Here is a 57,671-nt window from a genome sequence, read left to right on the forward strand (position 1 = left end):
ATTAGTTTCTTTTGTAATCTTTATTGCTACAGAATCTAATATCTCATATTTTTCAATAATATTAGATACTTCTTCTTTTGTTAAGAGTCTCCATTCATCAGTTCCATTCTTTTTAAACTCTAGTGTATGAGAGCCACGATCTACCCATACAGGAATTCCAAATGTCATTCCAACATATTTATCCATTAAAGCTAAACATTTATCAACTAATTTCCTATATTCTTTAGCTTCTTCTTTTCTCTTTTCTAATTTATCCATCAATTTTTCACCTTCATTATTATCTTGATTACACATCAATTGGAACAATTCTTCATAACACTCAGAACATAAATAAATCGGCTGTGTGCTAATATATTTTCCATTCTTATATTCAAACACAATCTTCTTCATGCTCTTATCACTGTCAGAATATTTCCTACATTCAACACATGATCCAAATTCATCTGGCAGATCTGCCACATTATATATTTTCATAATTATATCACACTCCTTATTCTTCTGAAATAATTTCCACCGCAGCTTCATAAAATCTGTTGTATAAAGTTGCATTGGTTTTAATAAGCTGAGATTTAGACACTCCATGAGCATACTCATCCCAGTTAACACCATTCTCTGTCATCTTAGTATAGATTTTCCGATAAACAGACGTTCCACCTTTAGATTTATTTCCAATATGATTGGCATAATTGGTAATCTTAATCTTCATTTCATCCCAATCAGGTTGTGCATTTTCTTTTCTAAACTGTCGCAGAAGTTTTTCCAACACACTTACCAGTAGGTCAGGATATTTGTCATAGCAAAGATCAATCGTTGGTACATTACCTCTTTCACTAATGTTGTATTTTTCTTTGTATTCTTTCCGATCCTGTTCCCACACAATTCCATATGTGTTGGTTAAATAGTTATACGCTTCTCTGAGAATATCTCTCGTGGTAGTTCCTAGTTCATCTGATTCTTTCAAAATATCATTAATGATTGAATAGACGTTAGACTTCCATTCATTGAGCTTATATTCTGCAATAACACTTTCCGTATCCACTACTGGAATATCTTTCGTAGGTTTACCGATCTGCTTATACAGTTCTTTCCGCTCGGCTTTCATTTCTTTAACAATATCCGCCAGCTGATTAAATCCCTTGATAGTAACCTTATACAGACGTTCGTTGTTTCTTTCCATCTGCTTCATAAGTTCTGTCTGCTCTGTAAGAAACTGCTCTACTGTCGTTACTGGAGTTCCTGTTTTTAAATTTCCATGACGATAAGCTTCAATCACGTCCCATACCCAATCCATAAAAGCATTTGCCTTCGGTTGTCTGCTATGTCTACAAATTTCCATTACTCCACGTTCACTATATAGAGTTAATAATCTTGATGTTTCTATATTAGTTGGAACAGGGGGTTCAATTCGTACCCCTGTATCTCTATTAATAACCATAGACCATTTATCAAGTCGTTCTTTGTTCCGCTTATGAATTTGCTTGATGGCATCTCCATTGTCATTATATTCTAACGCCTGTCCGATCTGATTTCTTGTCATCCAAATATTGTCGTCAGCACTATAAAATTTACACGCTATATCGTTAAAAATTTCCGTTCTAATCAATTCTAAGTTCATTCTTCATCTTCCTTTCTAAACTGTCTTATTTTTCTCTATACTCATTATTTTCATATGCCATAATTCCGTAAACTAATAGAAATAAAATCAACATTTAATTCCAACTATTAGTGTGTCAATCGTAATAGAAACCTATTCTATTCCTATTAGTTCTCTATGTAATCAACACCTTATCTATTAACAATTATATGCTTAGTTAATCATTAGTTTGTGTATAATAAATTTGACAAAGAACCGACCTGCCAAATCGGTTCCTGTCAAATGTTTTCGTAAAATAAAAAGAACCTTCTGCTCGGTTCTTTGCCAAAATTATTATATGGAATTAAATCAGCTGATAAATAAGCATTCCGAAAGCTACGATAACCCATAATGTCGTAATTACTTTCATAGGCTTCATAATAGCTTCTAATATTTCCTCTAATATGTCTATATATTTGCTTAAATATACCTTATTATGTTCACGATCAATTTTTCTTAGCGATAACCAAGCTAGGAAAACAATCACATATAACACAAAAGATATTCCGCAGAACTGTTCAAAGAAATGAATAATCTGTTCTAATTCCATACTTCATCATCCTCATCTTCATTATCATATAAATTTTCCACTGGTGCTGTCTGTTGGAACATATCTGTTGGAGATAGGTTTCTAGCTTCACACATTGCACAAAAGACTTTCAGTACCTTATCCCATTCATGTTCTTGAATCCACTGTAGAAATGGTTTCTTTCCACGTTTCTTAACATCAATCTGATATTTGTATTGCAAGTTCTTATACAGCTCGTTCCACATAACAGAGAATTGTGTTCCTGTAACCGCAGCTAACTTCCTAATCCCAGCGTTCATCTTGTTTCGATCATCCCACGTTAAAATTTCCGCTGCTAATAGCTTATTATCATTCTGCAACTTCTGATTCTCTTCTTTGAGTTCTTTGTTTTGTGTTCGTAAATCAGTTACCATAGCAAGCTTGACGTCCTCAGAAAATGATGGAAAATAATGTTCAATAAACTGTGACTCTTTCCCAAAGTCAACTGCACCGCCTGTCTTACGGATGTTTCTAAGATATTCTTTAATCTGTTTCTTCATCTGCTTTGCGATAGGTTTGCGTGACTGCATACACACTTCATAGAGTCCATCTTCTGTGAGGAACCAAAATGGATTGATGGTCTTTCCAGTAGAATCAATCTGACCTAAATTTGACCCGCTAACATTATTAGCGGTTAAGATTTTGGTCTTATATTTTTCTTCTGAATCAATCGCCTGTAACATTTTATCCGTTCTATAACTTCCATCAGGACGTTTACTATAATCAATCCATTCTGCCACGTCTTTAGCCAAGAATAACGGATCTTCAATGCTCCTGTACAAGTCAATTCGTCTGCCTAAAATTTCCGTTGTGTCAACAAGCTTAACGCCTGCCTCTACCTGTTCTTGTTCTCTCTGTTCTTCTATCGTTATATAATCATTAATGAAAACATAATACCTCACGCTCTCGGCAAGTTTTGAAGTTTCCATTAGTAGAGATAATCTGATCAAACATTTAAGAGTAAACACCTTAGCACCCTTATAGCCGAATGAGATATTCAATCCGTTCGGATACGTTACCATGATTCTTCCCTTCTGTTTTTCCGTTGTTGCGTCCTGACCGTCAATGATCTCTTGTACTGTCTTAACTTCCATTCCATCGTCTAAAAACTCTTTGCGATACTTCGTACACAACCTCTTAACCTCGTCAACATTTCCATCAAAGAATCGTGCAACCTGTTCCGTAGTGATATAATCTCGTCCAGGGAGCCACGGAATCGGCTTAATCGTAACCTGTTTCAAAAGCTCTGTGTTTTGCACCAGTTCATCTCTCTTTGCTTTGTCCAAAATTGGATCGCAAGGGATTTCCATTTCGTTTAGATTCATAATTAATTCCACCTTTCTTATGTAAAAATTTGTATTAAAAAAGACACTCTGGAATTTTCCATAAGTGTCTTAGTTACCTATATTCATTTGTATTTTATCAATATAATATTTTCCATCCTATCTTCCGTTCTAAAGATCGGAAAAGAACTTATAAATTCCATACAGAATAGCAACAAATGCTATAACCATTAAAATTCCATAGCCACCACCTAAGATAGCTCCTAACATATATTCCAAACTATCCTCTGGAATCATAAAAATAATTATTAATAATAAAACCAATGGCATAATTTTACTCTCCTTTGCTAAAAAATAGGCACTATTAAAAGTGCCTATTGACAATAAATTAATCGTTTTTATATATACTATTTATTATAATTTGGTCTATCAGTAACATTCAATACTTGAATAAGTGCATCTTGTAACACTTTAGAAACATTAATTCCAGAATGTTCTGCTTCATAATTTAACCAACTAGGTAATGCAACATTTCTTCTTACAGATTTTGTATCAATTTTTCTTCGATATTCTGTTGAATCAATATCAACCAATGAAATAATAGTTTCTCCTTCATCAAAAAATGTGCTTTTCGCAATATCGAGATCTGTAATATTTGTTGGTTTAGGAATTTCCACTTCTCTATCTTCCATAGAAACACAAGTTAATTCCATTGCATCTCGTGCCATTTTAATGGCATCCGACATATCTTTTCCTTCCGTTAATACATTTAAATCTGGTGCCTCAATTAAATATTTTCCGTCATCGGTTTTTGTAAATAATACAGGATATACTGCTTTCATATTTTCACCTCTATTCTTATATATGATTGCAAACAAGATTTTCCAAGGACAGGCTGTTTTATAACAGCCCATTCCTTCTTAGAATACCTCTAGCAAGTCGTTCATCAACTTCTTTATGTCTAGGAACTGATTCTGATATATCTCCTTTAGTGTAGATATCATGGTTACTACCATGTCTATCGAAGATAAATCCGCCTGCTTTAAGCTTCTTGATTAAATCTTTCTGCTTCATTGTATTGTCTCCTTTACTTACTTATATTATACACAATATCTACACAATGTCAATAGTTCATTACACATTTTTTACACAATTTCCTGTGATCAAATGGACATTTAATTTTCATCATCAACAACATTCATACAAACTTCTCGTGCTTCATCCCAAACATTACGGGCAATCGTTTCAATGCGAATTGCTTCTGTTAATTCTTCTGCTTCTTCTTTTAATCTTTTATACTGCTTATATGACATTTCTTTTGTATAGTTTTTTGCTTGCATTAACTCCAAATTAACATTTTCCAACTTTTTGGTTAAATCAGATAGATTTTGAGACGACTGTCTATATTTAAATCTTATTGCCGCCATCATTTCTGTATCATATTTTTTATCATTCATAATTTCCATCTCCTATCTGCAAATAGATCCATCTGCATTGACAAGCTTATTTTCCATTTCTTCGTTGTTCCCTGCGATATTCTGTAACACATAATACAGTGGATCATCTTCTTTAGACAATTTTCCAACGCTTTCGGTCAACATTTCCATATCCTCTCTGTAGTCATCAACAGAACTATCATAATCCATGTCTAAAGACATATTGAATAAAATATTTGCAATTCTCTTTTCTTCTGATCCGTTAATAAGACTTATAACATTATCAATGTCATAACATTCTGTAATATAAGGATAGCACTTTGCTTTCCATTCAAAAGACGTTTCATATGGTGTTACATGACTATGACAATCTACAATATCACACACATAACCTTCCTTTTCCAATACTTCTACCCAAATTGGAATATCGGTATCGTTTGTATATGCGTTACAACTTTCTACTTCTAATGCTTTTAATCTTTTCGCTGGTACGTTTGTTCTAAAAATAACTAACTCTCCATCCATTCCTGGGCTATCAGATAAAATAATTAATCTTGTTTTATTTTCCATTGTTCGTCACTCCTGTTCATGTGATAAAACTTTTCTTTCATGATTCATAGTTTTTCAACAAGCTCGAATTCTCTTCATCTCAACATCTAATCATTACCTAAATCATCAAAATGAATTCCATATTCATCGTAAAATTCTTCTTCATCATAACAATCAGTGAGATCCTGGGTGTTTGGATGTTGCCAATCGACAAACCCAAATAATGCTTTTGCGAGTTGTACATTGCCATTGCATTCTTTTAAGAAATCATTTCCTGTATAACAATTTTTTAAAATATCATTTAATTCTTCATCTGTTGTTGCAGTATTCATATTTAATTCATTCAGATAAATGTCTGGAACGTAGATGATATTATCAGATATTTCAAATTCTCCTTTATAAATCAAACACTCTTGACCATTAGTAAAATCAAAAATTTCTTCAAGGCATTCTCCATGTTTTAATCTTGCTTTTAGCTCTTTTTTGTTCATAATTTCCACCTCTATTCTTCTATAAACTCTTTTTGATTTTTATTCTTTCACATTCAGGTATTATCTTAATAAATTCATCACAATTTGTAAGCCTAAAACTCAATTCAATCCAATATTGCTTATTGTTTATATCTGTACAACATGCTTCTAATTTACAATCATGTCTTGAATAAAACGTCAAGCACAGTTCAATATTTTGAACAATAGCATCTTCTGGAATATCTTTATCATCTGCATATATTCTTAGTAAATCATCAATTCCGTTTTGATCTAACTCGTAACTATAAAATACCTGACAAGGTTTATCTGTAACATCCAATTCGTTAAATGTAATTTTTGTAAAATCTAACATAATCTATTTCTCACTTTCTATCATTAAATCTGCATTTTATTATCCGACCAGTTCTAAGTATCCAGCTTTCATAAGATCCTCTTTCTGTGACAATGGCTGCGGTACATACTGCATACCCTTTTCTCGATCGTAGTCGTAATACCACACACCGTATTCTTCAATTGGCTCCAGGATATGAATTGCAAGGCTAACTTCCATCACGTTAACTGCTTCAACGCAAGCGTTCTTCATATCTTCAAGGCTACATAATGTGCTGTATTGTGGTTTTAATTTTTCCACAAAATCTTCAAAGTCTAATCTTTCATACTCTTCTCTGCTAATTTTCATTCGTTCTTACCTCGTTTCTTTTAATCAATCAACTCTATATCACCATACTCAATAAGATCTTCTTTTGTTCTAATTGGTTCTGGCGTCTCTAATGTACCCATTGTACGATCATAATCATAAAATTCTGTCAAATATCCTGCTAACAACACATCAAGGATATGTGACGCAAGATAATAACTTTCATCATTAACACTTTCGATTACATACAACCTCAAATCATCTTCTGTACATATCGGGCAATTATTATCCATTGCCATTTCCATTACTTCTTTAAAACTTTTCTCTTCAAAATCTTTTCTACTCATTTCTAACATCGTTCTTACCTCATTTCTTTCCATTAAAAAAGGAAGATACATTTCTGCATCTTCCTAGATTACTTTGTTCTTGTATTAAATTTTCCGTTAGTCTTTCTTTCCGATAAGCTGAATAATACAGCCAAAATCTCCAGCACGATATACTTTAATTTTGTCTGCACTATAATCTGCCGTCAATCCTTCATCATCATAAACCTTAAGCCATGCCTTGAATCCCGATGATGTTTCAAATTCCATCTCTAAGGTATAGTGATCTCCGATCTTTGCGTTCTCATCAACGACATAAGCATTATATCTTCCATCACAGCCAAAATTTAAGATGTTCGCCTTCAATCCGTCTTTTGTTGTGCCTACAAAAATTAAAGCTGCGATATCACTATCTCCGATAAATTCTCTATCGTATTCTTTATATGACTTCATATTTTCCACCTTCCTATTCTTCATAATTTTCTAAATCCCAATGTTCTTTTAAAAGCTGGATCACAAACTCAGGATATCCCATAAAATAATAACTATCATATGCTGATTCTATCTGATCTTCATCCCAGCTTTCATCATCATATCCGTTTTCGTCTGCCCACGTTTCAAAATCCATTGCCGTTTTCTGAAAATCTTTAACCTTATCACTAATCCGTTGCAAGTCGTTCTCTTCAATCGTGATTAAAGGTTTTCCGTAGTCATCGTAAAGATCTTCCCACAAGTCATTATTCCATTGTGACTTTAGCTCGTGCTGGATATAAATGTTTGTTAATCCGTTTACGTTCCATCCTGTTGTAGCTACTAATTTTCCAGTTTCTTTCTCTGTACCATAGAACATTCCAGGCTTCACACAAAATCCACCGTAGGAGGCGTGTCTAAAATGTTCAGGCAAGATCAATTCTTTAAACTCGTACATAATTTCCTTCTTTCTGCCTATTTAGGACTTTAAAATATTAACAGTTCTCTTATATTATACACGATAATTTCCATCGTGTGAAGTAGCGAGGGCGGAATTGAACCGCCCGATAAAAGCACTCTTTTATCTACCATACGCCACCGTTTTCCGTTCCAATACGTCACTACCATCAATCAGTAGTACAGTCATTCCGTTCATTTAAAGTGACTATTAGCTTCAATAGTCGAGTCTTTCCGTTAGTGTGTAGTCTGCTTCATTACAGACAGTAAAAGCCTTTAATTGGCTATGTAACAAGCTATGCACGACACATAGAGAAATTGAATAGATTAGCTGGATCTTCTTTTAAAATTTCCGTCATGCCATCAATTGCTTCTTGTTGTGTTTTGTATTTCCGAAAAATTCCGAACGTATTCTTATATAATAGGAAGTATTTGTAACCATATAAGCCATCATCTTTTCCAGCGTTCGGAGGATTTTCCGTAAAGTATAACGTGTTATACTTGCGTTCTACGTGGCACACAAGTGCTGTCATTGTCGTTCTGCGACTCATTTTTTCCACCTACTTTCTTGACCATACACAACCAATTAATTCATCGTTATTATCATATTCAAAAATTTCTTTTATCATTGGATTATTCCGTGCTTCTAGTTCTGCATCATTCAATGTGTATTTCACACCTAAGCAACAATCTTTTCCGTTTTCTAATGAGTACCACATTCTTTCCACCTACTTTCTATCTATAATAAACATCTACATTGTTCTTATCATCGTGTGACCAACTAGATCCAACGTATTTTCCACTGTTACCGCAATCTTCAAGATCGTATTCACAACATAAGTCGTTATACTCGTCAGGTGTATCACAAAAAATTTCCGTTCTACCGTCAGAATATTCATTTCTTACTATCATAATTTCCGGCTCCCTTCTATAATCTTTCCATTAATTCTACCGCTAACATATATGCTACATACTTCCACACGTTCACATATCCGTTCAGATCTTCCAACTTACATTGCATAGCTGTATGAATCATTCCATCACAGAAGCCTTTACACTTAAGTTCTGCGATAAGATCACGTTTTGCTATCGGTGGCAAGGCTGACACTCTGATTTTTCCAATATCAAAAGTGTTATGTTGTTCCTTCTCAATTGTCTGAATTACTACCATGTTTGTTCTTGTCATCTTTAAAATTTCCATTTGATATACACCTTCCTTTTTATAAATCATTTCTTAATGTTGTTAAATTCCATTCAATAAATGACGAATCATCGTTTACTTGTTCAATACGTGCAAAATTTCCATCATCGGATATATTGACAAATAATCCATAATCACTATAATCCTTTTCAGAAACACTCATATCAATTTCCAATTCTCTACATTCTATGTTCAATTCATCCTGATATTGTTTTCTAATAAATGCAACCGCTTCTTCTTCTGTACTAAAAACATAAAGCGGTGAATCACAATCAAAACTATAATAAACAGATACAAAGTATAAATCTTTTAAGTTCTTTTCCATTCTATCGTTCCTCCTGGTTATTTCCACCAATTTTTATATACTTCTATAATGTCATCAGAATTATTTTCAAAATCTTTTCCATGCTTATAGATTGATATATCAGTTGCTTTAATCTCATCACTATGTAACCACTTCATAGCTTCTCTAAGTTGTGCATACCCGTAAACTTCATAGCTATCCCTATACCCATTCTTATCTTCATAATAGATAAGATACGTTGCACGATGATTCATTTCTTCCACCTTCTTCCTATGCCGTTTCTTCTTTTTCGTACTCTTCACGATCCTTATAGTACATATCTAACAGTTCTCTATACTTCTTTTCGCTGTCTGTCATGTACAGTTCGTTGACACTAGACCATTCATTCAAGCCTTTTTCTAAGATCATCACGTACTTTCTTAGTTTGATTCTGCCTAACTTTAGATTGTTATTTCCAACACTGGAGAAATAATTATCTTGTAAGCACCCCACAAAATATTCATCAAGGAAATCCGCTAAAGCATCGCAGATATTTTCCACTGTACCGCTAGAAATAATCGTTCTATAGTCTTTCATTCTATGCCACCTCCATGGATTCTAATGTAAACATAAAAGCTACAACTTCTCTATCACTAGAAAGAATATCGCCCCTATAATTATTAAACTCTTTAACAAAATCTAAATGACTTTCTATAAAAGAATCACCAGCTTCAAGTGCTTCTGTATAACCAGCTACTTGATCGTAATTATCATATAAGAAGCCATATTCTTCATTGAATTTTTCCAAAAATGCCTTGATATTAATATTAATTATTTTATTTTCCATAATGCCATACCTTCTTTCTATGCTGTAATCAGTTCATAATCTTCCAGTAGCGTCATCAAGCAGTAGCGTCATCAAGTTTGCTTTTTTCCATCTATGTAAGACTCGATCGCCCGTTTCATTTCTGATAGGTTTGGCAAGCTGATTTCCATTGTGATCTTTTTTCCATTGCATAAACTGTTTTACTGAATTGTGATAGTGTCCATCGTTATGGACTTCTATATATTTATTCTCGTTGTGTTTGTTTCTGTATATAGTAATCGTTGTCATACCGTTCTACCTTCTTTCTTATTCTTCTATATCTGTATCATCAAAAAATCCAACACACGCAAGCATATAGACAGCGGTAATCATTAATAAAAACGCTTCTAGTATGAAGGCTCTAGGGATTCTTATAAACGTAACAATAGCCATCGCAATCCATACAATCGCAATGACTATTTCTGTTAGTTTTGGTTTATGTAATTGTATTTTTTTCATTATTCTTCCTCCCTGGTTCTTTAATCGTTCCATACTGTACCATCTGCTAAAAATTCCATATCATTAAAAAGCGGATCAGCTTCTTCTCTATCAATTTCATAGAAATAATCGTATCCGCTTTTTTCAAACATTCCACAAATATTTTCAAAATATTCTTTTGCAAGTTTGTCAAACTTCTTAAGAATATCTTTATTGATTATAAAATCAATTTCATTTTCTTCTATCTCATTTTTCAAACAATCAATCATATAATCATATATATCCATCTCAAAAGCTCGACAAAAAGATGATCTGTCATTTCTCAATAAATCGAATTCATAAAAGTCTGCGATGTCATCAGCTTTCTTAAGATATTCAATTTCCGATTCTGTCAAATTATCCTTGATACGTTCTAAGATGTCTAAAAATTCGATTTTTCCATAAAGGTTGAATCCATCCCCTTGACAAAAATTCAATGAATATTGAAAGTCTAGATCTTCCAGCTTGTAAACAGTGTCTAACGCATCACGAACCATCATCGAAAAATCTTCGGGTGTGTGATAGGTTTCTAAAAACCATTTATCCGCTTTTTCTTTTGCTTCTTTTGATAGTTCGTTATATCTATATACCTTATATTCTTTCGTTGCTATTCTCATAACTTTTTACCTCCTACTCGTCAACTCTTTCTATCATAAAATTTCCACCATGATATAGGTTCAATCCATGATTGCCACCAGTGATATATGCATCATCCGTGATCCCATCACGTTCTATATCATCATCTGTGACAAATACACCCATGCATCCATCACGTTCCAGCTGATCAATTGCAATATCTAAGATTGCACCATAATCCGTTGTAGGTTCGTCAACTTCTACAAGTTCACTATAATAACCGAAAATCACTTTATATTTTGTCATAACTTTCCTTCTTTCTGCCCTTTACGGGACTTTATTTCTATTTATAGGTTCAATAAAATAGACAAGCCAAAAAAACGACTTGTCTATAATATTCAAGCTATAAATCTATTCTAATAGAACTCTGAAAAGTCAATAGTATCATGTAAATTATCAACTTTTTCATAGTATACGTTTTTTAGTTCGTTAAAAGTATCTACCCACGGCATATCTTCAAAACACTTTACCGCTTGTTGTAAACACCATTTACGGGCTAAGGGGCTTAGGTCACATACTGGTTTTGTTCCTTCTGCCGATGGGTCAAAAGAATCATAAGTTGCAATAAACTTTTCTAAGGTTGGAAGTTTGAGTGGCTTCTTGAAGAACTCTGCATTTTTCTTTCTTCTGTCTGTTTCTTCATTAAAAAGTGCTGACGGTTGGCCAACCGTCAGCACTTTGATTTCATTATCGTCATACACGTCAATATATAAATATTGTTTCATAATTCAAACACTCCTTTTATAACATTTCTTTTAACTGTTCAACGATAATTGCGTTCGTTTCTTCAGTTGCTAAGTAATTCCAATTATCATTGAATTCTTCAATTTCATACATATCAGAAATTACATCTTCTCCGACGATATAATAAAGCATATTGGCAAGTTTTTCAGGATCTGAAATATCAGTTGTTACTTCTCCGAAGTTTAATTCTTCGTAGTCCTTGACTTTCTCAATCGCTTTAAATACGTCATACTGTTTTAGTGCTTCCTTTGCTTCGTAAGTTCCAATAATGTAATAATTAGTATTGAATACTTCGTTATGTAAGTCACAATAATAACCATCGTAACCGTTTTCTAAACACTCGATAATATTATTCATTGCTTCTTCTCTTGTAAAATATTTTTTTGTTTCTGTCATGATAATACCTTCTTTCTTAGTTACCCGACTTACATTTCTATAAAAGCGGGATTTTGTTTATTTGTTGCAATAAAAAAGACACAATCTTTTTTTTTAGATTGTGTCTTAATTGGTTACTAGTTATAGCGTATTTTCAAGATACGCTATTTCTTGATCAAAGATCATCAATGATCTTTTTAATGATCTTAGTTGATCAAGTTTTTTTGCCCATGATTGTAAATACATAGGCATGGAAAGTATTTCATTTCCAAAATAATATGCATCTGAAGCATAGCAATCAAATGCATATACTCTTTTTTCAATTTTTGCAATCATTTTGTCGATTGCATTAATATTTAAATATTTCATAGTTGTTTACCTCCTTGATACTACGACCAACTTTTCAAGGCTGAATTTTTTGCAAGTTCATGAATGACTATAAATAGCGGTGTCTTAGACAGTGGCGTGGCGTAAAGCGTGCATACTAAGCAAAGTGTTATTTATAGCCCATCATCGACCTACAAAAGAATTATGAAATCGTAATCAGTGGATTTACTGGTTGATTCATTGTTAATCTTTGGGTTTTGATGTTTTATTCAAAAAAGATTTTTCAGAGTGTTTTATAAACACTCTGAAGTTATACCGTTCAATGTAATGTATAGTGTTTGCGTTGCTGGTGTCTCCCGACATTAGCCATACATACTAACTAATGGGTTATTAGCTAAATAACCTTAATGTCACTTATTGCATCGGGCGACACTCTGCCCTATCATCTTTTTTACATGGGTTATGGCGTTACCATGAGTTTTTATAGAAGTGTTCTTTTCTTCTTTTATTCGGTTGTGTCTAACCGTTTTAAATAGGGATTTAAAAAGTCTGAATTGACTTTTTAGAAAAGATATGGTATCCTAGAATTGTCTAGGTTCAGGGATACCGAAATCCCAAAGATGATATAGGCAGAAAGCCTTTTTTGATTAAGGCTGAACGCCTTTATCATCTTTTTTTATTTAATTTTTGTAACCAGCTTCATAACTGGTATCAAGTTAATCAAGATTTTTAAACTCTGCCGATCAATCAAGATGGCTTTTATTTTTTATCTCTCTCTTAACTTGTCTTTATTATATCATGCATTTACTTGATTTGTCAAGTATTTATTTGATTTATTTTTTGATTTGTTTTAAAATCAAATTATGATATAATATCAATTAGATACTTGATTTATATCTTGTATCCTTTTGACAGTTATAATTATACAATACTTGTATTGTTATGTCAATACTTTTTAAATAAATTTAGGAGTTATTTTATATGTATAATATTGTAAAAAATCAAGATGATTTTATCTTAAAAATTAAACACTATATGCTAGATAATAATTTAAAGCAAAAAGACATAGTAGTTGCAACGGGATTATCTAAACAAACTATAAGCAATCTTTTAAACGGTAGAAGTAAAAATATGACACTTGACACTCTTTTCATGCTTTTAAATGCTTTAGATTGCAATCTATCCGTATCTTTAGATAAGAAAAAAGGAGTTATATAATTATGATTTATATAGATAACACTCAATTAATCGCAACTATTAAAGAATTGCAATTAAGAAAGAATTATACACAAAAACAACTTGCGACGGCTATTGGTATCTCACCGGCTAATCTGTCTAATATCCTAAAAAACAAAAAGTCGTTGACTTTTGATGATGTCAATAAAATTTGTAATGGTTTAGGCTACAAATTGGACTATCGTTTTATAGATACAGACAACACCAGCAAAGACACCAGCAAAGAAGATCAATAATAACGTGTACTTTATTGTATGTACCTATAAGCACTTATACAGTTGTTTAAATGCTTTAGAATAAACGTATGTAAGGATCAGTATTATTATATAGAAGAAACACGTATAAAACAGTATTGTAAATACAATATATAAGTATATCTGTTATAGTATAGTGTATAGCACTTGTCTATGTCGTAGATGTACTATTATATAGTGCTATGTATATGTACTATATTTATATGTTATGTATAGCTGTATGTTGTGTATAGTTATATGTTATACTTATATATGTACTTGTATAGTTATCGTAGTTTGGATCTAATCTAAAATGATAGTACGAGCTATACTATTGTGTTATGTTTATTAAGTTGTTTGTTTAGTTTTGATAGCTTGATCTTGTATGATTGCTATATATCAATTTGTTTAGTTTGTATTTTAATTTGTGTAGTTATTGCAAGTGCTGGAAGTCTGCCAAACATCGAACACTTGTTTGTTTAGTAGTGTAGCACTGTTTTATTGTGCTGTCAAGTGGTATAGATTATGGGTATAGATAGGTAGTTTGGTATAGAGTGAAGTTATGGTGTGGTGTTTTGGTGATTTGTGAGTGAGTGTGATTGTGTGAACGCTCGTTTACTAATAATTTTTATTTTATTAATAATTATTAATTTTTATTAATGCAGGGGATATATTGTTAACTTGTACGTTTTGTATAGTTAACAATGATAGAATATGATCTGTTTTGATTGTTTGTGATTGTAAACTTGTATCTTTATGTGGTTTACATTAATAGAAATTTGTTTTTCGTGTTTTGTATTACTTTTTATTGTTTTGTATTGATTGATAATTGTAAACTTTTGTGTTGCAGTTAGTTAACAATAGTCGTTTACTGGTAGTCCGATATCGGACTATAACGACACGTACAATATATTGTACAGTTTGTGTATTATCCCAAACAACCATAGCTACAGTATCCTATACCCTATCACATAGTACCCTGTACTACATGGAAATAGTTGGAAATTATCTGCACTCTGTCTCCTGATCTGCCCACAAATTACTGTAAATGATTTACCAAATCTATTTGATAAAATTATAGTATTTCAAATAGATTTTTACAATTTTAACCATGTAAAAATATGGTTGTGAAAGATCTTAGACCAGCATAACGGGGGTAGGTTTACATTTACAAAAATGGAAACTACTACCATTTTGGCAGGACGTGTTCAATCACCGTGTCAACTAAAATTTTTCGACCCCCTGCCATAAAATCCCAACTTTCCCAAGCAATTTCCTACACTTTCCTAGATAAACACTTTCTGCTAATCGAAAACATGTCTTCGGAGGTGTCGTCGAGCGAATCGTTTATTTTACTACTCTTTTTTCAACGCTCTCAGAACCCCTTCTTTCAAAAATCGCACTTTTCCAAAAAATCAGCCCAATTTTCCCCTTTATTTTCCCCAATTCCCTCGACGACACGTTTTTGTTTTGCGTCATTTCATGCAGATTTTACCCTCAAAAACCTAAGTAATTCCTTATATTTTTCACACCAGATTTTACACAGTTTAGCACAATTTATCGAAACATGATTTTTGATTCCTCTCGAAGCATGATTTTGACCATCAGCACCCTCACAAATCCCAGTAAATCCCTACATAAACTACCTATCAACCTTTGCACAAAACTACTCCCAGAAAAATGCATAAATTCGACCTATCATGCTCTAAACTGATTTTATCTCCATATTCATTCGCACAAAATAATCATCACTTACACTTTATAATTACTACACTTTTTAACGATTAGCCTACACTTTTGCGGAACCCTTCTATATAGGGTCGTAACGAAAACGTACGCAAAATGACATAAATCACATATAAATACTAAAGAAAACAACAATTACAACAATTACCTTTTCTCTCTTATCTCAAGCAAACAAGCAATTTATTACGCAGTTTAGGAGAGACAGGATAAGCATCAGCGTTCCTTCTCGACATTGCTACCGCAGGTAAACACTTTACAATCAAAATATGCCTCTTCCATTTCTCAGCAAATCATGTTATACTTCCATTGAGGGATTAGACAACCCTTGGCATCTACGCCAAAACGGACACAAAAAGATGATATTAGTGGGATTCAAGTTGACACTCCCAGATAATGTATCTGCAAATGCATTATCGAAATTTATGCTCAGGGAAATTTCTCTGGGCATATTTTTTTACAATTAACAATCTCTCATTGCAATAAAATATCTTACATGATATAATCGTGTATATGGCATTGAACAAGACATTCAATGTATTCCATGTATCAATAAAAATAATCCCTCGTAAGGCAAAACATTTTATAGGATGGAACCCCTTGAACTATCAACCAGATTTGTGACAGATAGTGAACACAAGAAATCTATCAATCAGATACTTAACCTTGCAAGCAGGGATTATTTTTATGCAAAAAATTATCTCTCATACAACCCTATAAAAAATCACATTCTACAGATCATAAATCCATTTTACCTATCTACCCTAACAACTCTCCATGACATACCACAAAATCCATATTTGACGAATATACTCTTCTAAACATTGAGAATCACATATAAGTAGCAACCACTGTTATATCAGATAATCAGCACACACCATCATGTAGCAGATTCCCAAATCAGATATCTACCACAACCCATCTTAGATCCACGGCAAAATATCTCTTCATTATACCCTTAAAAAATGTACTCCGAGAGAGCAAATTTCAATTCTACTATCGTACCCTAACAAGTTATCACCAGAACATATAAAATGGAAATTAGTACCCGATTTCTCATCTAAACATTGTAAAAGTACCCTTAGCAATTTTACACATAACCCATATTGCACACTCATACCACGTAGGGGGTACACTTTACATTGAAAAGATCATTATCTGCTCTAGTATATATTGTATGTGAAAAAGTACAAGGATATTTCCTATGAAAAAATACACCTGATAGATCATAAATCCATTTAACACCTCTTCCCTACCAACAATACCAATTTGCCCATAGAATGGAAATTTAACATGAAAAACTCTTCTAAATATACAGAATCTAATATAAAGAAACATGCCACAGTAGACAAACATCATCTTCACACATCTTACCTTTAAGTGCTATTGACAAGCAGTTAAAGATATGCTAAAATACCAATATGCTTTAAAAGGAAACAAAAAAAGAAAGGATATATACTGTGAAGAATACAAATGATTTTACAAGTAATCGCAATGAAGAGACAAAATTTTCTTTTACTTTGCCATCAGGCATTACATCAAATATGATATGCCAGATAATCAATGATGATAATCTGTGTAAAGATTCTCTCAGAGAATACATATTGGCAGATACCAGAAAAGAAATTGCAATGAAGATTCATGATTACTGGAAAGATCATTCTGAGATATTATATCCAAGATCTTCAAGATCATATATGTGGTTATACTACAATGAGATAACCAGAAAAAAGATTACAGACATTGCAGAAAGAAAATATAAAACAATTATCATATATGATCCGCATGATGAAAAATAAAGAAAGGAGAAATGAAAAAAGATGACCAATACAATTGCCAAGACAGATAACACAGGTAAAAGGAAAAGACAGATGAAAGATCAAAAAAGAAAAGATGAGCGCCAGCGAACACGGAATTTTTTCGTTGAGTGAGCGTCAGCGACCGAAACAAAAAATAGGGAGAGAGAATATTTATATTCTCTCGTGTTTTATATGTTAATAGTTTTATATGTTAACAGTTTTATATTCTAAATGAGACCGTTTTACTACCAAAATTATCTCACACATTTTTTTACATTATGATAAATTTGTATGGTGTAATTTTTTGTGGTGTAGATCTCATTGGTGGTAAAATATCGGTTTACAATAATTTACATATACAAGGAGATATTTATTATGAAAGTAAAGATTAACCCACCAGCAAGTAGCCAAAATTATCACAGAATCCCTGAATTTTTACTCTATGATCTAACCTATGGATCTAAAAGAATATTATTTCATATCGGGTTTAGGAACAATACTTTAACATATTGGAGTGAAAAACAACAGCCTATAATCTATCATCCATTGGTGTTGGCTAGATTTCTGCATTTTAAAGCAAATTACAATAATAAAGGAATTGTTAATCAATTAAATTCGTTTGTGAGAATGATTGAAGACAAAGGTTATATTAAAGAAATTGATTTTGAAACAATGAAAACATTACGTCTCTACAGTATTCTAAACAAGGAAGAAAATAAATTATATAATCCAAAATCAAAATATGGAATTATTTATAATTTTGAGTTCGAACATTTACTTAATTTACATAAAAATAAACAAATGCCAAATAATGTCGAGGTGTGGAACGTATTACTTGTACTTGCTTATCTGCGAGAACATATCGTATTTCGTCCATCTCAAGATTATAATTCAAAGAAAAATAGAAAAAAGAGACCAGAAACATACGTATCGGCAGAATATATTATTGCAGAAGAACTTGGATTACATAGAACGACCGTGTCAAAATGTGCTGAAGCACTTGATGAAATCGGAATTATTCATCATGAAAATCTAGTTCGTGTGATTCCAGGTACTGGCGCAATTCTGAATGGAAGAACACTTTTTGCAAATAAATACAAATATGATGGCTTTCAGGGATATCGCCTAGATTCAAACTACGATTATAAAAAAGAAGTTGAAGAAATTAAACGTCAGTTAAAACCTTATGGAGAATACGGTCGCACTACTTCTTCTGATTTAGAAACCCTTGATTAATCGCTTTGTTGGCAGCATTGTGAGTAATCAAGCAAACACAAATTAAAAATTAACTAAACAATAATATATATAACGAAAGGATCTAAAAATTTTTCATGACAACACAATTAAATACAGAACTCAAAGACTTATTGACTACTTCTGATCGTATCTCATTTGAGAACATGACGCAAGAACAGTTTGCAGTAAAACTTGCAGCACAGAGACTACGCACTACTCCTTCTCCAAAGAAAAGATTAAAAAGAAATGATGGTATTCGAGCAAGAGATAGTACAACAGATACCGTAGTCTATAAGCCAACGCATGACCAGTATTATCGCATTTTCATCAACGATATCTTGAGTAACATTCGATCAGGTGGCACTGATTATTGTTTCAAATGGTATCAAGTGAAAGAATTGTTGCGGTTTCATAAACACACGTTAATATGCAAAATGGTCAGAGAAAGCATGAGTGCTCGTGACATTTATTTTAAAGTATCTCTTCCCAACGATTGGCGAAAGATTGAGAAGAATATTATACCAGAACAGTAAGAATGAGTTGCTGAAATACATAATAAACACAAATTAATAATTAAACTAAACAAATACATAAATAAGGAGACTTTTAATGAAATCCAGAAAATTTAATAAAGAAAAGTATGCAGAACAGAAGGCAATGAAGAAAAAAAATCGTCCACAGCGTAGCTACAAAAGCCTTGGGACAATCATTATAGTTCCGATAAATGGGCGAAAGCATAAGATTCTAGCCACTGCACAGCACAATGACGAAAATGGTAAAGATGACGAAACTTTTACTGTAACACTTTCAATTGCCAAAGAGACAGGAGATTTCCCAATTTGGCATCAGTTTGAAGATGATTTACAGATTAAAGCAAAGAGATATTCTCTTAGATCGGCTCTGATGGCTAAGATAATTGAGCTTGAAACAGCTGGTGATCTTGATATACATATTGAATCTGCTGATGCTATCTACAAGCTTCTTGAATGTGCAGGTGATTACCTAAGCGGTAAGTCAAATACAGTGGAGGTGCAGTAGAATGATAGTTTTATCTACGATTCTGATTGGCGGTGCCGTACTGTTTTGCGCAGGGATGTGTCGTTCTGCTGCTACCAGAGAAATGATTACAGAAGATATCTATTGTCAGATCAAGGCAGAAAGTTTACATAAAAACGCTTTCAGGAAACCAAGAACTGAAATGGAACGGATGACAGACATGATTTTTAAAGAAAGCGAGGATGATGAATAGAATGGCATTAGATAAACAGATTCATGTACATTCTGTGGATACAGGACATTTTTACACAGAAAAAGAAAAGGCTTTACATAAGCAAAATATGTACATTCGACAGGAACGTGCAGCAATACATAATAAGTTAAAAGATTTAGAAAAACAAGCAAAGAAACAAGGTTTTTCTGATCAGCAGATTAAAAATATCGAAGCAATTCATATGCGAAGACAAGACATTATTGACACAATATATGAGAAAAAGTTTAAAGAGTTAAGACAGTCTGACGATATACTTGATCAGATTCAATATTGGTCAACGCTTAAAAGTTATAAAACTTTCCCTGCGAAAGACGTTAAAGAAAAACTGCTACTAAGGCTCAAGCGGGCGGTTGATACAAATGTAAATCTTGCAAAACATGGGCATGAAGATCGAGTAAAAATTCGATGTTTTTATGAAAAAGACTTGAATGACACAAATACTGTGTCTCTGTTTGAATCATTTTTAAGTAGGACAATTCAAGCAGAAACCGATATGTTATGCGAAGATTTAGTTATTGTCCAAGTATATTACTTCGATATTTTCAAAGATCTTTGTTTTCATGGTATGAACTACTGCGATAAAGATGGCGTGATTACAAAATATAGATACTTCACCTCTTCTGCTGGTCAGATTCGTACAAAAAAAGCTGTATTTATCAAGGAAGAAACATGGCAGAAATATGAGAAAACATTAATGTGTGGACTCACAATCGACAAAATTAATGATGAAAAACATCAAGGGAACAATGTTAACAAACACTTAGCCTACCTTGCATTGACTAATTCAGCGACTGATTTATGGGCAGATTTTGACATTGACAAATCAATCGTTGTAGATGATATGGAGACTATGGTTTCAGGACTTTTTGATTCTATTGATGATAAGACGTATGAAATTAAGAGGGTTTCTTCTTCTGTTCCAATTCCTCACATGGACGGATGCGGAATCGCAGACCCAAGTGTATTAAATGCAAATGCAATGGTGCGTATCCCTTGGATCAAAGGACTTCTTGGGAAATTTGCATTTATTGAGCTGATCAAAGAAAAAGGTTGGTCGCCAATTATTACAGATATTTACGGCAAAGAACATAATGTTATTGAAGAAGATATTAAAATAATTTTCACAAAGAGTCAGTTTAAAATGTGGAAATATTATGATTCATGGGAAGAATATAAACAATATTATCACGAATTTGGATGTACCGCAGGCTTGTGTAATGTTGAGGAAGAATACATAAAAAATGCTTCTATAAATTATCAGATGTTGCAGACGCTCACTGATATTACAGATACAGAAATTGAAACATTGAGTAAAAGATCAGTTAAAAAAATCTCTACACTTTGTGATTCTGTACAACATATGCAGAGAACTTTGGGAATCAATCCATATAATACTCACATGACACCTTTTCAGGAAGCTGTAAAAATCTATCCAAATTTATTAAATGATACATATGCGAAAGACACTATCAGAGAAATTAAAAATAGTATGCTGAAAAAATATCGCAGTGGAAAACTAGATGTTTACGGAAAATATACTTTCTTAATTCCAGATTTATATGCAGTTTGTGAATACTACTTTGGACATATCGAAAATCCTAAAGGATTGCTTGATGATCATGAAGTGTACTGCAAGATGTTTCCTAAAAATGATAAGCTTGATTGTCTGAGAAGTCCTCATTTATATAAGGAACATGCAGTTAGATTTAATATTGCTTACGATGCTTATGGGGAAAGAAAGGCTGAAATTTCAAAATGGTTTACAACAAATGCATTATATACAAGCGTGCATGATTTAATCTCACGAATTTTACAATTTGACAACGATGGAGACAAGGCATTGGTGGTCGCAGATAAAAATTTCGTTGATATTGCAGAAAGAAATATGAATAATGTTGTACCTTTGTATTATGAAATGAAAAAAGCAAAATCTGTTTTGATTACTCCAGAAAATATCTATAATGGATTGATTCATGCTTTTACTGGCAGTAATATCGGACCTTATAGCAATAATATTTCAAAGATTTGGAACAGTGATATTTTTGTTAATGGGTCTGAGGAAGATAAACAAGAAGCCATTGACACCGTAAAACTTTTGTGTATGGAAAACAATTTTGTCATTGATTATGCAAAAACTTTATATAAACCTGTTCGTCCTGAAAAGGTTGCTAAACAAATTGCAAAATTTACACAGAAGAAACTTCCTCACTTTTTTGTGTATGCAAAAGATAAGATGGAATCTCAGGTAGAAGAACGAAATCAGAGTTTTGTTAATAAATTATATGATATTGTTCCGAATGTGCAGATTAATACACGGAAACTTAAGATTGATGAAATTGAATACGATAAAATGATGTTCGATGTTAATACAAAAGTTGATAAAAATGTCATAGAAATCTATGATCGACTGAATAAACAGTACAGATATAAATTCAATATTGTTGATGAACGTGTGGCAAACGATTCATTTGTAAAGCAGACGATTTTAAAAGAATTTGAAAAGACTGGATACTCTGCAATTGAAATCACAGACATGTTGGTTAAACATCTGTACTCTAAAAACAAACGATACAAACAATTGTTGTGGTTTGTGTATGGAGAATACATTGTTGAAAATTTAAAACATCATGTTGTAATCAAACCAACAAAAAAAGTACAATGCGTTGATTGTGGAGAACTATTTGAAGTGTACGTTCGTAATGCCAAAAAAGTACGATGTGATTCTTGTCAGAAAGTTTTTAGAAAACAATTTCAGAAGGAATTAATGAAGAAAAGACGTCAAAATACAGAATGTTAGCTTTTGATATTGGGTTAAAATGTTCTGAATATTCAGAACTAAAAAATTCTATTTTTTCAAATGTCCTGAATATTCAGAACACGAAATGTGTGTATATGGAGAAGGTATTAAAATGTACCGGAAAGCCAAGATAAGGAGATAAATTTGAATTTAAACAAAACAGATTTATATAAGCAGGTAGCGAAAAAGTGTAATGTTACAAAAAATGATGTTACAAAAATCTTAAAATCAACAGAAGAAATTGTTTTTGATTACCTTGCACATGTTGAGGAAAATGAACTGCGTAAGGTTTTTATTATGAATGGACTTTGTGCAGAATCAAAAATCGTACATCAAAAAGAACGAGTGGTTCCTAGTAGTGGGGGACTTACTCAAGAAGATCGCATTATGTTAACTGCTAAAATTTCAAAAAGATATAAAGATAAGATTAATCAGAGCAGATAAACTCTCAAAATACCAATTTGCACTTCGTGTAAATGCTCACGCTGTTTGCAGCTAAAGAAATTTCACACCGTGAGTTCCGAGGTCTATGTCATCAAAAACAAAAAATCAGAGATGGTATCCGAGACTTGCAACTGTTCTATTAATATAGTAGACCTCCAGAGGAAACTGAAAAGCAACCAAAGGAGAAATCATGAAAAAGAAAATTTCAATTATCACATTAGTTATGGCAATACTGTTGGCAGTTGGAGGATTCACTACTTCTACTGCTGTCTCTGCGAAAAATAAAAAAGTCAAATGTTTGGGAACATACAAGATTACTGCATACTGCGGTTGTCGGTCATGTTCTGGTAAGTGGGGAAACCGAACTGCTTCAGGTCGCAGAGCAAAACAAGGCAGAACCATTTCTGTTGATAGGAGAAAAATTAAGTTAGGTACTAAGGTAAGAATCAATGGCAAGACCTATGTCGCTGAAGATGTAGGCGGAGGCGTAAGAGGAAAGCATATCGACATGTACTTCTCTTCTCACTCACAGGTTAAGAGATTCGGCAAAAAGTACCGTAAAGTATATGTGGTAAAGTAACAAAAAGCTAATTTTATCACACGTAAGAAATATCGCCTATAGGGCATCAATGAAGATATTTTGGTGAGCATGGGATGCCATGCAAAACATAGAGGCATAAATTATAGGGAGCGTACGCCCCAGCGGATATTATTGTTCGTATATCATGTCAATTGCCATAGGATATTTGGCGACAAGTCATCAACCCTAATATGTTGGACGCCTTTTAGTGACATGATATTAATTTTGAAATTATAAAACATTGCACCTTGCGTGCCCAACAAGAAATGAAGTGATCCGACTAAGATCGGTGGATTTATGCTATTAGCAGATAAAAGAAAACACAAATCGTTGAAAGAGTGATGCCGAAGTACAAGGTGGAACTCGTGTAGAAACTTGCGATACTCTAATCCAAGGTGTTTTGATCGCACAAAGAATGTGTGTCTTTTTATAGAGTGGTCTACAAATTTACACTATTAAGTGTATGGTATATTCTGGAAATTTTATATTTCACTTATCTATCTGATAGGTATACCAAAAGTGAGGAATTTTTCACTCACTAAAATATGTGTTGATTTCGATATCAAAAACAACACAAATACAGAAAAGTGATACGATGTCTCAGTTCGAGTCTGAGTCGCAGCGTTAGGTTGTCCTACAATGTCCTTCGGGCTTGTGGGCTAATATCCGTGTTTATCCCGCTAAGGAGGCGGATCTGACTGTAAATCAGATGGCTTCGGTCACGAGTGGGTTCGATTCCCTCAACACGGACGATTAGATCTGAAATGCATACGATGCGCAGATCAAAGAATATGCGAACGCCCTGATGGCTAGTGAATATCAGAAACGTATACCTCTACTGATATTCTGAGGAAGTTCATCACTTCTATTCGCCTTGAAAGTATCTCAAACTCCTACGTGGATTGAGGTCGAATTTAAAATTCTTCTTACACACAAGAATTTTAATGATCAGCATTATACTGTGTCGCCAGTGTGTACGCATGAGATGCGGTAAATGTTGTATTGGCATGTAGCTCAATTGGACAGAGCACGACGCTACGGACGTTGGTGTTGCAGGTTCGAGTCCTGTCATGTCAGTTTTCCTATATACCTCAGTTGGTAGAGGATCATCACAGCAAGTATAACATTAGATGAAAGTCGCTGGTTCGAATCCAGCTATAGGAATTATATTCTCGTATAGCTCAGTTGGTAGAGCGGATGGCTGTTAACCATCATGTCGAAGGTTCGAATCCTTCTACGAGAGTTTGTATTTTAATTAAGCACCTCGGTTATAAAACTCAATGCCATGAGTCCGAGAAGCACTCTAGTCACATATGACAAATTAGAGAAGTGCATTTGACGGATACGTTTCTTGTACTTCTTTTTATAATGAAGTGATTTATTATGAACAAGAGAAAATTTCTCAAGTAAGTGGGTGCTGTGCAACATTATAATCTGGTTAATGCACGAAACTTTTCGCTGGCGCAATAGACGCTCCTGTGGAGAATAATCTACTTCAATGCATAGTGTGGCAGCTGTGTAGAAGGTAGAAAGCCAAACAAGTCAGTTTGATATGAAACTGTTTAAAAGACAGTGTATAAGAAAAGTCGTCGGTACGTCGCTCAAGTCAGTGTAGGTATAAAAAAAGAATGTATGCTAATAGAGTATATGATAACAAAACTTAATTCTGAATGGTGGGTTGATGTTACATGTATTGATCATGTCGCAGATTTTGGTCTTTGAGACTCTGGTGAGAAGTTAGAGGTAGCTCCTCGAAGCTCAGACTCATCAGCTGTGTTGCAGAATAAACTATTTTATTAATGATTGTAGGATGAAGATCCGCTTTAAAATTAAAATACTCATAGGGATATCGCCAAGTGGTTAAGGCACGGCACTTTGACTGCCGTATTTTCACTGGTTCAAATCCAGTTATCCCTGTTTTTAAAATTTATATACAATAAAGGAGTGTTTTTACAATAGGATCTTTAGTATCACAATACACAAAAGAAGAATTGATGATTTTAATTGAAAATTCAACCTGTATGAGGGAATTGATACAAAAATTAGGATATGCTACACATACTGGATCTAATTTTACCACCGTCAAAAAATATTTAGAAAAATTAAATTTACCACAACCAACAGGGTATCAAAAACATAAGCGTGTTTTATCAGATGAAGAAATATTTTGTAATAATTCTAATGTTTCTCAAAATGCTTTGCGTACACGATATAAGAAAAATAATATTACTCCTTATAAATGTGCGATTTGCGGTCTTGACCATGTATGGAATAATAAACCATTAGTATTAACTTTAGACCATATCAATGGGCAACATCACGACAATCGTTTAGAAAATTTAAGATGGGTGTGTCCTAATTGTGATCGACAGTTGGATACATATGCTGGTAAAAATTTCAAAAATGTTAGGAATCATCCATTAAAGAAGAAACATATTTGTAAAGATTGTGGGAAAGAAATTAGTAATGGTGCCACACGCTGTGTTGAATGTGCTCATAAGCTTTTAAGAAGAACCGAAAGACCTGATAAAGATACACTACGGAATTTAATTATTACAAAACCTTTTGTACAAATTGGAAAAATATATGGTGTGTCAGATAAGACAATATGTAAATGGTGTAAATCTTATGGGTTGCCATATAAACGCAGTGATATCAAAAAAACTTACAATTTAAATTAAATTTATAAAAATAATGCAGAATGGAGAAGTTTGGTTATCTCGTCAGGTTCATGCCCTGAAGATCGGTGGTTCAAATCCACCTTCTGCTATTTTTCTATGTTTCATTTTATTTTTCATATAGTATCTTTCATTGGTATGGACGTAAATGTCCTTACCAACATTGCGCAGTGGCGTAGTTTGGCTATCGCACCTGATTTGGATTCAGGGGATCGTAGGTTCAAATCCTACCTGTGCAATCAAAGAGCTGTTTGGTGGTCAGTTCTTTTTTCAACAAAGATTTTTTCATTGTTAGTACAGGCAGATGGATTAATATTCGTCTGCCACTCCTTTCTGGCTTGGTAGTTCATTGGTAGAACGCAATACTTTTAATATTGTGAAGCGGTTCAAATCCGTTCCAAGCCATTATGCCTCGGTAGCATTAAGTCAGGTAAAGGCACAGGACATGACCTGAAGGACAGCTGGTTCAAATCCAGTCTGAGGCTTTCCAAATCCAGTAAATATGTACGACGACTGCCATGTGCAGCGTCAAGCATCACTGGAAATATTTTAAGAAATGGAGGGATCTTCTATAATTAAGATCACCAAAAATGAAGCTTTCTATCTTCGCTCAAAAGGATTCAAAGACAAATCTGATATTCATCAGACGTATTCTGGACATCCTACTTACTATGCAAGTGAGAAAAGAAGCGTAATGAAAGCTTTAAAGAAGTATAGAGAAAGATAGGTGTTCTCTATGAAGAAAAAACAAAACAATATCAGAGTATCATTTGTAGATGAACCTGCTGCCATGGATGTTACTGGTTCTATGGTTTATGTAAAAACAGATACTCACAATATTTTGATTGATGCTGGCTTACATCAGTCAAATAGTAAATACGATGACTTTCTTGTAAATAAGAGAAGATTCAAAGAATTTAAGCCAAAAGATATTGATTATATCTTTATTTCCCATCTCCATGCGGATCACGTATTTTTAAGCCCAAGATTATACAAAGAAGGATGTTCTGCAAAAATGATTGTTGCACAAGACAATTATCGAATTATGCATCGAATGGCTGAAGATTCTGCTTATATCATTGAAAGAGATATAGAATTAATTAACAATCAACATGGGAAGAATTATGATCCATTGTATACTATTGAAGATGTAGAACATACAATGAATTATGTTTCTGAATATCCTGTGATGGAAAAGATTGTTATTGATGATACTTTGTCATTTATGCTTATTCCAAACGGACACTTGCTTGGTAGTGTGCAAATTTTATTGTATCTCAAACAGAACAATGTTGAAAAGACTTTGTTGTTTACAGGAGATATTGGAAATTCCAAAGTTCATAATTATTATGTCAATAAGTTTACTCCTGTTGATCATGCAAATTTAGTTATTGGAGAATCAACTTATGGAGATCGTCCTGATTTAAAAACTGGGCAAAAAGAAAGAAATAATGATATCGAAAAATTATTTTCTATTATCACGCAACAGGTATGTGAAATGCATGGACAGGTAATTATACCAACTTTCGCAAATCACAGACTTCAATTTCTCACAACAATGATTTATCAGGTCATGAAAGACTATGATTTTCCTTATAAAGTGTACATTGATACACCGTTAGGGATTGATATTTTCAATGAATATCGAAAAATCTTATCTGGTGACGAATTAGAATTGTTTGATAAGGTCTTAAATTGGGATAACTTAGTGTTTGTACGTGACCCAGAATCTAGTAAAGCATTGGTACATAGTAATGAGCCATGTGTAATATTATCTACATCTGGTATGTGTAATAATGGTAGAATTAGACACCATTTGAAAAAGGCAGTTCCAAATCCTAACGCTACTGTTTTATTTGTAGGATTCAGTACGCCAGGAAGTTTAGCTGCATTACTTAAAGACAAAAATGTTAAATCTATCTCTATAGATAATAAACAATATATTTGCAGATGTGCAAGTTTCTCACTCAAATCTCTTAGCGGACATGCTCCATTCTGCCAACTTCTTGATTACTACTCTTCTATTAACACAAATCGAATTGTATTACATCATGGATCAGAAAAAGCAAAGTTAACATTAAAAGAGAAATTAACTTCTGAACTTGAAAAGAAATGCAAAAGTACACGAGTTATTATTGCAAATTCAAGTTTGAAAATTTCATTATAGAAAGGACTGTTGAATATAGAATTCGAACTTCCAATTAAAGATTTACTAAAACAATTTGGCGGTGGACTGCCAGATGTAGTAGATTATCAGTATTATGTAAATTTACAGCAGCGCAAAATTATTGTGAATGAAGCCATTTGCGATACTATCCTTGAAAGCGCTGTTTTACCACTTATTGAGATGGATAATGATGGCTCTGGAGAACCTATTACAATTATTCTTGATTCACCTGGTGGCGATGTATATAGAGGATTTAATCTTGTTGATGTTATTGAAAAGATTAAAACTCCACTTACAATTCACATTATGAGTATGGCAGCCAGTATGGGGCTACATATTGCTATGGCAGGGCATAATAATCCAAACGTAAAAACCGTATGCCATCCATTTAGCGTAGGTTTACTTCATAGTGGATCAGAATCTGTTAGCGGAACAGCTCATGCTGTAAGAGATTTATTTAATTTTTCACAGAAATACGAAGAGAAAATTAAACAGTATGTACTTTCACATTCTAATATTGATGAAGAAATGTACGAAAAAGTATATCGTCAGGAATTATGGCTTGATGCAGATGAAATGCTTCGCCTTGGAATTGTAGACGAAATCATTTAATTTTTTATTCATAAAAATGCTTAAACTCCCTCTATTTACACTATACCACATTTTTAATCAAGTGTGTAGAGGTATTTCACAAATAATTAAAAAAATTCACATTAGTTTAAAGGAGGATAAATATGGCTAAAGCTTTATCTTATAAAAAATCTACTACTGTTACAGTTAAGGCGGCAGGTTATGTAGATATCGAAAAAGGAGTTATTGAAACAGAAGAAGGAAATGTATCTTTCAAAGATTTATTAAAAGACTTTGATGGAAAATATGGTGAATTTCAGATGAAAGAAAAGACTGACGAAGATCTGGAATTAAACGTACCTTCTGATGAAGAATAGATTGGAGTGAAGATTTATCAGTATTAATTTTGAACAAGAATTAGCAAAAATCGGATTAACTCCAGAAACATATGAGGCTGTCTGTGCAGATATTGATTCAAAACTTGACGGTGTAGTTGATATCGACTGGCAGGAAATTAAAGAAAAATATCATATACAATGTGCAAGCGATACAATTCGTAAGTCCTCTTCTACTCCATTTGGTGGTAGATTTAGAGATGCTTATTTTCGCAGCAAACAAAAATCTGGTAATGATGAAAAGTCTGAAGATCAGTTATTATATGAAAGAATTCGTAAGGAACGACAGAAATTACAGACAGTTAATTTAGAGAGAAATCGTATTTCTCGCCAAGAAAGTCGTTTTGAGTTGTTCAATGAATATGTGGCTGAAGCAATTCAGATGCTACCAAACCCAGACTTTAAGCCTCTGAGAGTTGAAAATAAATCTAAAGGATATGTGCTTTCTATCGCAGACATTCATTATAATGCAGTATTTAAGAGTGTTAACAACGAATACTCTCCAGAAATTTGCATTGAAAGATTTCAAAAATTATTATCTCAGACTATTGCACTGATACATAGACTTGGTATTTCTAAACTCAAAGTCGTCACATTAGGTGATGATATTCAAGGCATCTTACGTCTTACTGACGTTAAGCTCAACGACTCTGCTGTTGTTAAGGCAGTTGTTGATATCTCAAAAATCATTTCACATTTCTTAAATGAATTATCCAAATATGTTGAAATTGAATATTATTGCGTAGGTCGAAGCAATCACAGCCAAACACGACCTATAGGAACAAGGGCTTCTGAATTATGTGCGGAAGACTTTGAGTATATTATTGGTAATTACATCAATGAATGTTTGGCAAATAATGATCGTGTTGAAGTACATCTTGATCTGGAATCTGATTGTATCCACATTCCTATCGCTGGCTTTAATATGGTTGCAATGCATGGACATACCTTAAGAGGAATTGATAGTGCTATTCAAAATATGGAGTCTATCTATAACGAAGATATTGACTTCTTATTGGTTGGTCATTACCACGGAATGCTTGAAAAATCTCTAAGTGAAGGTATTACATGCGATAAAGAAATTTTAGTATGTCCAAGCTTTGTAGGTAGTGATCCTTATGCAGACAGTATTTTTAAAGGGTCAAAGAGTGCTTGCAAGTTATTTGAGTTCACAGAACGTGAAGGACATACAGCATCATTCAAGATACAGTTAAATTAGCAATTCGGCAGTCATTTTTTTAGGATCAATCTCTCAAAACAGGTCGGACAGACTGCCTATTATGAGCAGAGGATATTACTTCTTCTGCTCCATTTCTATAAATATTTACGGGTACTCAAAAGTGGGTAGCCGTAGAAATTAGTCGAAAATAAAACATTAATTACAAAAAGGAGAATCGAACTATGATTACAACAAAAGAATTAGTAAAATCAATCGCAACAAAGAAAACAGAAACAGAAGGACGCAAAGTAACTCAGATCGAGGCAAAAGAAGAATTAGATAGAGTTGTTGAATGTATCGTTGATGCCATTGTGTCTGGAGAAGGTGTTCGCTTAATGGGGCTTGGAACATTTACTGTTGAAGATAAACCAGCTCATGTTGCAAGAAATCCAAGAACAGGTGAAACAATCAATGTTCCTGCTAAGAAAGCTCCAAAATTCAAAATTTCTGCTTCATTAAAAGATGCGGTAAACAAATAAGATTGGAGTGATTGTTATTTCTTATAAAGATAAATATAACAAATATGAGGATCTGAATATTACAGATTTCGAAGACCAAATTGAGCTTTTATTTACAGTTAACGATCAGTTGGTCGATGGAGATAATTGTGTAGATATCATTGCAAACGCTGAGACAATTCGTTATATGTTGTCCATTGCAATGTCAGAACTTGCCTATGCTCCACATAAAATTAATATGGAAAAAGACGATGCCACATATTGTCTTGAAATGTTTGATGATGGAAGTCTGAGAGTTTTCTTATATGATAAATATAATGATTCTTTACAGGGGACTTCTATTTATTTATATCAAGAAGAGGTTACTCAGGATATTGTAGATTTTGTATTGAACTTCTACGCTGATTCTGATATCTGGCTTTTTGGATATGAAGATGAAAATGATATTCAGATCAACAAAGAAGATGTATCTGATTTAGATATCGTTGCTAGAATTATGGAAGATAAACATTTTGAGGTCTTGCCAACTATGTTACCTTTCGAGTATCTGTTAAAGGATCTTTGGAGATTTTAATATTATGAATTATGTGCAGTAGGTGAATCATATCATCTACTGCTCTTCTATTATACAAGGAAAGGAGGGACATATGGCAAGAGAATTAACGCCAGAAGAATTGGCAAAAGCCCCAATGTACATCAATAGAGAAGTACAATTTGAGATGCCAAGACGGTCTACTAAGGTAGATAAAAAATACAAATGCACATGTTGTGGTAAGAGTTGGGATAATCAGAGAAACCATTTTGCTAAATCTCCTTCTCCTTTATACCAGAGTAATGATGGGTATATCAACATCTGTAATGATTGTATGGACTTATACCTACAGAAATTGATCAACTACTATAATGGAAATGAAGTCCATGCAATTAAGCATGTGTGTCAGCAATTTGATGTAGTGTTTCATGTTGATGCATACAAAAACGCAAAGGTTGAAAATCAACCAATCACATTTTCACAATATCTTTCAAAGCGCAATCTTCATCAGACAACAAAGGTTGGTAATACATATCTTGATGGAATGAAGACGAAATTTTATGAAGATGGATACGATCATGTTATGAGTGCAGAACAAGCTGTAAATGATGATAGTATATCTATTTCTGGTTCAGCTACTAAGAGATGGGGTGCTGGATTTACACAGGCGGATTATAAAAATCTTGACGAGCATTATAATATGCTGAAAGACAACAATCCAAACATTGATCAGAATCAAGAAATCTTCGTAAAATCATTATGTAATTTATATATGCTGCAAATACGTGCATTACAAGCAGGTGATTCAAAAAAATACATCGACCTTAGTAGTCAGTATTCTAAAACATTTAACGATGCAGGTCTAAAAACAGTTGAAGAAAAAGATGAAAGCCAAAATACTACTCTTGGAGTAACATTGGCTACTATATCAAAATATACGCCCGAAGAATTTTACAAAGATAAACCATTATATGAAGACTATGATGACTTGGCAGACTATGTGGACAGATTTATGTTACGTCCATTAAGAAATTTACAATATGGATCTTCTGATCGAGATAAGGAATATTTCATTCCTGATGATGAGGATTTAGACGATGAATAAACAAGTAAGTAAAAAAACAGCTGCCAAACGTCTTAGTAAAATGATTGAACAGTTCCCTGCCGATAAATATCAAAAGGATTTGTATAAAAAATTCCCATCTACGCACTATTTAAGCAATCCAACAAATGTTATGCATACATTGGCATGGTGTACGTTTTTTAGGAAAAATTTACACAGATTTGTACAAGATTACTTAGAAATTCCAATATATACATATCAACAATTGGCTCTATATTATATGGGTGTTTCTAACTCAATTTGTATTGTTGCAGCACGTAATGATGCAAAGTCATTCTTAATTGCCCTATATGCATGTTCTAGGGCTATTCTTTATCCAGGATCAAAAGTTGTTATTGGTTCTGCTACTCGTGGACAGAGTAAATTGATTATTACCGAAAAAATTCAAGGCGAATTAATGGTAAAATCGGCTGTTTTAAGAGCGGAAATTGAATATGTTAAGACTAATGGACAAGACGTTGTTGTAAAATTTCATAACGGATCTACAATTAAAGTGTTTACAGCAAATGATAACGCCCGTGGTATTCGTTCAAATGTTGCTATTAGGGAAGAGTTTAGACAGATCAAGAAAAATATTGAAGATAATGTCATTTCACCATTTCAGATGGTACGTCAGCCAGGTTATATACAACTTCCGCAATATAAAGATAATCCAGTTTTAGCGAAAATCTTGCAAGAAGACCCTGTTGATATCTATATTAGCTCATCTTGGCAAGACCCTACACATTGGATGTGGACAATTGTAGACATGAACTATGAATTAATGCTGAAACACGGAAAAGGTATGCTCTTAGCATTTGATGAAAGTATATGTTTAAAACATGGATTTAAAACAAAACAACAGTTGATCAAAGAAAAGAAAAAACAAGATCCTACCAGTTGGAAGGTAGAGTTCTTAAACCTTAGAATCAAAGAATCTGATTCTGCATATTTTACATATTCTATGCTGATGAATCGGCAAATTTCAAAACAAGTCTTTTATCCAAGAAATAATTTGGATGTTCAAATCAATAAGAAAAACCGCTATGCAATCCCTAAACGTGACAATGAAGTAAGAGTTATCGCAGGCGATATTGCATTCGTAGCAGGTTCTCAGAACGACAATTCAGTTTATTCTTGTATTCGTGCTATCCCAGAAACAATGACGTATGGCGATAAGCAAATGGAACAAGGATATCGTAGACAATTCCCTTATATAGAATCAAACCAGATAGGCGACACAACAAAACAGGCAATTAGGATACGTCAGTTATATGAAGATTTTAACGCTGATTATATAGTAATTGATGTGCGCAACGGGGGTTTGCAAATTTTGTATTCTTTACAAAAAGTTTTATACGATGAAGACCGTAGTGTTGAATACGCCCCATTAAAATGTATGAACAACGACGAATACGGTAGATTGTGTCAAGATCCAGACGCAAAACCATGTATCTATGCTATCAATGGTACACAAAACCTGAATAGTGATATTGCAATGAACTTCAGAAAGAATCTGGTTGAAGGAAAAATTGATTTTCTCGTTAACTTTGAAACTGCAAAAGAGGAAATTCTTTCTAAGAATAAGGAATACAGACAGGCTATTGAAGTCGATGATGTGTTTGATTTTGAGCGACCATTCTTAGAGACTCAGGCACTTGTTAGCGAGTGTGCAGAATTACAATATGAAAAATTAACCACAGGTGGTATCCGAATTAAAGAACGTGGAAACAACCGAAAAGATAGATATTCTTCATGCAGTTACGGATCATATTTTATAGACCAGTTGGAATTAGATATGGCAACCACAGATGAAGAATACGGATACGCAACATTTGTAAACTAATGGAAGGAGGGAAAATGGAAGAAAATGTAAAACAAGACGCTTCATATGAATATAATAGTTATCAATATACAACAACAGATATATTTAACGCTATCTTTCAGTGTGGTGTTTATGATTATTTTAATAAAGAAGAAATACGCAGTGTTTTAAGAAATCCAATTGAAAACCATGAAACCGCCATTAGATTATCAAATTTTGTGTATACAAAAAACGGTGTAATTGCAAACTCTGTTGATTATAGTGTTGCATTACCATGTTTGGATAGTATATTGATCAATAAATCGAAAGCAAAAAAGAAAAACAACAACAAGGCAAAAAATAATAAACGCTTAATGCGTTCTACTCTTGAGACAATCGATGATAAGCATTTTATCAGAGATGCATTACATACCGAGATGTTAGACGGTATTGCATTTTATTATTTTGAAACAAAAGTCAGACCGTCTGAGCTTGATAATACAAAATATATGAATGATTTTGATGTTGAACGTATTACAGAAATTAACGATCTTGGTATTAATGCTTCTATTATTTCTTTACCTTGGCAGTATTGTAAGATTGTCGGAAAGAAAAATGGGCGATTTGTTATTGGTTTTGATTTAAGATATTTTGATGATTTTGATGGGGACACTTTGGAAAGAAAACTTAAAAAGTACCCTGATGAAATCAGAAAAGGGTATCATGATAGCAAGAAAAATAATGGTGTAAATGGCAATTGGTTAATATTAAATTCGGATAAAACAATGTGTAGAAAAATCAAGTGCAAAGATTCAGAGCCTTGGGGCAGATCCTTGGTTATTGCAGCGCTTGAAGATGTATTATATAAAGATTATTTTACAGACACAAAACGAAATGTTCTGGATGAGCTGAACAATAAAATTGTCTATCAGACATTTCCAGAAGGAAAAGAAAAAGGACTTTGTGCTTTAACTAAAAAGCAACAGGCAGCCCAACATAATGATGTTAAAACTGCTGTAGTTAACAAAAACAACAAAGGCGGATTAAGTTTCTTCAGTGTTGCCGCAGGAACAAAGATTAACGCTTTGGATGTTTCTACGGATATTTTTAATGATAAAAATGAATCAAATCTTAATAATCAAATCTCTTTGGATTTAGGTGTATGCGCTTCTTTACTTGGTGCCATGGAATCAGGTAATTTTGGTGCAGGAGCGCACAACTTGGAAATGATAAATTCGCAAGTATATACATGGGTTTATGAGTGGCAACAAGAATTGAATTATGTCATTAACAAAAATGTCATTAAAGATAAAAACAATCCAGTGGAAGTTTACTATTTCCCTACTTCTTTTGTAAACCGCAAAGCATTCTTTGATATGTGTAAAACATTATATTCAGAAGCAAGTGGTTCCTTATCTTATCTTGTCGCTAGTGCAGGAATAAATCCAGAAGCATATTTTAATGTGCTAGATGAAGAAATTGAAGATGGTATATACGAACGCTATTTACCACATATGACAGCCTATACCAATTCTTCAAATAATACAAATGATCAAGGTGGTCGTCCAATTACGGACAACCCTACCGAAAATACCATTCGAAGTAGAAATAATGACGGGAACAATATCCCAAGTCCAAGCGACTCTAAATAAATATCAATAATGAAAGGTCGATTTTATTTAATCGGCTTTTTTGTTATACAAAACTTTTTAAAGGAGGATACAACATGGCAATCGTAGAGTTATCTGAAAAGAAATACAAAAATGGGCGCAGACCATTTAAAGCCGTATTGTACGAATTACAGCCTCCTGAATCAGTAGAAAATGGTATCGGAACAAAATACAACAAAAATGGAATTACCTTTTTAGAGGAATATTGTGCACCACAGCTCGGCAGTATCACAGATATGAGTGTTCGTGTTGAATTTTTAGATGAAAACAGAACAATAATCTGCGGTCACGGAGAAACTGGTGTCAACGAAGATGGCTTAATAACATTTAGAAATGCAAGTGTTGTTGGACATTTTACAAGAGGCTATATTGACGACATTGATTACGAAGGTGAAACAAAGAGATGTGTATGCGGTGAAGGATATCTTGATGAAATGTGTTATCCAGAATTCGTTGCAAATCTTGAAGAAGATCTTAACAATGGCGTTGCCGTAGAAGGTAGCGTAGAAATTTTCAAAGCAAAAGGTAATACAGGAATTGTTTATATGAATGGATGGAGAGAAACAGGGAGAATTCCTGTTGAATTCATTCACTCTGGTTGGGATATGGTAATGAACCCAGCTGATACCTCTTCTATTGTATTGGAATTAAACGAAAATCAAAACAAGGAGGACAAACAGAAAATGGACGGAACAATTGATATGAAAGAAATCACTTCTGCTATCAAAGAAACAATTTCTGAAATCAATTCTAAAGAATCTGCATTAGAAGAGAAAATTTCTGAGCAGAATTCCGTGATTGAGCAGAAAGATTCTGTTATCGCAGAAAAGGATGTAAAGATTTCCGAACTTAATGCAAGTGTCGAAAAATTACAGAAAGCTCTTGAAGACACAAAGACAGAGAATGAGACAGCATGGGAACAGATCGAAATTCTTAGAAAAGAAATTGCAAAAGCTAAAGTTGCAGAAAAATTAGGTGAAGTTGACGAAGCTTTAAGCGAGTTCAATGAAGATGAAAAAGCAGTCGCAAAAGAAGATATCGACAAATTAAAATCTGATATTAACTCTTGCGAAAATATTGACGAATTAAATGAAATTGCTTCTGAAGTTAACTCTATCAAATCTAAGATTTGCATGAATATTGTAGCACAACAGAAAGCAGCTGAGAAACAGGCATCCGCCACAGAACCTACAGTAGAAACAAATTCAGAAAAAGTTGAAGATATCTTTTCTGAGGTATGTGAATCTATCGAAGTTGATGATAATGACGAAGATGTAAGTATTTTTTAATAAGGAGGATAGATAAAAATGATTAAATTCCGTAATATCTCTCAGATTGAGAAATTATATCCATTTATAAAATCAGTTGCAGGAGCAGATGTTTATAATGGCGATTTTGGAACAGTAACAGAAGGTACATTCGCTTTAGCTGCTAATGCTAAACAGGTAGTAATGAATGTTGAAGTTGGTGATGATGAAGGTTTAGATAAATACTTTATCGCAAAAGGATCAGATTTAAGAGTTTTAGATCTTGATAAATTAGACGGGCAGGAACTTGAAATTTATGGAAAACAGATTCCTACTGGGGTAGCTAAAGGTGATAAGTTAAAATCTACAGCAACAGGCGATCTTGTTAAGGGAGCTACTGCTGTACCATATGTAGAAGTAACTGAAATCATTGGAAATCACAAAGGCATTGTTGTAAGAGTTGCTGCTTCTGCTCCAGCTACACAGTCAGTATCAAAATAGTTAATCTAAAAAGGAGGATAGTATAAATGTATACATTTGAATTAAACAACGAACGTAAGGATGCAAACTTTGCGAGCGGTCGTGTGTCTACAAAATCTCCTGTAGTAGAAATTTTCTCTGCAATGAGAGATGGAAAAGACTTAGCACCTTTCGGAAGAAAAGCAGATCAGGCTGCTAACTATATTAAAGAGTTAAATAGCAAAGCTTCTGCTGGTGATTTATCAGCAGTTTCTGAATTAAATGAAATCAGACGTTTCTCAATGGAACCTCAGATTCTTCAGGAAGCTAAATTATTAAGCATTTATGGAAATTACAAAGCAATCGGATATAACGATTCTTGTGAAGTTGAAATCCCAGAATTTGTTGGAAACCCAGCAAGCAAACAGGCTTTAGGTCAGGATGTTAACTTCCCAGTGATCAGAAAGAAAAGAACACCTATCGCTACAGTAGCTATTTCTGCTGGTTATGCAGTAGATTATAGAAAGGCTGCCATCGGTGACATGAGTGATGAAAATGAATTAAAAAATCAGATTGCCATTCAGATCAGAAACAAGGCTGCTGCTTATGTTGTAGAAACAATCTACAAAGCAATCAAAAATGCAGATGGAGTTAAATACTTCTTCGAAGGAGACGGATTAACAAAAACTGGTGTTGATGGAGTTATTACACCTGTAAGACGTTTTGGAAAACCAACAATTACTGGTGACTATGCTTTAGTTTCTCAGTTAAACGCATTTGCAGGATTCCAGGGAACAACACCAGCTGTTACAGGTATTTCTGAAGCTGTTATGAAAGAAATCCATGATACAGGATTAATGGGAATGTACAATGGTTCAGTTGTTTCTGAATTACCAAACCCATATGATACTTCTCTGATGAATGCAGCTGGAACAGACTTCCAGACAGTATTACCACAGGGACTCGGATATGTAATTCCTGCTGGTGGACAGTCTCCAATTTATACAGTAACAAGAGGCGGATTAACATCTATTTCTGGAACAGACGTATCAACAGGTCAGTTAATCACAAGATATGACCTTGAAGTTGGTGCTTTAGTTGCTCCAGGAAGAGAATATATGATTGGTTTACTTGGAGACAAGAAACTGTCAACAGAACTTGGTACTTACTAGAATTCGTAAATAGTTGAAGAAATGTAGACCTTATGGGTCTTTTTTATTTGCAAAGATATATGGTAATTCTGTATATCTTTGCAATTAATTAGTTAAATAGAGGACATAGACCATGAATGATATTTACTTTTGCTATTCCAAAAAACTGCACTATTTTTTAATGGGGTTAGGCGAAAGTTATATTTCTTCTAATATCAACAAAAATACTGGTGTACGTTATTGGACATTCCAAAAGTCGAAAGATTTAGATGAAAAGATTGAATTGTATAATTCTGTAAAATACAAATTCAAGTAAACGATAATTAGTTGTGAAAGGATAAATAATTGAAAGAGATGGAAAATACAGAAGTTGTAAAAGAGTTAAGCATGGAAACAAAAATTACAGTACGCAGCCTTGCCAATTGGACAACAGGATTTCAGCGAATTGAATCCACAGGAGATGTAACAATCACACCAAATGGTACTACTCGTTTATCTCGTGGAGAAGTAATCTCACAGGTGCAGAACGGGAATATGCTTTTTACTGGAATTGATGGTGTTGGCTCTCATGCAACATTATATATTGAAGACGCTGATACTCGTGAAGAGTTAGACTTTGACAATAAAGAAGAAAAGAAAGTTCAGAAAATTTTAACGCCTAAATTAGTAGCAAAATTATTTGCATATAAAGGTATGTCAAAAACATTTAAGGACAAAGTTTCTGAGTATATTGTTACAAGTGCTGAAAAATCAGCTGTCATGATGATGATTAAAAAAGGTAATTATAACGATTACGAAAAAATTCGATTCATTGAAAACTATACAGGACACAAAATGAAATAGGATGTAGGTGATTATAATGACAACCGCAGATGATGTAATTCAAAGTTTTGAATCTACGTTTGCAGATAAAACGCCTCTGCCAGACTCTTTAGTTTTTCAATGGCTAAAAAAGGCAATTGCAAGATATTCTATGGAAATTGATGATCTTACATTTGACGTAGAAACAAAAGAATTTTCAGAAGATCTTGATCAATATGTCATAGATACAATGGCAGAATATATGCATCAATATTATCAGGAGCGTTACTACTCTCTTGTAAATAAACGAGTGAGTATTGTAACAAAAGAATTAAGTATTGATGGAAATAATGGGTCAAAAACTTCAGCAAAGAATGAGCTTGATGCTATTAAATATAATGCTGAAAAAATGACAAATAATCAGAAACCTACCGCTTATACATAGGAGGTGCGATAAATGCAAGATTGGTATTTAATAACACCTAATACACGACCTAATTTAACGGGCGGTTATGAAAATGATGCATATAACGATTATAAAGATGATGAATTTGCAGAGATCTTAGATACAGACATTGCTTCTACGGTTGAATTATGTAACTCTGATTTATCAGAAAGAACGACCATCCGATGTGTGGTTCAAGATAATGATTCTGATACCGCATTAAAAACTATGCAGAGAACCGTACTATTCCCATGTAATACTTCCAAAGCAGGAATGTATGTGTATTTTGAGAATAATTACTGGATCATAGACGGAAGACCTGGACAATGTGGTGTATTTGAAAAAACAACAATGAAGTTGTGTCAATCTACTGTAAAATGGCAAGATGCAGATGGTAATATCCATGAAAGATGGGCTTATTATCAATCGGCATCTAAATATGATGTTGGTAAAACAGGTAACAATATTATATTTGTTGGATCAAATAATTATACGGTAATTGTACCGCAAGACGATGATACTCTTGGGCTTGATGGGAAAAGAGTATTTCTTGATATTCGTGAAGTTCCAAATGACGTATTTACATTCACTCGTGATGATAATGTTTTATATCATTTTGGTACTGAACATGGTGGCGTATTATCTTTTATCGTTGATAAAGATGAATTTAACCCAGCGAAAGACAGAAAAGACTTGCGATTATGTGATTACTTTGAGTCTAAAAAAGATCCTGAACCAATGCAGCCAGAGAAACCAGAACAGCCAGATGTTCCAACTGTAGAACAGACATGTACTGCTACTATTAAGTATAGATACAAGAAAGTTTTTGTAGGCAAGAAATCTACATTTACCGCTTCTTTTAAAGACTTAGATGGAAACGCAGTTACAAAAGATTCTCAATGGGATATTGAATGTGAATTAAAAGACTCTATTAATATAGAAGAGACTGGTTCAAACATTGGAATCTCTGTGTCAAATTCTGCATTAGTTGGTCAGAAAATCATCTTGAAATTATCTGCAAAAGATGGAACTTCTTCTACTGCTTCTATTGAAATAAGTATAGAAAGTCTTACATAGGTGAAATTCAATGACGAAAACAGAAAAAATGATGGAAAATCCTCTGGTTTCGCTTGGATTGATTAAAGAAGCCGTAGGAAATATTTTAATGACAAATGATGATGTTAGTGATCTTGCCATGCCATATCTTGATGATGAGGATTATTCTTTCGAGGATAATTGGTTTGGATGCAAAATTGGCGAAAATATACATGGGCAAGTGAAAGACAATCGTTTATTAGGACATTGCAAAGATGTCCCATATATGGATGAAACCATTACAGATACACGATCTATTATCTTAATGGAAACATATCCTGCTAGTATATCAACATCTATTATTGATTACACATTGGTTATCAATGTCATATGTCATAGAGATGTTATCAAACTAGATGATGATGAAAAGTCAGAATGGCGTGAAAAAGGATACGCTGGCAATCGTTTAGATATGATTTGTCAAGCAATTAATCTTGTCTTAACTGACGAATCAATAAAAGACTCATTTGGTATCGGGGCTATGAGATTAGATACTCGGACAAGCCAATTACAGTCTTTTAAACCGAACACTAACTTTTATGGCAGGACAATGGTGTATCGGATTGATGATATAAATATGGAGTTGCTTTGTAAGTGAGTGACGTGAAACTTACTTATTCACAGCTACTGTCAAGCGAGCCAATACCTGTTGGAATTGGGCATATTCAGCCACCTAAAATCAGTGATCGTAGGAGAATTGGTGAAGGGCTATGGATGCAATATGCTAGTTATATGACATTGACAGTAGATAGCTATTACTCTGCTCTCCTGCCAGATAAATATGATGCTTTTTTGGCATTACCTTATGAAGAACGAACAGATGTTAAATTATTTGATTTGGTATCAGAAAACACAGATGTTATACGGATTTATGTGAGAGCATTTTGCTTTTATTTTGTCGAAGATGTTGTGTATAAATTAAGAGAAAAAAGATTTGAGATCTTAAAAACACATGAAGACGAAGAAACTGGAGAAATCGAATCACAGGTTGTCGGGGTTATTGATCGAGAAATCTTTGATGATGTATTACATATTCTGATGCAAATTTCAAACATTAATAATGAACGCACAGTGTCCGAAGAGTTATCAAAACAAAAAGATCCTGTTGTTATCCAAATGCAGCGTAGACGTGATAAGGCAAAAGCTAAACGTACTCGTGGAAAAAACTTAGATAAACAAGATCCTAAATATGATATCGGAAATATTATCTCTGTCGTATGTGCGTATCACCCAAGTATTAATTTTACTAACGTAGGACAACTAACAATTCCTCAATTATATGATAACTTTCAAAGAATCTTAATTGATAGAAATTATCAAATCATGGCTCTTAATGCCAGTGTCTGGGGAACTGAAGGTAGTGACTTTAAAGAAGATTCATATTTGAAAAACCTTAACGAGGAAAAATAAGACCTATCTTTATGGGTCTTTTTTTAATACTAAAATTTAAAAATTCTAATGAAAGGATGTGACAAAATGGCAGCTAGTAAGAAATATGCAAGCCGTGACTGCGGTGTATTTGAGTTAACTAACTTAGCTACAAGCAAAAAGGCTTTAAGAGTTGATTATGCAAATACAGTAACATTAAATATTACAGCAGATTCTGTAAAAGCTAAAAAGAGAGGTAGAGATGCTGTAACATTTGCTAACCCAATGGAAGGAACACTTGAATCAGAAATTCAGGTATATCCATTTGAGTTATTCTCTATCTTTGGTAACGGTACAATTACAGAAGGTGGAGATCGTGCAGAAATGAAGACGATCACTGCTACAGAAGCAGGAAAACTTACATTACCAGACGATCCAAAAGCAGGAGCTTTATTCGTTTACGCAAAAGGTGATGTTGGTGGAACACAGATCGAAGGAAGTGTAGCAACAAAAGTATTCACAGCTACAACAGATAGCGATATCGTTGTTGGTAAGAAATACGATGTATCTTATATCGTAAATGACTCTACACTTCAGTTAGTTAAGATTAACGATAATCAGGAATTAGCTGATTTCAGAGTTGACGCAGAAATCAACCAGAAATCTGAGCAGGGAGTTGTAACACCATTACATATCACTTGCTACAAAGCTACTCCTCAGAGAAATATCGAATTAGCTTTCGCAGCTGAGGGAGATCCTATTACACTGAAGATCACATTTGACCTGATGACAGATGCAGATGATGAATTTGTAGATATTTATCAGATCAAGTCTTTAGCTTAATTTAAGGACATTATTTATCACTACTGGTTAGTTTATACTAATCAGTAGTGTATTAACTTGGAATATTGAACATGAAAAAATATTGCAGTAATCATATTATAGTTTTACATTTTAGTTAGAAGATAGGGAAGAGAACAAAACTTTAATATGGTTCACAAATTGGATTATATGATTTTTTGTTTTCTTCCCTATTTTTTACGATTTTAAAAGAAAGGGTGTATTTATTGAATTCAGAAATTACAACGCCTGAACAGTTGCAGGAAGCCTATAAAGATACAAAACTTATTCCTGTTACAAGTTTGGCACAAGTTAAGTTCTATGTAGAACATGGCGTACAACCACTTCTGGTCTATCCATCTGAACGTGCAGATATTATGGCGTTCTGGTATCCAAAAAAAGATACATACAGGCTATATGTTGATTATAGAAAATATATTAACGATAAATATCAGGTAGGTGAATAGGTTGGCAAAGAATGTTGGTAAGAGATTTGAAGAAAATTGGAAAGCCAGTATTCCTTCAGGCATATTCTACTATCGTTTAAAAGATCAAGCACAATCTTTTGGTGGTTGTAGTAATTTAAGATTTTCAAGTAAGAATCCTTGTGATTGTTTCTTATTTTCCTCTCCTTATATGTACGCATTGGAATTGAAAAGTGTTGGCACTTCTTCTATTTCTTTTGAACGTACCAAAGAAGAGAAAGGTGTAATCCATTATCATCAGATTAAAGGTTTAAGAGAATTTGTTGGTTACAAAAATATGATCGCAGGGTTTTTATTTAATTTTAGAAAGAAAGATAACATGGAAACTACATATTTTCAACACATCAATGATTTTGACAGAATGATTGCTTCTATGGATAAAAAATCATTCAACGAAAAGGATTTAAAAAAATTCAATCCAATCATTGTTAATAGTCGAAAATTAAAAGTCAATTACAGATATCATGTATCTGAATTGCTTGAGAAGTTAAATAGAGAAATGGAGAGATAATTTTATGGGTAAAATTGCTTTTGAAACAAGACATTATGAAGATGGGTCTTTAAATAGATTTGAAGCAAATGATTTCGTTGAAGCCGTTGTCGTTTCTGCTTTTCCTGTAACTCAGGACGATAACGGAACATCTAGTATGGACTATGATCCACTGAGTAAACTTATGGGAATCAAGATGAATATTATTAAATTTTATGGAAACGTTGATTTAGAAAGCATTGGTATTGATGAATTATATGCACTTGCTTCAGATATTGATGTTGATGAATTTGTTGATGAAAATGATATTAACAAAGTACAGTTTAAAGATATGTTAACTGCAATTGATGAAAAATGTGACTACATCAAACAGCAGTTAATTGCAAGTGCAATTGATATTAAACTTGACAGCAAAGATGTGAATTTCAAGGTCGAAGGTGTTGACGATTTAGTAGAATCTGTCGTGGCTTTAGCACCTGCTCTTGAATATATTAATGAAGTGTTTGCCAAAGCTGATCCAGAAGTAACTCAGAAGATGATGCAGTATTTTGCAGAACATGGTTTTGACTTTACTGCTGAAGACATTACAAAAGCTGTTGTTGAATCTGATGATTTTCAGAAAAATAGAATTGATGCACTTGAAGCAATTAAACAGGGTGCCGCTGATGCAGTCAATAATAATGTAGTTTCTATTGACAGAAAGTAAGGTGATCTCATGGGAAACATGGGTGCAATGGCTGGGTTATGGAGACAAATCCAGAATGAAATGCGTGATGCCGTAAGCGAAGCTGAGAGTCAAACATTCTTAACAGCCAATCAAGAGCTTACTGCTTCTTATGCAGGTGGAGAACCAATACCTCCAGAGCAAGGTGGATATGTAAGAACATATCAGATGAAAAACTCTGCAAGAACAACTGGCGTTGTTGGTGGCGGAGATTCTGTTAGTGCCACTGTGTATCTTGATCAGGGATACAATTATGATACTGGAACTTACTCTACTCCACACGTTTTCTCGGAAGCGGAATCTGGTGGATCTGGTATTGTATTAACTTCTGGATTCTGGCAACGTACAGAGCAAAAAGCTCAACAATATGCTGAACAGGCATTTGCAAAAAGATTTAAACAATAATTTCTTTTTACATCAAATCTGATGTAATTTTCACAAAATAAAACCAAGATTTTATATGCTTATCAACCACAATATATGTGATTTATTTTTACGAATACCACTATATATTGTGGTTGTATTTATTTTACACATAGGAGGTTTTACCGTTGGCTAGATTTACGGTATATAACAAGATTACATCTCCAGAAAAACTAGCATTGGTCAATAAAGATAACAAAGATTTAGGCAATGAGTGGTTAGATTACCTTGCTTCTGTTGATCGTGCGCAGAGTACGATCAAAGGTTATCGCAATGACTTAGATATTTTCTGGTGTTGGAATCTGGAACATAATAAAAATAAGGACTTTGCTAAATTAACAAAACGTGACATTGCTAAATTTCAAAATCATGCAATTAACGTATGGGGGTGGAGTCCTAAACGAACAAGACGTGTTAAATCATGTCTTTCTTCTTTATCTGATTATATCGAAAATATGTTAGACGAGGAAGAAGAATTTGAAGGATTCAGAAAAATTGTAAATAAGATTGAGAATCCTGCAAATGAGGCAGTGCGTGAGAAAACGATTCTGCCAGATGAAAAAGTTGATGACTTATTAAAAACTCTTGTCGAACAAGAGAAATATGAAAAAGCGTGTGCTATCGCTATTGCTGCTTATTCTGGAATGAGAAAATCTGAAATCATTCAGATGAAGATGTCTTATTTTACTGAAGATGCTCTTGAATTTGATGGTGCTTTATATAAAACGCCAAAGATTCGCACCAAGGGTCGTGGTAAATTAGGTAAGCAGTTAAACAAATTTATCCTTGTTGATGTTAAAAAATACATTGATTTATGGGATAAACAACGTAAAGAACTTGGCGTTGACATTGATGATATCTTTGTAACGAAAGATAAAAATGGTTGGCATCGTAGATCCAATCTTGACAAATGGACAGCTGAATTTTCAAAGATGTTGGACGTAGACTTCTACTACCATTGTATGAGACATTATACTTGTACTGCTTTCGCAAAGAAGAATATTCCGATTGATGTTATCAAAGAATTCTTTGGATGGTCTTCTACGGAATTGGTTGGTATTTACAACGATTCATCCGCAGAAGATGACTTCGGAAAATACTTTACAAAAGACGGTATTAAAGAAGGAAAACAAGGTTCTTTGTCTGATTTGTAATATTGGAAAAAGATACCTGTATACATAAAATATATTTTTATGATATACTCAAACTCGCAATGATCAATTACACGACAAAATCTATGATGTAACACCACTTATATAGTAGGAGATGATGTTATGATGATAGAGAATAGAAAAAATTACTATACACTTATTTGTGCCGAATGGAGTATGTATGGCGGAGGAATAGTTATACATACAGAGGTAAATGTTGGTTCAGTCATCGAAGCACATGAATATGTTTTATCACATCTTTATGACTTCCCTACTGGTACATGGATACTGAAGCCATGTTTGACAGCAATTAGTTAAACAATAAGTAAAAGTAATTGATCATTGCTCTCACGGGCGGTTGGTATAATGGAATTATACTGGTCTCCAAAACCAGAGATCGGGGTTCGATTCCCTGACCGTCTGTTAATTATATACTGAAATGTAAAGAGTCTATTTTTGTATAGGCTCTTTTTTATTATGCACAAAATCATGAAAGAGGTGAGTAAATGGATTTTGAAGCCGTCATTAAAGCGATATTGGATAAGGGCAATGTTGAGTCTCAATTGAATGAACTTGTGAAAGATAAGGATGTACATATTAACCCTATTGTTGGTACGAAAGGATCAACAAATACAACACTTAATAACCAAATCAAAAGACAAGCAAATGCTCAGGCAAAATCATATGTAAAATATAAGAAATCTGCAATTCAAAAGCAGATGAAACATGCTTCTGGGGCATTTTATACTAGCGGAGAAACATCTATTGACAAAGGTCTTGTTAAACGTGCAAAAGACCAAGCTAAAGAAATGTCTAATGTTGCAAAGCAGATCGCAAACGAAGAAAATGTTTCAACACCAACTGCTTATCAATATGCAGACAAAGCATTAAAAGAGCAAGAGAAAGCAAAAAATAAAGCATTCAAAGAGCAAGAGAAAGCTGATAAAAAATATCAAGCAGAACAGAAAAAACTAAATGAGAAAGCTGCCAAGATTGAATCTGACATTCAAGCGAAGAGATTTGCTTCTAAATCTGGAAGATATCAAAAACAATTTTCTGGGTATGTCGATAATAATAGCAAAGAATACAATGCTGTTTTGAGCAACATTCTTGACTATGAAAAGCAACGTAAAGAAGTCAATAAAATGTATGGGAACTTTAAAAAGGACCCAACTATAAAAAATCGTGACCTTTTGATTGATGCTCATTCAAAACTTGAGCAGTATGATAAAAATGCTACAAATAGTCTATCTTTATTAAATTCTTCTCCTAACAAAGTATTGAAGAGTGATATAGAGAAACAAGCTAAAAAACAAGCCAAACAAGAGGAACAATATAGTGATTGGTTTAATCAAGCTCTTTTCAAAGAGCAAGAGAAAAAAGATTCTTATGTGCAAAATGTTTCTAGGAATCTTGGAAATAAATCATATGATGCTAATTTAGCAGCACAACAAAAGAAACTTAGTAGGTATTACAGTGGCAGCGAAGAATACAAAAATGCGAATAAGTCTTTTGAAGAATATAACAAGAATGTAAAAGGTTTGCAGGAATTACATACTCAATACCAAGCAAATCCTTCAACTGCTAATCAGGATGCGATCATTAAGCAGAATGAGAAAGTAATCCAATCATATGAAAAATTAAACAATGAGATGAAAATTCTCGATGCAACTCAGAGCAAGGCACTTAATCCTGGCGAAGGTAGTATTCAAGCAAATAAGATCAGAACTTATATGGAGAATAATACTAAAGCCGCTAAGGACTATGGGACTGCATTAGAGAATCTTGCGAAACAATCTGAAAACGCTACAACTAAAGGCGAAGTTCAACGTATTAACCAACAGTTTAAGCAAATGCAGTCTGAAATTTCTGTGAAAGGACTTACTGGAAATTCCATGTTTTCAGAAGTTAAACGTGGATTTAGTCAGATTTCTCAGTTTGTAGGAACATATGGTATTTTGCAATCTGGTATGAACAAAGCACAGGAAATGGTGCAAAATACATATGATGTAGATAGTGCAATGACTCAGCTTCAGATGGCTACTGGTGTATCCAATGATAAAGCCAAAGATTTGATGAAAACATATTCAGATATGGGGCATCAATTAAAGGCTACTGGTACAGATGTTGCTGCTTCTTCTACTGAATGGATGAAACAGGGACAAAGTGTTGAAAAATCTAATAAGCTTGCAGAGAGTTCTATCAAACTTAGCAAGGTTGGTGATTTAACATCTGAAAATGCTACAAAATATTTAACTTCTGCGAGAAAAGGTTATGGCATTACGAGTGCAGAAGATACCTTGAAAATCGTAGATAAAATGTCTTCTGTAGATATGGCTTCCGCTACTGATGTTGGAGGTTTGGCAGAAGGTATGTCCGAAGTTGCGACGAATGCAAATTTAGCTGGTGTCAGCATGGACAAATTGCTCGGTTATTTAGCAACTATCGGTGAAACAACTCAGGAAGGTATGAGTTCAGTCGGAACTGGTTTGAACGCCATTTTCTCCCGTATGGGAAATATCAAACTAGCACGACTTAAAGATTATCAAAATAATGGCGAAGACCTAGACATTTGGGGCGCAGTGGCATAATACATAAACCACTGTGGCAATTCTTTCTTATGATCATATGAATAATATTCATATGTGCTTGGAAGCCGAGGGAACGGTCAATAAGGAGGAAGGATATATCTATTTTAATCGTCTTATTAAAAGGAGATGATTGAAATTTTATTGACAAAGCAAGTAACCGTTAAATGGTGTAGCCGTACTAAATATCATTATATTGATAAAGGGTATAATTTCACAAAAATAGGCGATACATTTACGGCTAATATAAATGATGTTACACATGGTAGCGACGTCATGGTGGATGTACGTTGCGATTATTGTGGTAAAACGTATCAAACTAAATATAGTACATATCTTAAAACATCTAAAAATGGTACAAATGCATGTAAAAAATGCTCCCCGTTAAAAGTAAAAGAAACTTGTATGGAAAAATATGGGGTTGAAAATGTATTCTGTACTGAAAACATCAAAAAGAAATCTAAAGAAACCTGTCTAAAGAAATATGGAGTTGAGAACGTATCAAAATCTGATGCAATCCAAAAAGTAAAAGCTCAAAATAATTTTAAAAAATACGGAGTTACGAATACTTCAAAATTACAGTCTGTTAAAGACAAAGTGATTCAAACCAATCTTGAACGATTTGGAGTAGAATATCCTATGCAGACCGATGAATTTCAGAAAAGGATAAAAGAAACTTCGTTAAAGAAATATGGAGTTGAGCATTTTACTCAAAGTCAAGTCGTTAAAGACAAACAGCGAAAAACCATGTTAGAAAGATATGGTGTTGTAAGTCCTACGCAGAACCCAGACATATTAAGGAAATCAATAGAATCAAGATATAAACATGGTAATTTTACATGCTCAAAACAACAATTTGAAGTTTATACAATAATTGGAGGAGAACTAAATTACCCATTTAAAAATTTTGTAATTGATATTGCTTTTCCAGATGAAAAGATTGCAATTGAATGGGATGGTAGTGGACATGATTTGTCAGTGAGACTTGGACACATAACAAAAGAAAAATTTATACGCAATGAAAATTTTAGAAATATTTCTTTATTTAATGATGATTGGAAAATAATTAGATTTATTACACACAAAGACAAAGTTCCACACAACATTAAAGATATTTATAACTATTGCTATACATATCTTCAAAATGGTGGACACAATATACAAGTTCTTATAGATGAACAAACGATTAAAACAAAACATAGTTCGATTAAATTTAACGATATATCTGCCTTGAACGACTGAGCGAAAGAAGGTCATTTCGATGACTATGCGACAGTCTGAACACACTTCTATATTTCCCATAATTCCTTAAGAAGTGGAGTTGCGGTCAAGTGTAAAGACACTTTTGGAAGTACCGCAACCGCTTCTATGTAATGAGTTTCTTCTTATTATATAGAAGTCATATTGTCTCATTCTACAGGACAAAGTAACAGCATGGAGTGATGTAGAAACAGTCTTAAAAGGTGAAGGAATTAACCTAAGAGACAAACAAGATAAATTTAGAAATTTCGGTGATGTGCTTGATGAAGTTGCTGGCAAATGGACTAGCTACAGTGACGTATCTCAAAGAGCAATTGCAAAAGCGATGGCTGGCACGAATCATATGGAGCAATTTCTAGTCCTAATGGGTAACTATAAGAAAGCTCAAGAATACGAGAAAGTATCCGAAAATTCTACTGGATCTACAGACAAAAAGTACAAAGTTTATGAGAATAGTTTGGAAGGACGAACAGAAGATCTTAAAAACTCATTTCAATCTATCTCAACAACATTTGCTGATAAAAACATCCTTGGTGGTGGAATTACTTTATTATCAAATGTTCTAAATGTAGTTAATAAATTAGTAAGTAGTTTTGGATTATTGAAAACTGCTGCCGCTGGCTTTGCTGGCATCAAACTTTTTAAAAACCTAGGTTGACCCTATCTCAAAATCATTAGGGTGACAGTGAGCCTACTATATATAAGGAAGAAACAGAAATGGTGTTTTGGACAAATATATAGGATACGGGGTTTTAAAATACACGTATCAGGAGTAATTGCTGGAACGAAAAAGGATATCAAAACTGAAACGGAATTGGTAACAATAGACGGAATAGTTTAAGAATTCGGTATTCATATCGTATTATACGATTGTATCTAATCAGCCGCACACATTCTTACCATATAGGAAAGTATCGGTAAACTGCCATATAAGAAACGTGCTTCGGGATAAGGCACAGCAGCTAAGATATTTTAATAAGAATGGATGTTCAGAGACTACCGATCCTGACAGATAATGACGACCTTATGATCATTGTCTGGTAATGTATAGCCCAAAAGTGTAAATTAATGTCGATGTTTTACCTGCTATCATCGTTTGCGTACAGAGATATTGTATCTCTAAGCAGGGAACTTAAAATTCAAATTTTATGTAAAAACGACCATCAAAAAGTCATTATTTTATAAGGATTTTGAAGATTGGCATTTTTATAAATTGTACTTCTATTAGTACATATGAATCGAAGTTATTTTTAACTTGGTATAAATATTGTGGAATAGCTTAATATATTAGCATAAAACAAAAAGGCACCCACTCGGATGCCCTTTTGTATTCCTTTTTTAACTAATGTTTTGCAATTAAGCTACCACCCTTAATTACGGTTTGTGGGTACAAATGCTTTTGTATCATTTCTTATTACACTTGTATTATAGAATATTTTCTAATAAAATGCAAGTATTTCTAATATGTAGCCCAATCATACAATGATACTTTTTACTTAAACGGTTATCTTTTGTGGTAGATAGATAATACGATATTTTTACACATTAAAATACTGTTTGCATTGTTAATTCAAGTCTTATCTAAATATTGCAAGCAATAACTGAATAATCAAACTTGCAATATTGAGTGTTTTAGAAACACTCTGCCAGTCAATATTCTGTAATAAGTGAATGACGCTTTGGAGCATTTGTCACCTCCGTTCCGCATCTGCCGTAAGGCACTGAATGGCGTGCAAATCATAAAACATGATCATTCAGCAACAAAATTATATCATACAATGGAATAAATATCCATAACAAAAAACAGTCTATCAGAAATAACTTGCGGTAACTAATAGACTGTAAATCCTTTGGAAATGCAATGACGAACTTGGAAGATAACTCGTTGCATTTCTTGTAAACTTAACCATATAACTTGACAAAAATAAGTTATATGGGATATTGTCATATTACTACAGAAATGTTATTTTGTCAATAATTAGTCGTGGAAAGCTGATTTGTTGCATAAATAGAATTAAGAGAGGTAACCGTTGAGTTATCTCTCTTGTGTTATACTCTTTATTAATTTAGAAATTTGCTGTATAATAAATTATAACTATTAATTTATATATACGAAGGAGAGTATAATTATGAGTAGACAAGTAACAGACAAAGACGGAAATGTACATATTATTGAAACAAATAGTCAGCAAATAAATAGTATGACAAACCAAGAACGAATGTTGGATAAAATTATTCAACACCAACAAACTCAGAATAACAATAAGTCAAAGGAGTGATAATTTATCAAAGAACTTAGTTTAATAATTGAAGCTGTGCCTAGTATCTTGCAATATTATATACCAGGCGTATGTTTCTTATTTATATTTCAGCTAACAATTTCTAAAAAACTTTCAGGATTTGCATTTAATGTTGGAAGCTGCATTATTAGTTATATGTCGTTAGCAACAATCGCATTATTACGATTAAATATCTTAAAACATGTAAAAGATACGTCTTGGATCAATAATGGGATTTCTATTATTTTATGTATTATAGTAGCATTATTATTATCTCTTGTGTTATCTAATGACAATGTCAAGAACTGGATCGCTGATCAATTTCATATCACAACGAACAACAATGTTCTTGACGATGTATTTGATTACACAAATGGTAGCTGTGTAATTGCTCGCCTAAAAGATAAAGATTATTTCTTTATGGGCAACTTACGGTTAACAGATGAAGGGAAAGACAAACAATATATTGTGTTAAATGCTTTCACAAAATTTTCGCAAAACGGTAGTGTGCTGGCTACTTATGCAAGAGCTGAAGGGCAGGAAAATGCAAATATCGTTTTGAAGATTAGTGATATTGATTATCTCGAAGTATATAATAACGGCTTTGAAGATATTGTAACTGTGTTAAAGAGAGAGGATTGATAGTCCTCTCTTATTGTTATGCTTCTCTTATTACCACTTATATTTACATTTGTTACATTGATATGTATTTCTTGCACTACGGGTGGCAGTGCGAACAAGCTGTGTATCCACGTTGTTCTGCTTCAGATTTAGAGATTGATATCGAACTCTTTTTAAGATATCTACAACCAGCCGCATGATACTTTTGTCCATAATCTGTTATGTAAACTGTATAACTTGCGGATGAAGAATTATCAGAATCTGAAGAAGACGAATTATTTGATGATGAACTGGTATTGTTTAAGCTAGATGATTTTTTTGAGCTAGATTTTTTCGGTTTTGCTACCTTTTTATATTTTGCTTTTAACTTATCGTATTTGTCAATTAGTGACGTATATTTATACCATAGATCATTATATTCTCCACTAGAACGACTCAAATCTTCTTGTATTTTATCATTCTCTTTGGAAAGATCATAATAACGTGAATAAATATCATCATAAGAACCTTTTACATCTTCGTATTTTGACCTTATTTTTTTATGTTCTTCGCTAGTTTTGATATTAGTTCCAACACTAAATGATAAACAAATTGATAGAACAGCAATCAAGGCATGTCCTTTGTTTAAATTCATTTGCGTACTCCTACCATTTATATTTGCATTTATTACATTGATATGTTTTACCAATATTAGAACTTAGAATACCAAATGTTAAACCGCTTAACATACGGGAGCCAGTGGTAATTCTTTTGATATTGGTACTGTTGCAGTTTGGGCAATGAGGAAGATTTTCTTTCTGCTTGGCAATTTGTTCATTTCTACGATTGATTTTCTCTTGGTATTTTGGATTTGTAAGATTGCCATAGCTACCATCGCTCCAAGGTAAAAAATTACCCTCTTTAATTTCTTGCAGTATACAATACGCTGCACTTGCTGAAATTTCAGCAGAATTTGCTATAGCATCTATACTAATTTGATCATCTACACCAGTTTCTATATTTGATAGTATTTCAGAGATGTCATAAACCTCGTGATTAATATTAATACTTTGGTCTGCCTTATATAATTCGTTGATTATATCCCATGTTGGACAACCACAATTTGGACAATGATCAGCTTTAACAGAAAATTCTTTACCGCATTCAGTACATTTTATCAAACTCATTCTTCATACTCCTTTTATAAACTTATTTAATTTGATTATATCATTATAAATATTGAAACGCAATCAATATACCTATAACACTTTTGTCATTTAAAGAATTAGGTAATTTCGTTAATCAAGTTAAAAGTTTAAAAAAACTAAACCCATCTGATCTTAATATGCAAAATGAATTGTATAAAAACTTCGTAGATTCTTTTGCAAATTCAGGTTTAAACGCAAGTCAAGTTTACGATAAAATCTTAAAAAATGGCGGAGACTATTCACTAGCAGAAAACATTCTGCAATCAATTGGACTCTCTGACAAAGTGGAAGATATCAATAAACAACAGGCATATGACGAGATTCAAAAACGAAAGAAAAAAATATCTTCTTCTAATAAAGTAGACACCTCTGACCTCTCTAAAGTTTCATCAGAAGCCCAAGCTACAAAAGAAGTCCTCTCAGATTTTGGACAGGTCAATCTTGATAATGTAAATTCGAGCGCATCTAAACTTGGAGAAACATTTAGAACTGGTGTAACAAACGGTGTTGAAAAAGCCAAATCTGGCATTAAATCATTAGGATCAAACATAAAATCTGTGTTATCTGGTCTTAGTGCAACACTTAAATCCTATCTTCCTCTTCTAGCAGTACTTGCTGCATTTGAAGGAATTAAAGCAATTCATTCTAACATACAAAGTCAACGTAAAGATGAATTAAACGCAGGTCAGAAAAATCTTGATAAATATAACAAGAAGATTGATAAAAATAATGACAAGGTTAAGCAGGCTAAGAAATTACAGGAAGAATTCAATACTTTGTCTTCTGGTGTTGACTCTAATACGAATGAAAATATCGGATTATCAACAAGTCAATATGAGAGATATTTAGCAATCAAAAAAGAATTAGTGAAGTTAAATGGTGATCTTGTTACTGGATATAATTCAGAGGGTGAAGCTTTAATCAATAACAACACTGCTATTCAAGATACGATTGACAAATATCAAAAATTAGCAGATCAAAGCAAGAAAGATATTGCTAGTAAAAAGAATGTAAGTATCCAGAATGATTCTATGGCATTAAAGGCACAGAAATCATTATACGGAAGTACATTCGCTGACGAAAGTCTTGGCACAAATCTAAAACGCTCTTTACCATATACGTTTAGATCAGCTAAAAATCTTGCTAAAGACGGATTAACCATGAACGAAGCATCTGTTAGACAATCTTTGTATTCTAATACAGATTTTCAAAAACAGGCTGCCAAAATTCTTGGGAAAGAGAAAGTTGATGTTAGTAAATTAACATCTAAACAAATCCAAGAGCTTGCTAATAATGCAGATACTTTTAATTCTGAAGGATTTATCGGAAAAAATGATACAAAGAATCTTAAGAAATTGTTAGCGGCTTCAAAGACAAATTATGATCAATTACAGAAATACTCTGATAGCTTTAGGAAAAACACTTTATCTAATATCTCTCAGGCAGTTGATGGTTATGATAAATTGGATCAAACAACAAAAACATTTGCGTCTAATTTTATTTCAAATATGGATATTGATCCATCTAAAATGTTAGACACAGATTATCTTGATAAACAAGAAAAGACTGTTGAAAATCTTACTAAAAAGCTTACTCAGAATAAAGACGTACAAGACCAAATCAAAGACTTCCAGAAAACACAAGTAAATGGAAAAATGAACGCCAATAAATGGCAACAAAATGTAAATGATCAATTTACTGCATTACAGAAATCTACTGGTATTGATAAAGATACGTTGGCATTAACTCTTGGTGTTAAGCTTGATGACAAAGAAAATGTACTGTCTTCTACTGGTAAAGATATTGCTAAAATGCAGGAAACATTAAATGACACATTTAAGAATCAAGATATCTCTAAGTTTACAGATTCTTTAAATTTAAATGACTTGTCAAATGCATTCGATATTGTTACGGATAAGACAAATATATTTACTGGTTCTGTAGACCAGTTAAAAGAACGTCTGAAAATGTTAAATAGTTCTGCTGCTTCTGCTTCTTATACTGTAGAAGGATATAAAGCAGCACTTGATACAGACGACGATGATTCTGCTTATAATACTCTTGTTTCTGGAATGAAGCAAACTAAAGAAGAGTACGATCAAGGTAAAGTTGGTACGGATCAGTTTAAGACATTTGCTGGAATGATGTCTCCAACTGGTAAAACTGACGCAAAGAATTTTAAAGAGAATTATGATAATCTGAAGAAATATTTTACAGAGGATAATTCTGGTGTATATACTTTCTTTGATGATCTGAAGACAAAAACAAATGATTCTGGCAAAGCTTTGGCTGACTTTGATAAGAAAACTCAGAAATGGAAAATCAATATTGATTCTACTGCTTCTGCTGCCAAGAAATTTGGTATGGGA

The 57,671-nt window shown here is 33.3% G+C and carries 72 protein-coding genes and 10 tRNA genes (1 of these 82 running past the window's edge); 51 read left to right on the forward strand and 31 right to left on the reverse strand.

Features of this window, described 5'->3' with window-relative positions:
* The 29 genes from KE503_RS06210 to KE503_RS06350 form a co-directional block, all read right to left on the reverse strand.
* A partial coding sequence (locus tag KE503_RS06210) for a hypothetical protein (protein WP_212384728.1) occupies window positions 1–474 on the reverse strand: 474 nt, incomplete at its 3' end.
* A 16-nt stretch (window positions 475–490) separates the two neighbouring features.
* Window positions 491–1,615 (reverse strand): BRO family protein, encoded by a 1,125-nt coding sequence (locus tag KE503_RS06215; protein WP_212384729.1) that lies wholly within the window; start codon window positions 1,613–1,615, stop codon window positions 491–493.
* A 322-nt stretch (window positions 1,616–1,937) separates the two neighbouring features.
* On the reverse strand, window positions 1,938–2,183 hold the full coding sequence (locus tag KE503_RS06220; protein WP_212384730.1) for a hypothetical protein: 246 nt from the start codon (window positions 2,181–2,183) through the stop codon (window positions 1,938–1,940).
* Window positions 2,174–3,526 (reverse strand): BRO family protein, encoded by a 1,353-nt coding sequence (locus tag KE503_RS14490; RefSeq protein WP_249182987.1) that lies wholly within the window; start codon window positions 3,524–3,526, stop codon window positions 2,174–2,176. The genes KE503_RS06220 and KE503_RS14490 overlap by 10 nt, the downstream gene beginning before the upstream one ends.
* Before the next feature lie 129 nt (window positions 3,527–3,655).
* Window positions 3,656–3,814 (reverse strand): hypothetical protein, encoded by a 159-nt coding sequence (locus tag KE503_RS06230; protein WP_212384731.1) that lies wholly within the window; start codon window positions 3,812–3,814, stop codon window positions 3,656–3,658.
* Between the two features lie 77 nt (window positions 3,815–3,891).
* A complete protein-coding gene (locus KE503_RS06235) occupies window positions 3,892–4,326 on the reverse strand; it encodes a type II toxin-antitoxin system HicB family antitoxin (RefSeq protein WP_212384732.1) in 435 nt (144 codons plus the stop codon).
* A gap of 58 nt (window positions 4,327–4,384) precedes the next feature.
* Window positions 4,385–4,558 carry a type II toxin-antitoxin system HicA family toxin gene (locus tag KE503_RS06240; RefSeq protein ID WP_212384733.1) on the reverse strand — a complete coding sequence of 58 codons (174 nt, stop codon included), beginning with the start codon at window positions 4,556–4,558 and terminating at the stop codon, window positions 4,385–4,387.
* A 101-nt stretch (window positions 4,559–4,659) separates the two neighbouring features.
* Window positions 4,660–4,941 (reverse strand): hypothetical protein, encoded by a 282-nt coding sequence (locus tag KE503_RS06245; protein WP_212384734.1) that lies wholly within the window; start codon window positions 4,939–4,941, stop codon window positions 4,660–4,662.
* A 12-nt stretch (window positions 4,942–4,953) separates the two neighbouring features.
* The gene (locus KE503_RS06250) at window positions 4,954–5,490 is read right to left on the reverse strand and encodes a hypothetical protein (protein ID WP_212384735.1); all 537 of its coding nucleotides are present in this window, start codon (window positions 5,488–5,490) and stop codon (window positions 4,954–4,956) included.
* An 86-nt stretch (window positions 5,491–5,576) separates the two neighbouring features.
* A complete protein-coding gene (locus tag KE503_RS06255) occupies window positions 5,577–5,960 on the reverse strand; it encodes a hypothetical protein (protein WP_212384736.1) in 384 nt (127 codons plus the stop codon).
* A 19-nt stretch (window positions 5,961–5,979) separates the two neighbouring features.
* Window positions 5,980–6,312, reverse strand: coding sequence for a hypothetical protein (locus tag KE503_RS06260; protein WP_212384737.1), 333 nt, complete (start codon window positions 6,310–6,312; stop codon window positions 5,980–5,982).
* Between the two features lie 39 nt (window positions 6,313–6,351).
* Window positions 6,352–6,639: a hypothetical protein gene (locus KE503_RS06265; RefSeq protein ID WP_212384738.1), complete on the reverse strand. Its 288-nt coding sequence runs from the start codon at window positions 6,637–6,639 to the stop codon at window positions 6,352–6,354.
* 20 nt (window positions 6,640–6,659) lie between these two features.
* Window positions 6,660–6,953, reverse strand: a complete 294-nt coding sequence (locus KE503_RS06270) for a hypothetical protein (RefSeq protein WP_212384739.1) — start codon at window positions 6,951–6,953, stop codon at window positions 6,660–6,662.
* 87 nt (window positions 6,954–7,040) lie between these two features.
* Complete coding sequence (locus KE503_RS06275) at window positions 7,041–7,373, reverse strand: hypothetical protein (protein WP_212384740.1); 333 nt, start codon at window positions 7,371–7,373, stop codon at window positions 7,041–7,043.
* Window positions 7,374–7,386: 13 nt separating this feature from the next.
* Complete coding sequence (locus tag KE503_RS06280) at window positions 7,387–7,848, reverse strand: hypothetical protein (protein ID WP_212384741.1); 462 nt, start codon at window positions 7,846–7,848, stop codon at window positions 7,387–7,389.
* Window positions 7,849–8,143: 295 nt separating this feature from the next.
* Entirely contained in the window at window positions 8,144–8,398 is a 255-nt protein-coding gene (locus KE503_RS06285) for a hypothetical protein (protein ID WP_212384742.1), read from the reverse strand.
* A gap of 9 nt (window positions 8,399–8,407) precedes the next feature.
* Window positions 8,408–8,566 carry a hypothetical protein gene (locus tag KE503_RS06290; protein WP_212384743.1) on the reverse strand — a complete coding sequence of 53 codons (159 nt, stop codon included), beginning with the start codon at window positions 8,564–8,566 and terminating at the stop codon, window positions 8,408–8,410.
* Window positions 8,567–8,775: 209 nt separating this feature from the next.
* Window positions 8,776–9,048 (reverse strand): hypothetical protein, encoded by a 273-nt coding sequence (locus KE503_RS06295; RefSeq protein ID WP_212384744.1) that lies wholly within the window; start codon window positions 9,046–9,048, stop codon window positions 8,776–8,778.
* Between the two features lie 19 nt (window positions 9,049–9,067).
* The gene (locus KE503_RS06300; protein WP_212384745.1) at window positions 9,068–9,373 is read right to left on the reverse strand and encodes a hypothetical protein; all 306 of its coding nucleotides are present in this window, start codon (window positions 9,371–9,373) and stop codon (window positions 9,068–9,070) included.
* Between the two features lie 17 nt (window positions 9,374–9,390).
* Window positions 9,391–9,606 carry a hypothetical protein gene (locus KE503_RS06305; protein WP_212384746.1) on the reverse strand — a complete coding sequence of 72 codons (216 nt, stop codon included), beginning with the start codon at window positions 9,604–9,606 and terminating at the stop codon, window positions 9,391–9,393.
* A gap of 16 nt (window positions 9,607–9,622) precedes the next feature.
* A complete protein-coding gene (locus KE503_RS06310) occupies window positions 9,623–9,928 on the reverse strand; it encodes a hypothetical protein (RefSeq protein WP_212384747.1) in 306 nt (101 codons plus the stop codon).
* Window position 9,929: 1 nt separating this feature from the next.
* The gene (locus KE503_RS06315; protein WP_212384748.1) at window positions 9,930–10,178 is read right to left on the reverse strand and encodes a hypothetical protein; all 249 of its coding nucleotides are present in this window, start codon (window positions 10,176–10,178) and stop codon (window positions 9,930–9,932) included.
* A gap of 33 nt (window positions 10,179–10,211) precedes the next feature.
* On the reverse strand, window positions 10,212–10,445 hold the full coding sequence (locus KE503_RS06320) for a hypothetical protein (protein ID WP_212384749.1): 234 nt from the start codon (window positions 10,443–10,445) through the stop codon (window positions 10,212–10,214).
* Between the two features lie 18 nt (window positions 10,446–10,463).
* Window positions 10,464–10,688, reverse strand: coding sequence for a hypothetical protein (locus tag KE503_RS06325; RefSeq protein WP_212384750.1), 225 nt, complete (start codon window positions 10,686–10,688; stop codon window positions 10,464–10,466).
* A complete protein-coding gene (locus KE503_RS06330; RefSeq protein ID WP_212384751.1) occupies window positions 10,676–11,290 on the reverse strand; it encodes a hypothetical protein in 615 nt (204 codons plus the stop codon). The genes KE503_RS06325 and KE503_RS06330 overlap by 13 nt, the downstream gene beginning before the upstream one ends.
* 13 nt (window positions 11,291–11,303) lie before the next feature.
* The gene (locus KE503_RS06335) at window positions 11,304–11,555 is read right to left on the reverse strand and encodes a hypothetical protein (RefSeq protein ID WP_212384752.1); all 252 of its coding nucleotides are present in this window, start codon (window positions 11,553–11,555) and stop codon (window positions 11,304–11,306) included.
* A 110-nt stretch (window positions 11,556–11,665) separates the two neighbouring features.
* Window positions 11,666–12,034, reverse strand: coding sequence for a hypothetical protein (locus KE503_RS06340; RefSeq protein WP_212384753.1), 369 nt, complete (start codon window positions 12,032–12,034; stop codon window positions 11,666–11,668).
* A 16-nt stretch (window positions 12,035–12,050) separates the two neighbouring features.
* Complete coding sequence (locus KE503_RS06345; protein ID WP_212384754.1) at window positions 12,051–12,449, reverse strand: hypothetical protein; 399 nt, start codon at window positions 12,447–12,449, stop codon at window positions 12,051–12,053.
* 120 nt (window positions 12,450–12,569) lie between these two features.
* On the reverse strand, window positions 12,570–12,797 hold the full coding sequence (locus tag KE503_RS06350) for a hypothetical protein (protein WP_212384755.1): 228 nt from the start codon (window positions 12,795–12,797) through the stop codon (window positions 12,570–12,572).
* Between the two features lie 939 nt (window positions 12,798–13,736).
* Here KE503_RS06350 and KE503_RS06355 point away from each other — a divergent pair.
* The 50 genes from KE503_RS06355 to KE503_RS06600 all read left to right on the forward strand — a co-directional run bounded on the left by KE503_RS06355 (window position 13,737) and on the right by KE503_RS06600 (window position 54,136).
* Window positions 13,737–13,973 (forward strand): helix-turn-helix domain-containing protein, encoded by a 237-nt coding sequence (locus KE503_RS06355; RefSeq protein ID WP_212384756.1) that lies wholly within the window; start codon window positions 13,737–13,739, stop codon window positions 13,971–13,973.
* 2 nt (window positions 13,974–13,975) lie between these two features.
* Window positions 13,976–14,227 carry a helix-turn-helix domain-containing protein gene (locus KE503_RS06360; protein ID WP_212384757.1) on the forward strand — a complete coding sequence of 84 codons (252 nt, stop codon included), beginning with the start codon at window positions 13,976–13,978 and terminating at the stop codon, window positions 14,225–14,227.
* A 3,200-nt stretch (window positions 14,228–17,427) separates the two neighbouring features.
* Entirely contained in the window at window positions 17,428–17,766 is a 339-nt protein-coding gene (locus KE503_RS06365; RefSeq protein ID WP_212384758.1) for a hypothetical protein, read from the forward strand.
* Window positions 17,767–18,141: 375 nt separating this feature from the next.
* A complete protein-coding gene (locus tag KE503_RS06370) occupies window positions 18,142–19,002 on the forward strand; it encodes a hypothetical protein (RefSeq protein ID WP_212384759.1) in 861 nt (286 codons plus the stop codon).
* A gap of 95 nt (window positions 19,003–19,097) precedes the next feature.
* Window positions 19,098–19,535 (forward strand): hypothetical protein, encoded by a 438-nt coding sequence (locus KE503_RS06375; RefSeq protein WP_212384760.1) that lies wholly within the window; start codon window positions 19,098–19,100, stop codon window positions 19,533–19,535.
* A 76-nt stretch (window positions 19,536–19,611) separates the two neighbouring features.
* A complete protein-coding gene (locus KE503_RS06380; protein WP_212384761.1) occupies window positions 19,612–20,040 on the forward strand; it encodes a hypothetical protein in 429 nt (142 codons plus the stop codon).
* 1 nt (window position 20,041) lies between these two features.
* Window positions 20,042–20,251, forward strand: coding sequence for a hypothetical protein (locus tag KE503_RS06385; protein WP_212384762.1), 210 nt, complete (start codon window positions 20,042–20,044; stop codon window positions 20,249–20,251).
* Between the two features lies 1 nt (window position 20,252).
* Entirely contained in the window at window positions 20,253–23,069 is a 2,817-nt protein-coding gene (locus KE503_RS06390; RefSeq protein WP_212384763.1) for a hypothetical protein, read from the forward strand.
* Between the two features lie 144 nt (window positions 23,070–23,213).
* Entirely contained in the window at window positions 23,214–23,513 is a 300-nt protein-coding gene (locus KE503_RS06395; protein ID WP_212384764.1) for an HU family DNA-binding protein, read from the forward strand.
* A gap of 190 nt (window positions 23,514–23,703) precedes the next feature.
* Window positions 23,704–24,093, forward strand: a complete 390-nt coding sequence (locus tag KE503_RS06400; protein WP_212384765.1) for a 3D domain-containing protein — start codon at window positions 23,704–23,706, stop codon at window positions 24,091–24,093.
* Window positions 24,094–24,759: 666 nt separating this feature from the next.
* A tRNA-Tyr gene (locus KE503_RS06405) sits at window positions 24,760–24,843 on the forward strand.
* 253 nt (window positions 24,844–25,096) lie between these two features.
* Window positions 25,097–25,170: transfer RNA gene (locus KE503_RS06410), tRNA-Arg, on the forward strand.
* A gap of 3 nt (window positions 25,171–25,173) precedes the next feature.
* Window positions 25,174–25,257, forward strand: a tRNA-OTHER gene (locus tag KE503_RS06415).
* Window positions 25,258–25,263: 6 nt separating this feature from the next.
* A tRNA-Asn gene (locus tag KE503_RS06420) sits at window positions 25,264–25,336 on the forward strand.
* Window positions 25,337–25,935: 599 nt separating this feature from the next.
* Window positions 25,936–26,010 (forward strand) — tRNA-Gln (locus KE503_RS06425).
* A gap of 77 nt (window positions 26,011–26,087) precedes the next feature.
* Window positions 26,088–26,774, forward strand: coding sequence for a hypothetical protein (locus KE503_RS06430; protein ID WP_212384766.1), 687 nt, complete (start codon window positions 26,088–26,090; stop codon window positions 26,772–26,774).
* 14 nt (window positions 26,775–26,788) lie between these two features.
* Window positions 26,789–26,863: transfer RNA gene (locus tag KE503_RS06435), tRNA-Met, on the forward strand.
* 72 nt (window positions 26,864–26,935) lie between these two features.
* A tRNA-Pro gene (locus KE503_RS06440) sits at window positions 26,936–27,010 on the forward strand.
* Between the two features lie 96 nt (window positions 27,011–27,106).
* A tRNA-Lys gene (locus KE503_RS06445) sits at window positions 27,107–27,176 on the forward strand.
* Between the two features lie 4 nt (window positions 27,177–27,180).
* Window positions 27,181–27,256 (forward strand) — tRNA-Met (locus KE503_RS06450).
* A 251-nt stretch (window positions 27,257–27,507) separates the two neighbouring features.
* Entirely contained in the window at window positions 27,508–28,938 is a 1,431-nt protein-coding gene (locus KE503_RS06455) for an MBL fold metallo-hydrolase (protein ID WP_212384767.1), read from the forward strand.
* Between the two features lie 9 nt (window positions 28,939–28,947).
* On the forward strand, window positions 28,948–29,550 hold the full coding sequence (locus KE503_RS06460; protein ID WP_212384768.1) for an ATP-dependent Clp protease proteolytic subunit: 603 nt from the start codon (window positions 28,948–28,950) through the stop codon (window positions 29,548–29,550).
* Between the two features lie 122 nt (window positions 29,551–29,672).
* Window positions 29,673–29,885: a hypothetical protein gene (locus tag KE503_RS06465; RefSeq protein WP_212384769.1), complete on the forward strand. Its 213-nt coding sequence runs from the start codon at window positions 29,673–29,675 to the stop codon at window positions 29,883–29,885.
* A gap of 382 nt (window positions 29,886–30,267) precedes the next feature.
* Window positions 30,268–31,122 carry a hypothetical protein gene (locus KE503_RS06470; protein WP_249182988.1) on the forward strand — a complete coding sequence of 285 codons (855 nt, stop codon included), beginning with the start codon at window positions 30,268–30,270 and terminating at the stop codon, window positions 31,120–31,122.
* A gap of 182 nt (window positions 31,123–31,304) precedes the next feature.
* The gene (locus KE503_RS06475) at window positions 31,305–31,601 is read left to right on the forward strand and encodes an HU family DNA-binding protein (protein WP_212384770.1); all 297 of its coding nucleotides are present in this window, start codon (window positions 31,305–31,307) and stop codon (window positions 31,599–31,601) included.
* 7 nt (window positions 31,602–31,608) lie between these two features.
* On the forward strand, window positions 31,609–32,154 hold the full coding sequence (locus KE503_RS06480; RefSeq protein ID WP_212384771.1) for a hypothetical protein: 546 nt from the start codon (window positions 31,609–31,611) through the stop codon (window positions 32,152–32,154).
* 73 nt (window positions 32,155–32,227) lie between these two features.
* Window positions 32,228–33,217 (forward strand): hypothetical protein, encoded by a 990-nt coding sequence (locus tag KE503_RS06485; RefSeq protein ID WP_212384772.1) that lies wholly within the window; start codon window positions 32,228–32,230, stop codon window positions 33,215–33,217.
* Window positions 33,210–35,060, forward strand: a complete 1,851-nt coding sequence (locus KE503_RS06490; RefSeq protein WP_249182989.1) for a hypothetical protein — start codon at window positions 33,210–33,212, stop codon at window positions 35,058–35,060. Before KE503_RS06485 ends, KE503_RS06490 begins: the two co-directional genes overlap by 8 nt.
* A 14-nt stretch (window positions 35,061–35,074) precedes the next feature.
* Window positions 35,075–36,670: a hypothetical protein gene (locus tag KE503_RS06495; protein ID WP_249182990.1), complete on the forward strand. Its 1,596-nt coding sequence runs from the start codon at window positions 35,075–35,077 to the stop codon at window positions 36,668–36,670.
* Window positions 36,671–36,744: 74 nt separating this feature from the next.
* On the forward strand, window positions 36,745–37,977 hold the full coding sequence (locus KE503_RS06500) for a hypothetical protein (RefSeq protein WP_212384774.1): 1,233 nt from the start codon (window positions 36,745–36,747) through the stop codon (window positions 37,975–37,977).
* Between the two features lie 18 nt (window positions 37,978–37,995).
* Entirely contained in the window at window positions 37,996–38,436 is a 441-nt protein-coding gene (locus tag KE503_RS06505; protein ID WP_212384775.1) for a hypothetical protein, read from the forward strand.
* A gap of 26 nt (window positions 38,437–38,462) precedes the next feature.
* Window positions 38,463–39,566 (forward strand): hypothetical protein, encoded by a 1,104-nt coding sequence (locus KE503_RS06510; RefSeq protein ID WP_212384776.1) that lies wholly within the window; start codon window positions 38,463–38,465, stop codon window positions 39,564–39,566.
* Window positions 39,567–39,899: 333 nt separating this feature from the next.
* On the forward strand, window positions 39,900–40,388 hold the full coding sequence (locus KE503_RS06515) for a hypothetical protein (RefSeq protein ID WP_212384777.1): 489 nt from the start codon (window positions 39,900–39,902) through the stop codon (window positions 40,386–40,388).
* Between the two features lie 16 nt (window positions 40,389–40,404).
* Window positions 40,405–40,791 (forward strand): hypothetical protein, encoded by a 387-nt coding sequence (locus KE503_RS06520; protein ID WP_179975988.1) that lies wholly within the window; start codon window positions 40,405–40,407, stop codon window positions 40,789–40,791.
* Window positions 40,792–40,803: 12 nt separating this feature from the next.
* Window positions 40,804–41,868 carry a hypothetical protein gene (locus tag KE503_RS06525; RefSeq protein WP_212384778.1) on the forward strand — a complete coding sequence of 355 codons (1,065 nt, stop codon included), beginning with the start codon at window positions 40,804–40,806 and terminating at the stop codon, window positions 41,866–41,868.
* Window positions 41,869–41,878: 10 nt separating this feature from the next.
* Window positions 41,879–42,484 carry a hypothetical protein gene (locus KE503_RS06530; protein WP_212384779.1) on the forward strand — a complete coding sequence of 202 codons (606 nt, stop codon included), beginning with the start codon at window positions 41,879–41,881 and terminating at the stop codon, window positions 42,482–42,484.
* Window positions 42,481–43,296, forward strand: a complete 816-nt coding sequence (locus KE503_RS06535; protein ID WP_212384780.1) for a hypothetical protein — start codon at window positions 42,481–42,483, stop codon at window positions 43,294–43,296. The genes KE503_RS06530 and KE503_RS06535 overlap by 4 nt, the downstream gene beginning before the upstream one ends.
* Window positions 43,297–43,362: 66 nt before the next feature.
* Window positions 43,363–44,097: a hypothetical protein gene (locus tag KE503_RS06540; RefSeq protein WP_212384781.1), complete on the forward strand. Its 735-nt coding sequence runs from the start codon at window positions 43,363–43,365 to the stop codon at window positions 44,095–44,097.
* 224 nt (window positions 44,098–44,321) lie between these two features.
* Entirely contained in the window at window positions 44,322–44,561 is a 240-nt protein-coding gene (locus tag KE503_RS06545; RefSeq protein ID WP_173756343.1) for a hypothetical protein, read from the forward strand.
* A gap of 1 nt (window position 44,562) precedes the next feature.
* Complete coding sequence (locus KE503_RS06550) at window positions 44,563–45,090, forward strand: hypothetical protein (protein WP_212384782.1); 528 nt, start codon at window positions 44,563–44,565, stop codon at window positions 45,088–45,090.
* 4 nt (window positions 45,091–45,094) lie between these two features.
* Complete coding sequence (locus KE503_RS06555; RefSeq protein ID WP_212384783.1) at window positions 45,095–45,775, forward strand: hypothetical protein; 681 nt, start codon at window positions 45,095–45,097, stop codon at window positions 45,773–45,775.
* 9 nt (window positions 45,776–45,784) lie between these two features.
* A complete protein-coding gene (locus tag KE503_RS06560; RefSeq protein ID WP_212384784.1) occupies window positions 45,785–46,198 on the forward strand; it encodes a hypothetical protein in 414 nt (137 codons plus the stop codon).
* Window positions 46,199–46,344: 146 nt separating this feature from the next.
* Window positions 46,345–47,370: a tyrosine-type recombinase/integrase gene (locus KE503_RS06565; protein ID WP_212384785.1), complete on the forward strand. Its 1,026-nt coding sequence runs from the start codon at window positions 46,345–46,347 to the stop codon at window positions 47,368–47,370.
* A gap of 120 nt (window positions 47,371–47,490) precedes the next feature.
* Window positions 47,491–47,685: a hypothetical protein gene (locus tag KE503_RS06570; RefSeq protein WP_212384786.1), complete on the forward strand. Its 195-nt coding sequence runs from the start codon at window positions 47,491–47,493 to the stop codon at window positions 47,683–47,685.
* 34 nt (window positions 47,686–47,719) lie between these two features.
* Window positions 47,720–47,790 (forward strand) — tRNA-Trp (locus tag KE503_RS06575).
* Window positions 47,791–47,873: 83 nt separating this feature from the next.
* Window positions 47,874–49,958 (forward strand): phage tail tape measure protein, encoded by a 2,085-nt coding sequence (locus tag KE503_RS06580; protein WP_212384787.1) that lies wholly within the window; start codon window positions 47,874–47,876, stop codon window positions 49,956–49,958.
* Between the two features lie 141 nt (window positions 49,959–50,099).
* Window positions 50,100–51,197: a DUF7487 domain-containing protein gene (locus tag KE503_RS06585; RefSeq protein WP_212384788.1), complete on the forward strand. Its 1,098-nt coding sequence runs from the start codon at window positions 50,100–50,102 to the stop codon at window positions 51,195–51,197.
* Between the two features lie 169 nt (window positions 51,198–51,366).
* Window positions 51,367–51,873, forward strand: a complete 507-nt coding sequence (locus KE503_RS06590) for a phage tail tape measure protein (protein ID WP_212384813.1) — start codon at window positions 51,367–51,369, stop codon at window positions 51,871–51,873.
* 1,471 nt (window positions 51,874–53,344) lie between these two features.
* Complete coding sequence (locus tag KE503_RS06595; protein ID WP_173774453.1) at window positions 53,345–53,494, forward strand: hypothetical protein; 150 nt, start codon at window positions 53,345–53,347, stop codon at window positions 53,492–53,494.
* 156 nt (window positions 53,495–53,650) lie between these two features.
* Entirely contained in the window at window positions 53,651–54,136 is a 486-nt protein-coding gene (locus tag KE503_RS06600) for a hypothetical protein (protein WP_212384789.1), read from the forward strand.
* Window positions 54,137–54,212: 76 nt separating this feature from the next.
* Here the strand turns inward: KE503_RS06600 and KE503_RS06605 are convergent, their stop codons facing one another.
* A complete protein-coding gene (locus tag KE503_RS06605; protein ID WP_212384790.1) occupies window positions 54,213–54,749 on the reverse strand; it encodes a hypothetical protein in 537 nt (178 codons plus the stop codon).
* A 10-nt stretch (window positions 54,750–54,759) separates the two neighbouring features.
* Window positions 54,760–55,281, reverse strand: a complete 522-nt coding sequence (locus KE503_RS06610; protein WP_212384791.1) for a hypothetical protein — start codon at window positions 55,279–55,281, stop codon at window positions 54,760–54,762.
* A gap of 83 nt (window positions 55,282–55,364) precedes the next feature.
* Here KE503_RS06610 and KE503_RS06615 point away from each other — a divergent pair, with 83 nt between their 5' ends.
* Window positions 55,365–57,671, forward strand: the start of a protein-coding gene (locus KE503_RS06615) for a hypothetical protein (protein ID WP_212384792.1). It continues 5,163 nt past the right edge of the window; the window shows 2,307 of its 7,470 coding nt (coding positions 1–2,307); the start codon lies at window positions 55,365–55,367; its stop codon lies off the right edge, out of view.

This window comes from Anaerostipes sp. Marseille-Q3525, assembly GCF_018223505.1.
GTDB lineage: Bacteria > Bacillota > Clostridia > Lachnospirales > Lachnospiraceae > Anaerostipes > Anaerostipes amylophilus.

What these genes read in the sequence shown, in the direction of transcription:
- KE503_RS06300 (WP_212384745.1), bottom strand. Translation starts at nt 9,373, where the DNA reads ATGGAAAAGAACTTAAAAGATTTATACTTTGTATCTGTTTATTATAGT.
- KE503_RS06580 (WP_212384787.1), top strand. Translation starts at nt 47,874, where the DNA reads ATGGATTTTGAAGCCGTCATTAAAGCGATATTGGATAAGGGCAATGTT.
- KE503_RS06325 (WP_212384750.1), bottom strand. Translation starts at nt 10,688, where the DNA reads ATGGAACGATTAAAGAACCAGGGAGGAAGAATAATGAAAAAAATACAA.
- KE503_RS06235 (WP_212384732.1), bottom strand. Translation starts at nt 4,326, where the DNA reads ATGAAAGCAGTATATCCTGTATTATTTACAAAAACCGATGACGGAAAA.
- KE503_RS06520 (WP_179975988.1), top strand. Translation starts at nt 40,405, where the DNA reads ATGACAACCGCAGATGATGTAATTCAAAGTTTTGAATCTACGTTTGCA.
- KE503_RS06260 (WP_212384737.1), bottom strand. Translation starts at nt 6,312, where the DNA reads ATGTTAGATTTTACAAAAATTACATTTAACGAATTGGATGTTACAGAT.
- KE503_RS06605 (WP_212384790.1), bottom strand. Translation starts at nt 54,749, where the DNA reads ATGAATTTAAACAAAGGACATGCCTTGATTGCTGTTCTATCAATTTGT.
- KE503_RS06515 (WP_212384777.1), top strand. Translation starts at nt 39,900, where the DNA reads ATGGAAAATACAGAAGTTGTAAAAGAGTTAAGCATGGAAACAAAAATT.
- KE503_RS06475 (WP_212384770.1), top strand. Translation starts at nt 31,305, where the DNA reads ATGATTACAACAAAAGAATTAGTAAAATCAATCGCAACAAAGAAAACA.
- KE503_RS06595 (WP_173774453.1), top strand. Translation starts at nt 53,345, where the DNA reads ATGAGTAGACAAGTAACAGACAAAGACGGAAATGTACATATTATTGAA.
- KE503_RS06230 (WP_212384731.1), bottom strand. Translation starts at nt 3,814, where the DNA reads ATGCCATTGGTTTTATTATTAATAATTATTTTTATGATTCCAGAGGAT.
- KE503_RS06315 (WP_212384748.1), bottom strand. Translation starts at nt 10,178, where the DNA reads ATGGAAAATAAAATAATTAATATTAATATCAAGGCATTTTTGGAAAAA.
- KE503_RS06540 (WP_212384781.1), top strand. Translation starts at nt 43,363, where the DNA reads ATGGCAGCTAGTAAGAAATATGCAAGCCGTGACTGCGGTGTATTTGAG.
- KE503_RS06500 (WP_212384774.1), top strand. Translation starts at nt 36,745, where the DNA reads ATGGCAATCGTAGAGTTATCTGAAAAGAAATACAAAAATGGGCGCAGA.
- KE503_RS06295 (WP_212384744.1), bottom strand. Translation starts at nt 9,048, where the DNA reads ATGGAAATTTTAAAGATGACAAGAACAAACATGGTAGTAATTCAGACA.
- KE503_RS06335 (WP_212384752.1), bottom strand. Translation starts at nt 11,555, where the DNA reads ATGACAAAATATAAAGTGATTTTCGGTTATTATAGTGAACTTGTAGAA.
- KE503_RS06570 (WP_212384786.1), top strand. Translation starts at nt 47,491, where the DNA reads ATGATGATAGAGAATAGAAAAAATTACTATACACTTATTTGTGCCGAA.
- KE503_RS06350 (WP_212384755.1), bottom strand. Translation starts at nt 12,797, where the DNA reads ATGAAATATTTAAATATTAATGCAATCGACAAAATGATTGCAAAAATT.
- KE503_RS06385 (WP_212384762.1), top strand. Translation starts at nt 20,042, where the DNA reads ATGATAGTTTTATCTACGATTCTGATTGGCGGTGCCGTACTGTTTTGC.
- KE503_RS06265 (WP_212384738.1), bottom strand. Translation starts at nt 6,639, where the DNA reads ATGAAAATTAGCAGAGAAGAGTATGAAAGATTAGACTTTGAAGATTTT.
- KE503_RS14490 (WP_249182987.1), bottom strand. Translation starts at nt 3,526, where the DNA reads ATGAATCTAAACGAAATGGAAATCCCTTGCGATCCAATTTTGGACAAA.
- KE503_RS06215 (WP_212384729.1), bottom strand. Translation starts at nt 1,615, where the DNA reads ATGAACTTAGAATTGATTAGAACGGAAATTTTTAACGATATAGCGTGT.
- KE503_RS06465 (WP_212384769.1), top strand. Translation starts at nt 29,673, where the DNA reads ATGGCTAAAGCTTTATCTTATAAAAAATCTACTACTGTTACAGTTAAG.
- KE503_RS06485 (WP_212384772.1), top strand. Translation starts at nt 32,228, where the DNA reads ATGGCAAGAGAATTAACGCCAGAAGAATTGGCAAAAGCCCCAATGTAC.
- KE503_RS06610 (WP_212384791.1), bottom strand. Translation starts at nt 55,281, where the DNA reads ATGAGTTTGATAAAATGTACTGAATGCGGTAAAGAATTTTCTGTTAAA.
- KE503_RS06280 (WP_212384741.1), bottom strand. Translation starts at nt 7,848, where the DNA reads ATGTACGAGTTTAAAGAATTGATCTTGCCTGAACATTTTAGACACGCC.
- KE503_RS06250 (WP_212384735.1), bottom strand. Translation starts at nt 5,490, where the DNA reads ATGGAAAATAAAACAAGATTAATTATTTTATCTGATAGCCCAGGAATG.
- KE503_RS06560 (WP_212384784.1), top strand. Translation starts at nt 45,785, where the DNA reads ATGGGAAACATGGGTGCAATGGCTGGGTTATGGAGACAAATCCAGAAT.
- KE503_RS06245 (WP_212384734.1), bottom strand. Translation starts at nt 4,941, where the DNA reads ATGAATGATAAAAAATATGATACAGAAATGATGGCGGCAATAAGATTT.
- KE503_RS06275 (WP_212384740.1), bottom strand. Translation starts at nt 7,373, where the DNA reads ATGAAGTCATATAAAGAATACGATAGAGAATTTATCGGAGATAGTGAT.
- KE503_RS06525 (WP_212384778.1), top strand. Translation starts at nt 40,804, where the DNA reads ATGCAAGATTGGTATTTAATAACACCTAATACACGACCTAATTTAACG.
- KE503_RS06285 (WP_212384742.1), bottom strand. Translation starts at nt 8,398, where the DNA reads ATGAGTCGCAGAACGACAATGACAGCACTTGTGTGCCACGTAGAACGC.
- KE503_RS06270 (WP_212384739.1), bottom strand. Translation starts at nt 6,953, where the DNA reads ATGTTAGAAATGAGTAGAAAAGATTTTGAAGAGAAAAGTTTTAAAGAA.
- KE503_RS06430 (WP_212384766.1), top strand. Translation starts at nt 26,088, where the DNA reads ATGATTTTAATTGAAAATTCAACCTGTATGAGGGAATTGATACAAAAA.
- KE503_RS06510 (WP_212384776.1), top strand. Translation starts at nt 38,463, where the DNA reads ATGTATACATTTGAATTAAACAACGAACGTAAGGATGCAAACTTTGCG.
- KE503_RS06555 (WP_212384783.1), top strand. Translation starts at nt 45,095, where the DNA reads ATGGGTAAAATTGCTTTTGAAACAAGACATTATGAAGATGGGTCTTTA.
- KE503_RS06390 (WP_212384763.1), top strand. Translation starts at nt 20,253, where the DNA reads ATGGCATTAGATAAACAGATTCATGTACATTCTGTGGATACAGGACAT.
- KE503_RS06530 (WP_212384779.1), top strand. Translation starts at nt 41,879, where the DNA reads ATGACGAAAACAGAAAAAATGATGGAAAATCCTCTGGTTTCGCTTGGA.
- KE503_RS06495 (WP_249182990.1), top strand. Translation starts at nt 35,075, where the DNA reads ATGGAAGAAAATGTAAAACAAGACGCTTCATATGAATATAATAGTTAT.
- KE503_RS06355 (WP_212384756.1), top strand. Translation starts at nt 13,737, where the DNA reads ATGTATAATATTGTAAAAAATCAAGATGATTTTATCTTAAAAATTAAA.
- KE503_RS06320 (WP_212384749.1), bottom strand. Translation starts at nt 10,445, where the DNA reads ATGACAACGATTACTATATACAGAAACAAACACAACGAGAATAAATAT.
- KE503_RS06220 (WP_212384730.1), bottom strand. Translation starts at nt 2,183, where the DNA reads ATGGAATTAGAACAGATTATTCATTTCTTTGAACAGTTCTGCGGAATA.
- KE503_RS06490 (WP_249182989.1), top strand. Translation starts at nt 33,210, where the DNA reads ATGAATAAACAAGTAAGTAAAAAAACAGCTGCCAAACGTCTTAGTAAA.
- KE503_RS06360 (WP_212384757.1), top strand. Translation starts at nt 13,976, where the DNA reads ATGATTTATATAGATAACACTCAATTAATCGCAACTATTAAAGAATTG.
- KE503_RS06600 (WP_212384789.1), top strand. Translation starts at nt 53,651, where the DNA reads ATGTCGTTAGCAACAATCGCATTATTACGATTAAATATCTTAAAACAT.
- KE503_RS06340 (WP_212384753.1), bottom strand. Translation starts at nt 12,034, where the DNA reads ATGAAACAATATTTATATATTGACGTGTATGACGATAATGAAATCAAA.
- KE503_RS06255 (WP_212384736.1), bottom strand. Translation starts at nt 5,960, where the DNA reads ATGAACAAAAAAGAGCTAAAAGCAAGATTAAAACATGGAGAATGCCTT.
- KE503_RS06370 (WP_212384759.1), top strand. Translation starts at nt 18,142, where the DNA reads ATGAAAGTAAAGATTAACCCACCAGCAAGTAGCCAAAATTATCACAGA.
- KE503_RS06400 (WP_212384765.1), top strand. Translation starts at nt 23,704, where the DNA reads ATGAAAAAGAAAATTTCAATTATCACATTAGTTATGGCAATACTGTTG.
- KE503_RS06375 (WP_212384760.1), top strand. Translation starts at nt 19,098, where the DNA reads ATGACAACACAATTAAATACAGAACTCAAAGACTTATTGACTACTTCT.
- KE503_RS06310 (WP_212384747.1), bottom strand. Translation starts at nt 9,928, where the DNA reads ATGAAAGACTATAGAACGATTATTTCTAGCGGTACAGTGGAAAATATC.
- KE503_RS06240 (WP_212384733.1), bottom strand. Translation starts at nt 4,558, where the DNA reads ATGAAGCAGAAAGATTTAATCAAGAAGCTTAAAGCAGGCGGATTTATC.
- KE503_RS06380 (WP_212384761.1), top strand. Translation starts at nt 19,612, where the DNA reads ATGAAATCCAGAAAATTTAATAAAGAAAAGTATGCAGAACAGAAGGCA.
- KE503_RS06505 (WP_212384775.1), top strand. Translation starts at nt 37,996, where the DNA reads ATGATTAAATTCCGTAATATCTCTCAGATTGAGAAATTATATCCATTT.
- KE503_RS06345 (WP_212384754.1), bottom strand. Translation starts at nt 12,449, where the DNA reads ATGACAGAAACAAAAAAATATTTTACAAGAGAAGAAGCAATGAATAAT.
- KE503_RS06290 (WP_212384743.1), bottom strand. Translation starts at nt 8,566, where the DNA reads ATGTGGTACTCATTAGAAAACGGAAAAGATTGTTGCTTAGGTGTGAAA.
- KE503_RS06330 (WP_212384751.1), bottom strand. Translation starts at nt 11,290, where the DNA reads ATGAGAATAGCAACGAAAGAATATAAGGTATATAGATATAACGAACTA.
- KE503_RS06455 (WP_212384767.1), top strand. Translation starts at nt 27,508, where the DNA reads ATGAAGAAAAAACAAAACAATATCAGAGTATCATTTGTAGATGAACCT.
- KE503_RS06305 (WP_212384746.1), bottom strand. Translation starts at nt 9,606, where the DNA reads ATGAATCATCGTGCAACGTATCTTATCTATTATGAAGATAAGAATGGG.